The organism is Paenibacillus massiliensis subsp. panacisoli DSM 21345, assembly GCF_000426545.1.
GTDB lineage: Bacteria > Bacillota > Bacilli > Paenibacillales > Paenibacillaceae > Paenibacillus > Paenibacillus panacisoli.
Genome location: NZ_AUFO01000018.1, coordinates 115,344 through 161,988, shown reverse-complemented (window position 1 = coordinate 161,988; position 46,645 = coordinate 115,344). Strand labels below are relative to the sequence as shown.

45 protein-coding genes, 13 tRNA genes and 1 riboswitch (1 of these 59 running past the window's edge) are annotated in these 46,645 nt (G+C 47.9%); of the genes, 42 read left to right on the top strand and 16 right to left on the bottom strand.

Annotation, left to right across the window (positions count from 1 at the left end; translation table 11 throughout):
• The first annotated feature begins 3 nt into the window (after window positions 1-3).
• The 13 genes from K331_RS0115810 to K331_RS0115745 all read left to right on the top strand — a co-directional run bounded on the left by K331_RS0115810 (window position 4) and on the right by K331_RS0115745 (window position 1,413).
• Window positions 4-75: transfer RNA gene (locus tag K331_RS0115810), tRNA-Glu, on the top strand.
• Window positions 76-292: 217 nt separating this feature from the next.
• Window positions 293-368, top strand: a tRNA-Val gene (locus K331_RS0115805).
• An 11-nt stretch (window positions 369-379) separates the two neighbouring features.
• Window positions 380-453: transfer RNA gene (locus K331_RS0115800), tRNA-Met, on the top strand.
• Between the two features lie 31 nt (window positions 454-484).
• Window positions 485-561 (top strand) — tRNA-Asp (locus K331_RS0115795).
• Between the two features lie 57 nt (window positions 562-618).
• Window positions 619-694, top strand: a tRNA-Phe gene (locus tag K331_RS0115790).
• 23 nt (window positions 695-717) lie between these two features.
• Window positions 718-793: transfer RNA gene (locus tag K331_RS0115785), tRNA-Thr, on the top strand.
• A 5-nt stretch (window positions 794-798) separates the two neighbouring features.
• A tRNA-Tyr gene (locus K331_RS0115780) sits at window positions 799-884 on the top strand.
• Between the two features lie 7 nt (window positions 885-891).
• Window positions 892-965 (top strand) — tRNA-Trp (locus tag K331_RS0115775).
• Window positions 966-982: 17 nt separating this feature from the next.
• Window positions 983-1,055 (top strand) — tRNA-His (locus K331_RS0115770).
• A 20-nt stretch (window positions 1,056-1,075) separates the two neighbouring features.
• Window positions 1,076-1,150, top strand: a tRNA-Gln gene (locus tag K331_RS0115760).
• A 6-nt stretch (window positions 1,151-1,156) separates the two neighbouring features.
• Window positions 1,157-1,228: transfer RNA gene (locus K331_RS0115755), tRNA-Gly, on the top strand.
• An 11-nt stretch (window positions 1,229-1,239) separates the two neighbouring features.
• Window positions 1,240-1,313: transfer RNA gene (locus tag K331_RS0115750), tRNA-Cys, on the top strand.
• 21 nt (window positions 1,314-1,334) lie between these two features.
• Window positions 1,335-1,413, top strand: a tRNA-Leu gene (locus K331_RS0115745).
• A gap of 189 nt (window positions 1,414-1,602) precedes the next feature.
• Here the strand turns inward: K331_RS0115745 and K331_RS0115740 are convergent.
• The 6 genes from K331_RS0115740 to K331_RS0115715 all read right to left on the bottom strand — a co-directional run bounded on the left by K331_RS0115740 (window position 1,603) and on the right by K331_RS0115715 (window position 5,905).
• A complete protein-coding gene (locus tag K331_RS0115740; RefSeq protein ID WP_028591040.1) occupies window positions 1,603-2,298 on the bottom strand; it encodes an ABC transporter ATP-binding protein in 696 nt (231 codons plus the stop codon).
• A gap of 41 nt (window positions 2,299-2,339) precedes the next feature.
• The gene (locus tag K331_RS0115735; protein WP_028591039.1) at window positions 2,340-3,089 is read right to left on the bottom strand and encodes an ABC transporter permease; all 750 of its coding nucleotides are present in this window, start codon (window positions 3,087-3,089) and stop codon (window positions 2,340-2,342) included.
• A complete protein-coding gene (locus K331_RS29715; protein WP_226383611.1) occupies window positions 3,064-3,969 on the bottom strand; it encodes an ABC transporter substrate-binding protein in 906 nt (301 codons plus the stop codon). The genes K331_RS0115735 and K331_RS29715 overlap by 26 nt, the downstream gene beginning before the upstream one ends.
• A 464-nt stretch (window positions 3,970-4,433) precedes the next feature.
• The gene (locus tag K331_RS0115725) at window positions 4,434-5,189 is read right to left on the bottom strand and encodes a class I SAM-dependent methyltransferase (RefSeq protein WP_028591037.1); all 756 of its coding nucleotides are present in this window, start codon (window positions 5,187-5,189) and stop codon (window positions 4,434-4,436) included.
• Window positions 5,190-5,201: 12 nt separating this feature from the next.
• Window positions 5,202-5,549, bottom strand: a complete 348-nt coding sequence (locus tag K331_RS0115720; protein WP_028591036.1) for a cupin domain-containing protein — start codon at window positions 5,547-5,549, stop codon at window positions 5,202-5,204.
• A gap of 17 nt (window positions 5,550-5,566) precedes the next feature.
• Entirely contained in the window at window positions 5,567-5,905 is a 339-nt protein-coding gene (locus tag K331_RS0115715) for a cupin domain-containing protein (protein ID WP_036635046.1), read from the bottom strand.
• Window positions 5,906-6,040: 135 nt separating this feature from the next.
• On the opposite strand from K331_RS0115715, the gene K331_RS0115710 reads away from it, so the two are divergent.
• The 8 genes from K331_RS0115710 to K331_RS0115675 all read left to right on the top strand — a co-directional run bounded on the left by K331_RS0115710 (window position 6,041) and on the right by K331_RS0115675 (window position 13,625).
• Window positions 6,041-6,733 (top strand): Crp/Fnr family transcriptional regulator, encoded by a 693-nt coding sequence (locus K331_RS0115710; protein ID WP_028591034.1) that lies wholly within the window; start codon window positions 6,041-6,043, stop codon window positions 6,731-6,733.
• A 78-nt stretch (window positions 6,734-6,811) separates the two neighbouring features.
• The gene (locus K331_RS0115705) at window positions 6,812-7,465 is read left to right on the top strand and encodes a class I SAM-dependent methyltransferase (RefSeq protein ID WP_028591033.1); all 654 of its coding nucleotides are present in this window, start codon (window positions 6,812-6,814) and stop codon (window positions 7,463-7,465) included.
• Between the two features lie 28 nt (window positions 7,466-7,493).
• Complete coding sequence (locus K331_RS0115700; protein ID WP_028591032.1) at window positions 7,494-9,515, top strand: DUF11 domain-containing protein; 2,022 nt, start codon at window positions 7,494-7,496, stop codon at window positions 9,513-9,515.
• Window positions 9,436-9,846 carry a LysE/ArgO family amino acid transporter gene (locus K331_RS29710; protein WP_264177756.1) on the top strand — a complete coding sequence of 137 codons (411 nt, stop codon included), beginning with the start codon at window positions 9,436-9,438 and terminating at the stop codon, window positions 9,844-9,846. The genes K331_RS0115700 and K331_RS29710 overlap by 80 nt, the downstream gene beginning before the upstream one ends.
• Window positions 9,847-10,104: 258 nt before the next feature.
• Window positions 10,105-11,064: a metal ABC transporter solute-binding protein, Zn/Mn family gene (locus K331_RS0115690; RefSeq protein ID WP_028591031.1), complete on the top strand. Its 960-nt coding sequence runs from the start codon at window positions 10,105-10,107 to the stop codon at window positions 11,062-11,064.
• A gap of 1 nt (window position 11,065) precedes the next feature.
• Complete coding sequence (locus K331_RS0115685) at window positions 11,066-11,800, top strand: metal ABC transporter ATP-binding protein (RefSeq protein WP_028591030.1); 735 nt, start codon at window positions 11,066-11,068, stop codon at window positions 11,798-11,800.
• On the top strand, window positions 11,797-12,732 hold the full coding sequence (locus K331_RS0115680) for a metal ABC transporter permease (protein WP_036635043.1): 936 nt from the start codon (window positions 11,797-11,799) through the stop codon (window positions 12,730-12,732). The genes K331_RS0115685 and K331_RS0115680 overlap by 4 nt, the downstream gene beginning before the upstream one ends.
• The gene (locus K331_RS0115675; protein WP_028591028.1) at window positions 12,729-13,625 is read left to right on the top strand and encodes a metal ABC transporter permease; all 897 of its coding nucleotides are present in this window, start codon (window positions 12,729-12,731) and stop codon (window positions 13,623-13,625) included. The genes K331_RS0115680 and K331_RS0115675 overlap by 4 nt, the downstream gene beginning before the upstream one ends.
• A 355-nt stretch (window positions 13,626-13,980) precedes the next feature.
• Here K331_RS0115675 and K331_RS29705 read toward each other — a convergent pair whose 3' ends face one another.
• Window positions 13,981-14,256: a hypothetical protein gene (locus K331_RS29705; protein WP_028591027.1), complete on the bottom strand. Its 276-nt coding sequence runs from the start codon at window positions 14,254-14,256 to the stop codon at window positions 13,981-13,983.
• A gap of 217 nt (window positions 14,257-14,473) precedes the next feature.
• On the opposite strand from K331_RS29705, the gene K331_RS0115665 reads away from it, so the two are divergent.
• Both K331_RS0115665 and K331_RS0115660 read left to right on the top strand, forming a co-directional pair.
• Window positions 14,474-15,934 (top strand): lipase family protein, encoded by a 1,461-nt coding sequence (locus tag K331_RS0115665; protein WP_028591026.1) that lies wholly within the window; start codon window positions 14,474-14,476, stop codon window positions 15,932-15,934.
• 95 nt (window positions 15,935-16,029) lie between these two features.
• The gene (locus K331_RS0115660; protein WP_018885688.1) at window positions 16,030-16,320 is read left to right on the top strand and encodes a hypothetical protein; all 291 of its coding nucleotides are present in this window, start codon (window positions 16,030-16,032) and stop codon (window positions 16,318-16,320) included.
• 206 nt (window positions 16,321-16,526) lie between these two features.
• Here K331_RS0115660 and K331_RS0115655 read toward each other — a convergent pair whose 3' ends face one another.
• Complete coding sequence (locus tag K331_RS0115655) at window positions 16,527-18,287, bottom strand: proline--tRNA ligase (RefSeq protein WP_028591025.1); 1,761 nt, start codon at window positions 18,285-18,287, stop codon at window positions 16,527-16,529.
• Window positions 18,288-18,692: 405 nt separating this feature from the next.
• Here K331_RS0115655 and K331_RS0115650 point away from each other — a divergent pair, with 405 nt between their 5' ends.
• From K331_RS0115650 to K331_RS0115610, 9 genes are all read left to right on the top strand, one after another.
• Window positions 18,693-19,004 carry a LiaF transmembrane domain-containing protein gene (locus K331_RS0115650; RefSeq protein ID WP_025676927.1) on the top strand — a complete coding sequence of 104 codons (312 nt, stop codon included), beginning with the start codon at window positions 18,693-18,695 and terminating at the stop codon, window positions 19,002-19,004.
• A gap of 24 nt (window positions 19,005-19,028) precedes the next feature.
• The gene (locus K331_RS0115645; protein WP_025676926.1) at window positions 19,029-19,700 is read left to right on the top strand and encodes a PspA/IM30 family protein; all 672 of its coding nucleotides are present in this window, start codon (window positions 19,029-19,031) and stop codon (window positions 19,698-19,700) included.
• 7 nt (window positions 19,701-19,707) lie between these two features.
• Window positions 19,708-20,145, top strand: coding sequence for a PspC domain-containing protein (locus tag K331_RS0115640; protein WP_018885684.1), 438 nt, complete (start codon window positions 19,708-19,710; stop codon window positions 20,143-20,145).
• Window positions 20,146-20,147: 2 nt separating this feature from the next.
• Complete coding sequence (locus K331_RS0115635) at window positions 20,148-20,846, top strand: PspA/IM30 family protein (protein ID WP_025676921.1); 699 nt, start codon at window positions 20,148-20,150, stop codon at window positions 20,844-20,846.
• Between the two features lie 148 nt (window positions 20,847-20,994).
• Complete coding sequence (gene liaF / locus K331_RS0115630) at window positions 20,995-21,642, top strand: cell wall-active antibiotics response protein LiaF (RefSeq protein WP_028591024.1); 648 nt, start codon at window positions 20,995-20,997, stop codon at window positions 21,640-21,642.
• A 17-nt stretch (window positions 21,643-21,659) separates the two neighbouring features.
• Window positions 21,660-22,727, top strand: a complete 1,068-nt coding sequence (locus tag K331_RS0115625; RefSeq protein WP_028591023.1) for a sensor histidine kinase — start codon at window positions 21,660-21,662, stop codon at window positions 22,725-22,727.
• Window positions 22,717-23,373: a response regulator gene (locus tag K331_RS0115620; RefSeq protein ID WP_018885680.1), complete on the top strand. Its 657-nt coding sequence runs from the start codon at window positions 22,717-22,719 to the stop codon at window positions 23,371-23,373. Before K331_RS0115625 ends, K331_RS0115620 begins: the two co-directional genes overlap by 11 nt.
• Before the next feature lie 162 nt (window positions 23,374-23,535).
• Window positions 23,536-25,083: a glucose-6-phosphate dehydrogenase gene (gene zwf, locus K331_RS0115615; protein ID WP_028591022.1), complete on the top strand. Its 1,548-nt coding sequence runs from the start codon at window positions 23,536-23,538 to the stop codon at window positions 25,081-25,083.
• 428 nt (window positions 25,084-25,511) lie between these two features.
• Window positions 25,512-27,095 carry a peptide chain release factor 3 gene (locus tag K331_RS0115610; RefSeq protein WP_028591021.1) on the top strand — a complete coding sequence of 528 codons (1,584 nt, stop codon included), beginning with the start codon at window positions 25,512-25,514 and terminating at the stop codon, window positions 27,093-27,095.
• Between the two features lie 187 nt (window positions 27,096-27,282).
• Here K331_RS0115610 and K331_RS0115605 read toward each other — a convergent pair whose 3' ends face one another.
• On the bottom strand, window positions 27,283-27,516 hold the full coding sequence (locus tag K331_RS0115605; RefSeq protein WP_025676912.1) for a small acid-soluble spore protein SspI: 234 nt from the start codon (window positions 27,514-27,516) through the stop codon (window positions 27,283-27,285).
• A 131-nt stretch (window positions 27,517-27,647) separates the two neighbouring features.
• Here K331_RS0115605 and K331_RS0115600 point away from each other — a divergent pair, with 131 nt between their 5' ends.
• Together K331_RS0115600 and K331_RS0115595 are read left to right on the top strand one after the other, a co-directional pair.
• A complete protein-coding gene (locus K331_RS0115600; protein WP_028591020.1) occupies window positions 27,648-28,310 on the top strand; it encodes a potassium channel family protein in 663 nt (220 codons plus the stop codon).
• Window positions 28,311-28,563: 253 nt separating this feature from the next.
• Window positions 28,564-29,352, top strand: coding sequence for a TrmH family RNA methyltransferase (locus K331_RS0115595; RefSeq protein ID WP_028591019.1), 789 nt, complete (start codon window positions 28,564-28,566; stop codon window positions 29,350-29,352).
• Between the two features lie 161 nt (window positions 29,353-29,513).
• Here K331_RS0115595 and K331_RS0115590 read toward each other — a convergent pair whose 3' ends face one another.
• Window positions 29,514-29,933, bottom strand: a complete 420-nt coding sequence (locus K331_RS0115590; RefSeq protein ID WP_028591018.1) for a MarR family winged helix-turn-helix transcriptional regulator — start codon at window positions 29,931-29,933, stop codon at window positions 29,514-29,516.
• A gap of 138 nt (window positions 29,934-30,071) precedes the next feature.
• On the opposite strand from K331_RS0115590, the gene K331_RS0115585 reads away from it, so the two are divergent.
• The 8 genes from K331_RS0115585 to K331_RS0115550 all read left to right on the top strand — a co-directional run bounded on the left by K331_RS0115585 (window position 30,072) and on the right by K331_RS0115550 (window position 41,479).
• A complete protein-coding gene (locus K331_RS0115585) occupies window positions 30,072-30,542 on the top strand; it encodes a DUF2798 domain-containing protein (protein ID WP_028591017.1) in 471 nt (156 codons plus the stop codon).
• 417 nt (window positions 30,543-30,959) lie between these two features.
• Window positions 30,960-32,042: a glycoside hydrolase family 11 protein gene (locus K331_RS0115580; RefSeq protein WP_028591016.1), complete on the top strand. Its 1,083-nt coding sequence runs from the start codon at window positions 30,960-30,962 to the stop codon at window positions 32,040-32,042.
• Window positions 32,043-32,874: 832 nt separating this feature from the next.
• Entirely contained in the window at window positions 32,875-34,074 is a 1,200-nt protein-coding gene (locus K331_RS0115575; protein ID WP_028591015.1) for a saccharopine dehydrogenase family protein, read from the top strand.
• Window position 34,075: 1 nt separating this feature from the next.
• The gene (nspC, locus tag K331_RS0115570; RefSeq protein WP_028591014.1) at window positions 34,076-35,203 is read left to right on the top strand and encodes a carboxynorspermidine decarboxylase; all 1,128 of its coding nucleotides are present in this window, start codon (window positions 34,076-34,078) and stop codon (window positions 35,201-35,203) included.
• 313 nt (window positions 35,204-35,516) lie between these two features.
• The gene (locus K331_RS0115565; protein WP_028591013.1) at window positions 35,517-36,041 is read left to right on the top strand and encodes a DJ-1/PfpI family protein; all 525 of its coding nucleotides are present in this window, start codon (window positions 35,517-35,519) and stop codon (window positions 36,039-36,041) included.
• Between the two features lie 351 nt (window positions 36,042-36,392).
• Window positions 36,393-36,525, top strand: a riboswitch (cyclic di-AMP (ydaO/yuaA leader).
• A 5-nt stretch (window positions 36,526-36,530) separates the two neighbouring features.
• Window positions 36,531-37,001, top strand: a complete 471-nt coding sequence (locus tag K331_RS0115560; RefSeq protein WP_025680226.1) for a C40 family peptidase — start codon at window positions 36,531-36,533, stop codon at window positions 36,999-37,001.
• 461 nt (window positions 37,002-37,462) lie between these two features.
• Complete coding sequence (locus K331_RS31040; RefSeq protein WP_051289859.1) at window positions 37,463-40,303, top strand: S8 family serine peptidase; 2,841 nt, start codon at window positions 37,463-37,465, stop codon at window positions 40,301-40,303.
• 258 nt (window positions 40,304-40,561) lie between these two features.
• Window positions 40,562-41,479, top strand: a complete 918-nt coding sequence (locus K331_RS0115550) for a bifunctional helix-turn-helix transcriptional regulator/GNAT family N-acetyltransferase (protein WP_028591012.1) — start codon at window positions 40,562-40,564, stop codon at window positions 41,477-41,479.
• A 219-nt stretch (window positions 41,480-41,698) separates the two neighbouring features.
• On the opposite strand, the gene mnhG is transcribed toward K331_RS0115550, so the two are convergent.
• The 6 genes in view from mnhG to K331_RS0115520 are tightly spaced (at most 5 nt apart) and all read right to left on the bottom strand, a layout consistent with a single transcriptional unit that may run on beyond the window.
• Window positions 41,699-42,070, bottom strand: coding sequence for a monovalent cation/H(+) antiporter subunit G (gene mnhG / locus K331_RS0115545; RefSeq protein WP_036635035.1), 372 nt, complete (start codon window positions 42,068-42,070; stop codon window positions 41,699-41,701).
• On the bottom strand, window positions 42,054-42,347 hold the full coding sequence (locus K331_RS0115540; protein WP_028591042.1) for a Na(+)/H(+) antiporter subunit F1: 294 nt from the start codon (window positions 42,345-42,347) through the stop codon (window positions 42,054-42,056). Before K331_RS0115540 ends, mnhG begins: the two co-directional genes overlap by 17 nt.
• Window positions 42,344-42,823: a Na+/H+ antiporter subunit E gene (locus K331_RS0115535; RefSeq protein ID WP_028591010.1), complete on the bottom strand. Its 480-nt coding sequence runs from the start codon at window positions 42,821-42,823 to the stop codon at window positions 42,344-42,346. Before K331_RS0115535 ends, K331_RS0115540 begins: the two co-directional genes overlap by 4 nt.
• 5 nt (window positions 42,824-42,828) lie before the next feature.
• Window positions 42,829-44,343 carry a Na+/H+ antiporter subunit D gene (locus K331_RS0115530; protein ID WP_028591009.1) on the bottom strand — a complete coding sequence of 505 codons (1,515 nt, stop codon included), beginning with the start codon at window positions 44,341-44,343 and terminating at the stop codon, window positions 42,829-42,831.
• Window positions 44,340-44,681 (bottom strand): Na(+)/H(+) antiporter subunit C, encoded by a 342-nt coding sequence (locus K331_RS0115525; RefSeq protein ID WP_028591008.1) that lies wholly within the window; start codon window positions 44,679-44,681, stop codon window positions 44,340-44,342. Before K331_RS0115525 ends, K331_RS0115530 begins: the two co-directional genes overlap by 4 nt.
• 2 nt (window positions 44,682-44,683) lie before the next feature.
• Window positions 44,684-46,645 carry the 3' portion of a Na+/H+ antiporter subunit A gene (locus K331_RS0115520; RefSeq protein ID WP_028591007.1) on the bottom strand. The gene runs 906 nt beyond the window's last position, so 1,962 of the gene's 2,868 nt are visible here — the last part of the coding sequence; the start codon falls outside the window, past its right edge; it ends in the stop codon at window positions 44,684-44,686.

Sequence of the window (46,645 nt, the reverse complement as noted above, 5' to 3'; positions counted from 1 at the left end):
CAAGGCCCGTTGGTCAAGGGGTTAAGACACCTCCCTTTCACGGAGGTAACAGGGGTTCGAATCCCCTACGGGTCATAAGGCTATCCCATAGCCGATGAAAGATGAGAACCCCTAATGGTTCGTCGGAGTATAAGCTTCGATAGAAATACATCGCAGTCGACTCACATCGTGAGGCGCATCCCCTTTGGGTCATATCATTAATTTTTTATTTGTTGAGAAAAAATGGACGCAATGTAAAATTAGTTGATAATTGGTATGCAGATGTGTTACTATATATTAGATAATTAACTTTGGAGGCTTAGCTCAGCTGGGAGAGCATCTGCCTTACAAGCAGAGGGTCGGGGGTTCGATCCCCTCAGCCTCCACCATAATTTAATATCGCGGGGTGGAGCAGTTCGGTAGCTCGTCGGGCTCATAACCCGAAGGTCACAGGTTCAAATCCTGTCCCCGCAATTATCTTTCAAGAAATTGAAAGTTGTTTCATGGAACTGTGGTGTAGAGGCCTAACATGCCTGCCTGTCACGCAGGAGATCGCGGGTTCGAATCCCGTCAGTTCCGCCATTATTACAATTGAATAATGTGATTTCTTAATTACATGGCAGATCATTACGTAGGTAAGGCTCGGTAGCTCAGTCGGTAGAGCAGAGGACTGAAAATCCTCGTGTCGGCGGTTCGATTCCGTCCCGAGCCACCATATAACTTGTAATTAAGTATTACGCCGGTGTAGCTCAACTGGTAGAGCAACTGACTTGTAATCAGTAGGTTGGGGGTTCAAGTCCTCTCGCCGGCACCATCCATGGAGGATTAGCGAAGTGGCCAAACGCATCAGACTGTAAATCTGCTCCCTTACGGGTTCGGTGGTTCGAATCCATCATCCTCCACCAGTTTTTTAGGGGCATAGTTTAAAGGTAGAACAGCGGTCTCCAAAACCGTTAGTGTGGGTTCAATTCCTGCTGCCCCTGCCAATCACATTTTAAATATGGCGATCGTGGCGAAGTGGTTAACGCACCGGTTTGTGGATCCGGCACTCGGGGGTTCAATTCCCCTCGATCGCCCTTTTTGTTTTAAAGCTTAATGGGGATTAGCCAAGCGGTAAGGCAACGGACTTTGACTCCGTCATGCATAGGTTCAAATCCTATATCCCCAGCCATTACATGCGGACGTGGCTCAGCGGTAGAGCATCGCCTTGCCAAGGCGAGGGTCGCGGGTTCGATTCCCGTCGTCCGCTTTGTATATTATGGCGCCATAGCCAAGTGGTAAGGCACAGCTCTGCAAAAGCTTTATCCCCAGTTCGAATCTGGGTGGCGCCTCCATAGGCTATTATTTTATACTACGCCGGCGTGGCGGAATGGCAGACGCGCTCGACTCAAAATCGAGTGGGAAACCGTGGAGGTTCGAGTCCTCTCGCCGGTATACTTTAACAGAGAACAGCTCATTAGAAATAATATCTAATGAGCTGTTCTTATTTTGTGTACTTCATTTGATTGGCTGAAGTTTCTTTAGGTCTTTGTCGGAGTTCTGAGCCTCCTGATAGCATGGTTTATGCCATGAAGAATAAAGCAGCGAGCTACTGCTTGCCATTCTTGATATATCAGCAGGCAGTTATACGCCCAGCAAACACTCCAGTATGTCGGCTCGTAGCTGTAGCAGCTCAGGCTCCTTTAGCGAACGGTTTCTTTGAGGTGTGGGGATTGTATAACGATGTGCAATCATCCCCGGATTTTTAGACAGAATAATGATCTCATTCCCTAGCAGCAAGGCCTCATCAATATCATGAGTGACCAGCACAATGGAGCATCGACTGCGCTCCCATAAAGAAATCAATTGTTGTACCAGCTCAAACCGAAGATGATAATCCAAGGAATGAAATGGTTCGTCCATGAGCAGTAAGTTCCCTCCATAGTAGAAAGCGCGAGCAATAGAGCATCGTTGGCGCATCCCACCAGATAGCTGATCAGGGTAGTGGTCATGGTAGTTAGCCAAACCCACCTCATTTAGCAAGGCTTGAATATCCTCCTGCACGGCATCACCTTTGACGAAAGCAATGTTTTCCCTTACGGTGGACCAGGGAAGCAGGCGATCCTCCTGAAAGACATAGGAGATTTTCAGCTCAGCCTGAAGCGTAATTGCACCTGCATCTATGGGCTCTGCCTGAGAGAGAATATTCAGTAATGTTGATTTACCAGCCCCGGAAGGGCCAAGCACACAAATAATCTTTTGCTGCTCAATAGTAAGGTCTATGTTGTCCAGAATGGTCGTACCTTCATAGCGTTTTGTGACTCCGTGTAGCTTGAGCATCCTTTACCGCATCCTTCACCGTATTTATTGAATGGATTGAACTATTGAATGGTTTTGACTCTGCTGCGGAATAGAATAGAAATAAGCCATTTGATGATATTCCAGAGCACAGCCATGAACAAAGCTAGCGCAAGCACCTTCTGTGTATCCAGATTCGTTCTCGCATCAGAGAGTAGTCCTCCGATACCGTTCACCGAGGTTAAGAGCTCAGCCATAACAGCCAATTTCCAGCCGAGGCCAGCAGAAGTAATCATTCCTGATTTGAAGTAGTTGCGCAAGGAAGGCAGAATGATGCTAGATACTACTTTTCGCCGAGGAACATTGAACACTTTGGCCATTCGGATTAACTGGTGATCAATATCTACAAAGCCTTCATATAGATTGGTGAATAACACAGGTGTAGTAGAGAGCACGATTATGAAAATAGAAGGTACGTCCGTAAGACCGAACCAGATAATGGCGATCCCGAGCCAGGCAATGGGAGGCACCGATTGCATAACATCAATGAGTGGCTCCACATAAGGCTTCCAACGGGGCTGTAGGCCAATGATTAGTCCCAGATTACCGCCAATTAGTAGTACACAGACCATACCGATCAGCAGCTTAATCAAGGTACGATAGACAGCATGATAAAAGGTGATATCTCCAAGGTAGGTGATAGCAGCTCGAATAGTATCCAGTGGTCCCGGAAGAATGAAAGGCTCCATCTGAAGGGCAAGCAGCTGCCATAGCAAGAGTAGGAGCAGCAGAGATAGTCCTTTTTTGCTAAGGCTGATAATAGAATGTCTCATCCGGGAGCTTGCCTCCAATGCTATCCTTGCTGTATTCGAACAGCGTCTCGTAGTACTTGGTCAGAACCTCCTTGCTCTCCCAGGCAGGGGCGAACTCCAGTGCCATATGCGGAATCGCCTTCTCTACGACCGCGCTATCCAGCTTGAAATATTTATTAGCAAGCAACGCCGCCTCTCGGGGGTTGTCCAATGTCCATTGCAGCGCCTGCTTATATTCCTCTTGGAAGCGTGCAACGAGCTCTGGATCACTAGCGATTACAGACTGTTTAGTGGCTAGTCCTGCGTTCGGTAAATCGGTAGTGAGTTGCGTGACTTCCTGCCACTCCTTCTTGTAATCCACGATCGAGCGTACCTGGTCATTTTTCATCTGAATTGCCGTAATTTGTGGCTGAATGCTAACGATAGTGGAAGCTTTATCCGATAACAGCAACTGCGCCCCTTCTGCAATCTGACTGTATTGCAGTGTAACGTCTTTCCCTGGAATCAGTCCATTGTGCTTCAAAAAGGTCTGTGTGATGTAATCCACTGGGGAGGATTTCATAGGAACATATAGCACGGTACCCTGAAGGTCCTTCCACTCCTTAACAGAGGGGTCTGTTGTCACCATTCCCATGACTGACCAGGTATTGATATTCATGAGGGACAGGTCCATTCCCTTGTTGTACATAATGACCGCGTTATTGAGCGGCAAGGCTAAGAAGCTGACATTTTTGTCTTTTGCCAATGCGCCCAGAGTGTCCATGCTCTCCCATGTCTTGAATTCAATCTGTACGTTCTCGCCCATAGCATGAGAATCTATCATTCTTAAGATGGGCAATGATGGAGGTGATTGTGGCCCACCTACCGTAAGAGTCGTCGTTTCATCCACAGTTCCATTCATAGTTCCACTTATAGTCGTGCTTGTACTTGTGGATGTATTTGCATTCTCAGCATTAGGAGTAGCAGTAGATGCAGAGGCAGATTCACCAGAGACTAATGTCGTCGATGATATTGAAGTATCGTTATTAGCTGAATTATTTTGATTCGCAGCAGGCTGTGAGCCGCATCCCCCTAATAATATTAATAGAGTGAGCAAGCAGCACATGAATACTATAGGTGTGTATTTAAAATTCATAGCAGAAGTCCTTTCATGGTATATCTTTTTTATTACATATATTTCGTTTTATCTTTTTTTCTATTTATTTTGGTTGTAAATCTTTAGTTACGTTCATTCTTAGCTGTGTAGATTCCCAACTGTGTAAATTCTCACCCGTTTAGATTATCGACATTTTTATTGATAACCATTCTCAGCAAGGGATGAAATAATTACCTACCATGAATACATGATAAGTAATGGGGGAGCAGTTAAGACTTGCGGCTGCATACAGCAATATACTGAAGATCCTTTCCCGACGTATTGAAGAAGGAATACATTTTTTTGAATTGAGTCCGATTTTCTTTTTTTAAGCCATTTTTGAAAATGCGCATGGCACCCCAGAAGCCTTCGTCCCGAATCAGTCCAGGTAGCCTCATAAGCGACATATCACCTGAAGCGTGGGACACCTTGGAGAAGCCGGCTCCATAAAATAACTGTTCCCATCTTGACATGGGTAGCGGCTCAACCTGAACATTTATAGTACCGCGAAGTTCAGTCAGTAGTTCAGTCATGTGTTCCTTGGTAAAGGTAATATCATGCGTAAGCAGAATCCCGCCCGGCTTCAGGACTCTGTAGTATTCAGTGACAGCCTTCTCCTTGGCCGCCTGATTCAGCATCGTCAGCATCGCTTCATTGACAATGACATCGAAGCTTTCATCAGCAAAGGGAAGCTTCATCGCATTAGCCTGCTGTACTTGAATGTAATTCTCCAGACCTGCTTCCTGAATATTGCGCTGGGCCTTCTCTAGCGCCTTGGGGTCCATATCAATGCCTGTAATTCGGCACTGGTAGCGTTGAGCCAACTGAATGGATGTTGTACACATATTGCAGGCTACCTCCAGCACCTGGCTGTCCTTACCCAGCTGTGCTTGCTGAATAAGCCAGTTCGTAGCTACGACTCCACCAGGGCGTAATCTCTTCTTTCCAAGCTTGACGAGAAAGTTATGCCCGACTTCCCTTTTCATGCTCTTCACTCCTTATGAATTAGGTTTGACTACGACCAACAGCATCTGGAAGGCCACCAGTGCATAGAGCGCATGGGGAACATTGGCAGGCATGACAATGCTCTCACCAGCGTTTACAATATATTTGTCCTCTCCGATTGTGATCTCTGTCTGTCCAGACAGTACATGAACCATCGCATCACCTGGGGAAGAGTGTCCACCAATGGAGGCACCCTGATCCAGAGAAAGCAGAGTCATGGCCAGGCTGGGGCGTTGTACCAAAGTGAGACTGGATACCTGCTGCTCCTCTACGGTAATGATGTCCTTCAGATCAATGACTGCCGATACTGGCAGTTTTTTAATGTATTCACCTTGCTTCATGGTGTATCCCTCCTGAGTTATAGGCTAATTTGTAAAAATATACATGACTTGCTGGCCTCGAATTCATGCCATGTATGGGCAGGAACGATGATGGACATCCCTGTCGTGAGGCTACGCGCTTGTCCAGCGACCATCATGGACAGTTCTCCGTCTAACACCTGAATTAATTTATGGAGCGGTGATGTCTCGGCACTAATTGTCTCTTGCTGATCCATGGCATATAGCACCCATTCCTGCTCTGTAGCAGCCCCATCCGGATGGACTGGGAGTGACAGATTCCTGCTGGCAATGCGTCCTGGCTTGATGTCGATGAGATCCTTCAAATAAAACACACTGCTATCGGTAAGCTTGTTCATTCGATCCTCCTGCTGTATTGAATGCTACCCTATATCTGATATAATAAAGAGTGTGATGAGAATTATTCTCATTTGTTTAAGTGTAGCAGAGTAATCCACATAACTCGGTTGCCATGGCAACAGGAGGCTGACAACATGCAAAAATATTTCAATATCATAAGCAGCACGATTTTATTTAAAGGCTTTGCTGATCAAGAGGTTCATCAGGCTCTGAGCTGTCTGGAGGGAAGCATCAGAGACTTCGATAAGAAAGAGGTCATCTTCCGCAAAGAGGATGTACTGGATGCTGTCGGCATCATACTCAATGGTCAGGTGCTCTTATGCAAGGAGAATGTGTCAGGGATGCGTTTTATCTTCTCTGAGCTGGTGGATGGAGATATCGTGGGGGAGACTGCCATGCGTCTAACACGAGAGCACAGTGGCTATGAGGCTATTGCAGGCTCGGAATGCAAGATCCTGTTCATTAAAATGAATAAAATCGTACGTCCCTATGAACAGACTTGCCATCTGCGCGGAAGAATTATTGAGAATTTGCTCACGCTTTTACTGGAGAATAACCGCTTGATCTATCAGAAGCTGGATCTTGTGTCACATAAGTCTCTAAGGGACAGAATTATGCATTATTTAACGCTTGAGGCCAAGAAGAATAATGCCACGAGCTTTACCATACCATTTTCCCGCAGTGATCTTGCCGATTATCTTACAGTAGACCGCAGTGCCTTGTCCCGTGAGCTGCAGCGGATGGCGCAGGAGGGGCTGATTCGCTTTTCCAAAAATCAGTTCGAGCTGTTGGATGCTGAGCATCAGCTGCCAATTAGTGAATTCTAGCTGGGTATACACCGTGCCCACCTTCCACAGGGCTAATATACTAAAGTGTCTAAAGACTGATCGTGGGAGGAAAGCGGTGTGAGAATTGATCTTGGCTGTGGTACGAATAAGCATCCCGGATACTTTGGAATTGATCGGCTGGAGCTTCCGGGGGTGGACTTGGTATGTGATATCAATGAGCCGATTCCATTGCCGGATGATTCGGTGGAATTTGTGATGGCTAGCCGCTCGCTACCCTATGTAGAGGATATCATGCAGGTGCTGGCTGATCTCTACCGGATGTGTATGCATAAGGCTGTGATGTGTATTCTTGCTCCTTATGCCCATCATTATAATCATATTGTTAATCCTCATCTCAAACAAAAATTCGATGAATCCAGCCCCATATACTGGACCCCCCACTTTTATGAGCCTACACTAGGACCACGTTGCCCTAAGCCTACTTCTTATGCAAGGTATGATAATAGCACGGCCCCCGCATTTGATTTTCGCCTATTACGAATGGAGCTACAGTACCAGCCTCCCTTTGTCCCTCCTTTATATGAACTGGAGGAGCTTGAGATGCTTCAGCGCATCCAACCGAATGTAGTGGATGAGATCCTGTATTATGTGGTTGCCGTGAAGCAGCCGGCCTCGGAGCGGGAGTTGGAATGGATGAGCAGGCAGACCTATCCGCTTCCATCTGTGCTTCGTTCCCCGTCACCATTGGGAATTGAAGAATCACTCGGATAATTCTCTATGGATAGACATGGATCGATAAATGCAGCATAGGTATAGGGTTGAGGACCGAGTTCCGCAACAAGGGACAATACATTCGGCTAAAGGGGGGAGAATTATTCCTCTCATCGTTCGAGCTACCTTTAACGCTACAGGTGCCATCAAGTTCACGGGTAACACGTTAGGATTAAGCCGGTCTGATACAACTGGTGTACCAGGAATACAGGACAGCATTGGTGCGTTTACTACGACGAATACAGCCTCCGTCTTCGGCACATATCCAGCAGGCACAACGAGTCTATATACTAGCAACAGCTCATCGGCGCAATTAGTGCTGCCTTCGGGCAATACAGTATTATATGCCGAATTGATCTGGGGAGGCTCGTACATAAATGGAACCGTCAATCTTAGCGCCGCGATCAACAATCCCGTCTCCTTCACGACTCCTGCCGGAACATCCAGCATTACTCCAGACTCAGCTACTGCCAACCAGGTGGATCTGGGAAATGGTGCATTTGCGTTTGTTCGATCGGCAAATGTAACCTCGCTTGTACAGCAGGGGATGAGTGGTGCCTATACGACGAGTGGGGTTGTCGGTACCATTGTCGTGGCCAATGATCCAACAGCCAATCATGCGGGCTGGACACTTGGGGTTATTTATCAGAATCCATCGTTGCCCTTTCGCAACATGTCCATCCGTGCAGGTGCTGTTCTGGTACAGTCTACTTCAGGGCCAGTTAATACAACAATAACAGGCTTTGCTACGCCAGTGACTGGAGCTCTTGGGGGAAGAGCCCTGTTCAGTGCGCAGGAGGGAGATGCGAACCGGACGGGAGATCAGGCTCTGTTCGGCCCCACTTCTTCAACTCTTGCAGCGCTGTCGGGGCCGAACAATTTTGCGAATAACTTCTTTGCTTCACAGATCAACAACGATGCGGGGCAACTAAATACGACAGGCACCTTCGGTACCCGCAATCAGACGAATGGAGCTCCAGGCAGCAACATTTCTGGTGGGCGGCAGGGATGGGACATCACGAACGTGGATGTATCTGCTCGCCTGGTGAACAATCAATCATCTGCTGTACTAAGTCTTACTACGTCCGGGGATGCGTATGTCGTCAACGCCAACGCCATTCAAGTTAACATTAATGCGCCTCAGATCAATGTGACCAAAAGCGCTAACGTATCCGGAGTCGTGAACGGAGACCCGATCACTTACACCGTGACTGTTAGCAATACAGGCACTGCCGGTGCAGCAAGTATCGTGCTGTCTGACGTATTGCCAGCTAGCGCAACCCTAGTACCGGGTAGTGTCACTGTTGGGGGAACGTCCAGACCAACGGCTGATATAACGACTGGTGTATCTCTGGGCTCACTTGGCCTTGCGTCATCCATAACAGTTACATATCGGGCTAATGTAACGTCAATCCCGCAGCCACAGCAGTTGGTTAATGCGGCAAATGCCGCCTTTACGTTCCAGAGCGTAGCCGGAGGGCCCATCATCTCCGGGGTCATTCCATCGAATTCGGTAACCACACCTGTATATGCACCAATACTCAGCATCGCCAAAACGGCAAATGTTGCGAATGCCACGGTTGGGAATACGGTCACCTATAGGATGGAGATTACAAATAGCGGGAATATCGGGGCAGCTACAACGATTAGCGATAACATTCCTGCAGGTAGTACGTTCGTACCGGGTAGTGTCACCATTAATGGTACTCCTGCTGCCGGAGCGAACCCACTGAACGGCTTCTCTGTCGGCACCATCGGTGCTGGTCAGACTACCGTTGTAACCTTTCAGGTCCTGGTCAACTCCTTGCCTTCGCCACCACAGCTAGTGGATCAGGCAGCAGCTGCATATACGTTCCAGCCACCGGATGGCCGTACAGTATCAGGATCTGCCACATCCAATACGTTAACGTTGCCCGTACAGCTTCCGAATCCTGCTGGCTGTCTTGGGCTTATCCGTATTCGTGAATGCGATGGATTGGTTACGTACAGTCCTCATGGTGCTCGGCGTCTTATTCCTGGGATATATGGGCTATGTCATGTGGCGATCTAAGAGCGGGGTGAAGGAGCAGCATATAGTCCCACTGTCGATGAGACAGCAGATAATCTTTACCGTCTCAGTCTCATTATTGAACCCGCATGCGATTCTGGATACAGTAGGTGTCATCGGTACCAGCTCATTACGTTACGATCATACAGAGCTGATCTTGTTCACTAGTGCTTGTATTCTGGTCTCTTGGATCTGGTTCTTCATCCTGGCTATAGCGGGACGCTTATTGAAGCATCTGGATGGGTCAGGCAAGTTATTAGTCTTCATGAACAAAGGCTCGGCAATATTCATCTGGTTGATGGCGTTATGGCTGATGTTGGATATGATTCGCTGAATTTTGAAAATTAGATGAACAAAATCATAATTAGGCTCATACACTGGCTAAAAGCATAGGTATGGGCTTTTTTTCTATCAAAAAGTTGCGTCTGGTAAAAAAAATTAGTCTTAAGAAAGAAAAACGTTGACATTTTGGTTGATAGAAAGTAATTTAAACGTATAAAAGATATTTTCCCTAAGGAAAAATTATTTACAAAAATAGTAATTTATTAAGCTGGCAGCATAAATACTAAGATGAGAGTGGAGGAAGCGAGAGATGAGAATTAACAGATGGAAGAACAAGAGGCGTATGATTACAGGACTTATACTAGCCATGTCATTGGCCATCTCTGCCTGCTCCAGTGGCCAGAGCCAAGATAACGCAGTGGATGGAGACAAGATTCAAGTCGTGACAACCATTGCCCAGATTGCCGAGCCTATGTCCGTCATTGGTGGAGATCGTGTTGTGGTGGATAGTCTCATGGGGCCAGGAGTAGATCCACACTTGTACAATGCTACCCAGGGGGATATAGCCAAGCTGGAGAGCAGTGATATCGTGCTGTACAGTGGACTTCATCTGGAGGCGAATATGGTACGGGTCTTTGAGGAGATCGGCAAGAACAAGCCCGTATTAGCCTTAAGCGATAGCATCCCGGACGATCAGCGTCTGAAGGACGAGACGGGAGCTACAGATCCTCATGTCTGGTTCGATATTGAACTGTGGAAGCAAGCGCTTGAGGCAGGAACGGAGGAGCTCAAGCAATATGCTCCAGAGGACGCGGACTATTTTGAAGCGAACAAGGTTAAGTATTTTGAAGAGCTGGATGCCTTGAAGGCCGAAGCGTCCGAGAAGCTGGGGCAGATTCCTGCTGAGAAGCGTGTGCTGGTAACGGCGCATGACGCTTTTGGTTATTTTGGACGGATGCATGACATGCAGGTTGTTGGCCTACAGGGGTTGAGTACGGAGGCTGAGATCGGCTTATCCGATATTGAGAACACTATTCGAATTCTGATGGAGCATCAGGTTCCGGCTGTTTTTGTAGAGAGTAGCATCAATCCTTCATCGATCAATGCGGTCATTGAAGGGGCTCAGAAGGAAGGTCTTCAGGTGCGTGAAGGTGGGAACCTCTATTCTGATGCGATGGGTGATGCAGGCACGGAGGAAGGCACATACATCGGAATGTACCGTCACAATGTAGATACGATCTATACTGCATTAAGTAAAGGAAGTGAGTAGCATGTCAGTACTACAGGTGGAGAATCTATCCGCAGCCTACCGCAGGAACAAGGTGTTGGACCAAGTTAACTTTCAGGTAGAGCCAGGAACACTGACCAGCATTATCGGTCCCAATGGCGCCGGGAAATCAACACTGCTCAAGGTCATGCTGGAGCTGCATCCCCGCTTGGCCGGTAATGTATCGTATTTTGACGCTTCATATACTAAGTCCAAGGCTCGGATCGGTTATGTGCCGCAGCGGGGTTCGGTGGATTGGGATTTTCCAACCCATGCGCTGGATGTCGTTACGATGGGCCTGTACGGCAAGATCGGCTGGCTGAAGTGGCCTCGGAAATCGCATAAAGAACGAGCTATGACAGCTCTTGAGCAAATGGGAATGGGAGACTATGCCTCCCGTCAGATTAGCCAGCTCTCCGGAGGGCAGCAGCAGCGCGTATTTTTGGCGAGAGCCTTGGTGCAGGATGCTGATCTGTATTTTCTGGATGAACCACTGGCTGGTGTGGATGCCGCGACTGAACGGGCTATTATGGCGACACTGAACATGCTGAAGAGCCAAGGCAAGACGGTGCTGGTCGTCCATCATGATCTGCAGACTGTAGAGGATTACTTCGATCATGTATTGCTGCTGAACCGGACAGTAATCGCTCATGGTCCGACGGAGACCACCTTTACCCAGGAAAATATCTACCAGACCTATGGCGGAGTCATCCGCTGGATGGGAGAGCGATCCGGATGATGCTACAGCTATCTTCTAACGCACAGTGGGTGCTGCTAAGCACATTAATTCTGGGTACTGCGGCGGGTTTGCTCGGATGCTTTGCTTATTGGAAGCGACAAAGCCTTCTGAGTGATACGCTGTCTCATGCAGCTCTGCCAGGAGTGGTCATTGCCTTTGCCCTTGCTGGAACGAAGAACCTGCCCATCATGATGCTGGGAGCGACCATCAGTGCCTTACTCGGAGCGTTGCTGGTGCACTGGATTCGATCGTCCAGCCGTGTCAAAGAGGATGCAGCTATGGGAATTGTGCTATCCGTGTTCTTCGGACTGGGCATCATGCTAATGACGATCGTCAGCCGGACAGCCGGGGCTAGTCAGAGCGGTCTGGATAGCTTCATCTTTGGGCAGGCCGCTGCGATGGTACGCAAGGATGTGCTGATCATGTCAGGACTTGCGATGCTGGTGCTGCTGATCGTATTCATTGGCTTCAAGGAATGGAAGCTGTTCCTGTTCGATCCGGACTTTGCGAAGGGCTTAGGATTGTCCAGCCGCTGGATGAATATTCTGTATGTAGGGGCTATGGTGCTGGTGATTGTCGTTGGCATTCAGGCTGTGGGCGTAATTCTCATGGCTGCACTTCTGATCATTCCTGCGGTGAGCGCTCGGTACTGGACTCAATCCTTCAAATGGATGCTTGCCTTGTCCGCACTATTCGGTGGAGGCTCAGGCATGCTGGGAACCCTGATTAGTACCTTTGGGAATGGATGGCCTACCGGGCCTTTCATCGTCATATCGGCTTCGTGCATTTTCGTGATATCCTTGGCCTTCGGTATTCGTAAAGGATTATTGGTGCTGTGGATACAACAACGTATACAGCAGCGGTTACAGAGCAGGGAATACAGTAGAGTGCAGCACCGCCAGAGCCTCGCAGAGAAGGGGGAATCAAGATGAGCTACGCAGGCTGGATTTTATTAACGTCATCGCTGGTCGGCCTATCCTGTGGAATCATTGGCACCCTCTTGATATTACGGAGAATGGCGATGATGGCGGATGCCATCAGCCATACTGTACTGCTCGGAATTGTGGTCGCCTATATGGTCACACGTGAGCTGAGTGGTGTGCATATGCTCATAGGTGCGGTGATTGCGGGCTTGCTGACATCGGTGTTGGTGCAGTGGTTTCACTCGCGAGGGGTACAGCAGGAGGCATCTATTGGCGTCGTGTTCACAACTCTTTTTGCGATCGGGGTCGTTCTGATTGCCACACAGGTCGGGAATGCCCATTTGGACATCAAGCATGCGCTGATGGGGGAGATCACGTTCATCCCTTGGGAAAAGACAACCGTGCCTTGGTTGGGAGAGATTCCAGAGGCTGTGCTTCTGCTGACTGTTGTGCTGTGTATCGTTGTTGTCGTGATCTTGGCCTTCTATAAGGAATGGAAGATTACTTCGTTCGATCCTGCACTGGCTGCCAGCCTGGGGATTCCTGTCGTGCTGATGCATTATATTTTCATGTCTCTCGTCTCGGTTACGACCGTAGCAGCTTTTGATGCCGTTGGAGCTATTATGGTCGTCGCTATGCTGATTACCCCTGCTGCGTCAGCCTATCTGTGGACCGACCGCTTATCTATTATGTTCGTGTTGAGTGGGACTTTCGGGGTGATCTCAGCTGTACTGGGGTATTATGTGGCAACCTGGCTGGATACGTCGATCTCAGGTTCGATGGCTTTTGCGACTGGAATTGTATTCATGGTTAGTTTCTTGTGCTCACCAACCCATGGTCTACTGTCTAGATTCATTCGTCCTGCTACTTCTACCTCGAAGGAGCAGCATGTCGCTGGTTAAATAGGTTCAGCCTCGTTAATGTGATTCGACATCATGATTCGTTATACTAGTTTCTAAATCATTATTTTTCAAGAAAATAACGAAAGCAGGGATATTGCATCCCTGCTTTTTTGGTCTGACTACTTGAGGTTCAGATAATGTACATTTATGAACACATATTAGTCAATTTGGAATGGTGTCCATGAGAGATTGGAAGGTCAAGTCGGACTATTGTATTCAGTCTTTAGTGGGAGGTTCGTCTTGCTCAGTGAGGCAAACTGAGACCTTTTTCGCATTTTTCATGCGCTTCATACCCTCTTACCTGAAGTTATATTATAATAATTCTACTTCCTAAGACTGGAAATTAAATCAGTGCCTAATTGACAGACGTATCTTCGGGCAGACGGCTGTCTATGAACCATTCCGGTCCAGTCACATTGACAATCTCATGTTGCATGAAGCTGTACGAGATGGTAATGCTCTCTTCCTCGTGGCCCTTGACATATCCATAAAGGAACACTCTTGAGCGATTTGCAGAATCCTCAATCTCGTAACTATTCATTACAAAATCGGCGTCGTAGTGCTGTTTGATATGCTGTACTCCAGCTGCGAGGGCCTGATCTAAGATTTGTTGTTCTTCTTGCTTTGACATGTGGGAACATCCTCCTAACAAGCTTGCCATGATGATAAATGATAGGGTGACCAAAGTAATTCGTTTCAAGTAGATTCTCCTTTGCCAGCATGTTGCGTCCAAGACTTGAAAAGATGAGGCGTGCATAAGGACTATGCAGAATACTACTTTTTTGGAAAGCACCTCTTGTTTGAAACTTTATAATATATTTTCTAAATAGACAAGGCGGGATACATACATGACTTTCATAGATGACAAAACATATTGGACTATAGCAGACAGCACCTATGATCGCTCGCTTGCTCCTGGACAGAAGCTGGAGAATCCGCCGGGCTGGAAAGTAGTGAGGCCAGAAGGGGCATTGCTTCACGATACAGAGGGCTCAGGCTTCGACGCTGAGGTGTTCCATAATGAGGAGACTAATCAGATAATCATCGGCTACCGGGGAACAGAACCAACCGATCGTCCCTTTTATAGCAGGCTTGTGGACTATGAGACTGACCTTAATGATGTGGTATTCGGTCGAGTCAAGAACTTAGAGGGTCTGAATAAGTATGTGGAGGAGAATCCAGAGGAAATCAAAAAACTGCCCCTAACGATGCAAGAGCATATCAGACAATATGACGCTCAGTACGAACATAATAATCAGTTCAAGCAGGCTATGGATCTATACGATGTTGTCCAACAGCAGTATCCAAAGTCTGAAATATCAACGACAGGGCACTCTTTAGGAGGGGCTTTAGCGGAATATGTGGCTGTGCGAAACAGTATTTCCTCTGCGAGCTACAATGCTCCTGGAATTGTTCATTTACTGCCTGAGGATTTGCAGAGGAGGTCGAAGGCCGGAGAATTTAATAAAACCAATGTAGCCTACGTGCATCCAGCGGATGGTATTGGTTCAGGTGTAGGAGATGCTCAGCCACATGTAGGTGCTACCTACTATACCGACTTCACCTTTGAAGAAGCCAACCAGGTAGACCATCCCCTTTTCAAATCGCTCAAGAATCTCACTTTGCGAGATCAGCAAATTGCCAGTCTAATATTGGGGCCAGAGAATGTCCAGAAGATGTTCGATTCTGAGAATCTGCCTAAGGTTCGTCAGGGACCCGTAGAAAAATTCTTTTCTTCCATTATTGGAGAAGATGCGCCCCATAAGATGGACAACTTCACATTTGATCGAGATACAGGCGACATTAGCAACAAGCTGTTCACAATGGATGGGCAGCCTGTGAGTGGTAATCCACGCAGGCAGGCTTATGAGGACAGGATGGCTGCAAGAGCAGTATTCCAGGAGGCCGTAGGGGATCTTCTGGGGCGATATGGGCCACAGGCCGTAGCAGGTGGACAATTGGCAGCGGCAGGCCTGGCTGCGCATCTGCAGGGAACACTGGCAGCTCAAGCAGGAGTGTATTTCATTGGACGAAAAGATGGCGGGACCATTCAACTAACACCGGAGGAGCTGCGACATGCAGCCAAGCAGATGCGGGGAAGCCTGGACGGGTTCGCGAATGACACACAAGCGTCCATCCAGCTATTTCAGGCCCAGATCGGTACAAGCGAGAGTCAGTCTCTGACGCCAATCGCCTATAATGCTACAGCGACACTGCAGCGTATCAATCGTTGGTATCAGGAGTCCATCCTAGAGATTGCAGAGTACATTGATCGTAAGGGTGAGGAGTTTATTGCTATTGACCAGTGAATCTGGCTGTAAGGAAACCATGAGCAGCTTGATGAATTTAACAGCGAGTCTTGGGTGACAAAATGTTGAAGCAGCATGTACAGGGGGCATAAGACATGAGCAGAATATCCGTATCTTTATCCGATCTTAGAAGAGCAGTCCAGCAGTGTGAACAATTAAGGCAGAGATTGCAGCAGCAGGAGCAGCAGATGCGGAGCATCTACACCCGTTTACAGGAATGGAGAGGGGAATCGGCACTTGAGCTGTCCCGTAAAATGGAGGCATTCGTACAGGGAGCATCCGCCCGAATGCAGGAGCTAGAGTCTCATAAGGCAGAGCTTGAGAGCTATATACGCAAGATGGAAGCGGCGGATCGCGAGGAAAGAAGACAGCGTCAGGCGCAATAAGCTATTTTCAGGCATGTCACTTCTAAGAGGCGCGTTGAAGGATTATGAGATGCGGAAATTGGATATAGATGATATAGAAAGCGGCAATCTCCAGAAATGAAGATGAGCCGCTTTCTGCTTGTTGGACCGATTTTTGCACGCAAACCTACTATTTATACAACGAGAATGATATAACAAGCTCCAGTGCCGATTATCATTTTATCTATTTATATCGAAAGAAGCGCTCTGACTGTCGTTTCGATCTCCTTAACCTCGACATGAGCTGCTTCGGCCTGTGTACGTCCTTTAATCTCCACCATGCCTTCTCCTACCCGTTTGCCGACAATGATGCGGACGGGAACCCCGATGAGATCGGCATCTTTAAATTTGACGCCTGGGCGTTCGTCCCTGTCGTCCAATAGAACCTCCAGGCCCTGCTGTTGTAGTTGCTGGTACAATTCAGCGGCTAGCTCCTGCTGTGCATGATCGGCGCTAGAGACAGGGATAATGTGCACCTGAAAAGGAGCGATGCTCACGGGCCAGATGATACCATGCTCATCATGGCTTTGCTCTACTACAGCGGACAAAATTCGTGAGACGCCAATGCCGTAGCATCCCATGATAAATGGTTGTTCTTTCCCTGTTGTATCCAGATAGCGGGCCCCGAGTTGTTCGCTGTATTTGGTTCCTAGCTTGAAGACGTGTCCGATCTCAATTCCTTTATCAAATTCAAGAGCTTCACCGCAATGCGGGCATCGATCTCCTTCGTGCACATTACGCAGATCATGCACGCGATCAAGAGCAAAGTCTCGCCCAGGCACTACATGAACATAGTGATAATCCACGGCATTCGCCCCGGCTATGGCTTGTCTCAACAAGGCAACCTCATGGTCTATAAGCAAGGGGAGATTCAGTCCCACAGGGCCCGCAAATCCGGGGGGTATCCCAGTTGTGGCATTCAGCTGAGTGTGCTCAGCCAGCTCCAGCTCATGGCAATTCAGTACACTTTTCAACTTCAGCTCATTCACTTCATGATCGCCGCGGACCAGCACAGCTATGTATTGCTGGTCAGCTTTGTAAATTAACGTTTTGATGATTAGCTGAGGAGCCACACCTGTGAATGCTGTCAATTCAGCAATCGACTTGATGCCTGGGGTATGCATGCGCGCTATGGCCTCTACCTGATTAGCTGTCGGATTACTTGTAGGCTCGTCCGAAGCAACATGGATTGATTTTCCCGACACTTCCGATATGTTCACTTGTTGGCTGCGTGCAGTAGCCTTCTCCAGATTAGCGGCATAGTCACAGGAGGAGCAGGACACAATCGTATCTTCCCCAATCTTGGCGAGCGCCATGAATTCATGAGTCTCGCCCTCCCCACCAATCGTACCGGCATCCGCTTCGACGGCTCGGAAGTTCAAGCCAAGCCGTTCGAAAATGTGGGTATACGCCTGATACATCCTCCAGTAGGATTCATTAAGACTCTCCCAATCAGCGTCAAAGGAGTAAGCATCCTTCATCATGAACTCGCGGCCCCGCATGAGTCCAAAGCGTGGTCTGCGCTCATCACGGAATTTGGTCTGAATCTGATACAAGATGACAGGTAATTTACGATAGGAGGATATTTCGTCCGCGGCCAGGACGGTCACGACTTCTTCGTGTGTAGGTCCGAGTGCAAATTCACGCTGATGACGATCCTGAAGCCGCATAAGCTCCGGTCCATAATCTCCATATCTACCAGAGCTGTGCCATAGCTCCGCAGGCTGCAGGGCCGGCATTAGAATCTCCTGAGCTCCCGCTGCATCCATTTCCTGTCTGATAATCTGAGCGACCTTATGTAGCACCCTGAGCCCAAGGGGCAGATAGGTGTATATTCCTGCTGCGACTTGTCTGATCAATCCAGCTCGTACAAGGAGCTGATGACTCATAACCTCGGCTTCAGTAGGAGCTTCTCTAAGAGTAGGAATAAGAAGATGCTGCTGGCGCAAAACGGATCACTCCTCGGATAGTTATGTATTCGTTTCGTCAATTGGAATATTCTAGATGAAGAATTACATCTATTAAAGCATATTTCATTCCTGCTTCAAAGGAAGATTCTCGCATCGGCAAGCTATGAGAGCACCGGATGTATTCCATTCTTGGACTTGATGAATCCCCCACTTATGCCAGCTTGAATAGTGGTGTTCTGCACCAGCCAGGCCGTGTACCGTCTGAAGTCCTGCGCGATCCCCGACCTGAGTCTAGGTTCAAAAACCGTCCACGGTCCGTTTTGAAAAATCGAAATTTTCTCTAGAATAAGGACATAAGGTTGAGACATACACAAGCAACCGGAACTGAACCCGTATCGTAAAGATACAATAAGGATGCATATCAAGAAAGGCGGTGATAAAGCAATGAGATGGAATAAAGGAAATAGTCTGGCGATTATACTGATTGTCGTAGGTTCCCTGATGTTGCTGAGCAGCTTCACCCCTGTGTTTGGACATCTGGTAAGAGAACTGATGGGATATCTAATCCCAGTAGCGATGGTTGCACTTGGCTACTACGGCGTGAAGAGAGGCAATACCGTAGCAGGTTGGATAATTCTGATCATCGGTCTGCTGATTCTACTCGGCAAGCTGTCCTGGTTGATCGGGCCGCTGCTCGCAATCGCATTGATCTTCTTTGGAATTAACATGTTGAAGAATCGGCGCAGACATTACTGAGCCCAGTGAAAGGAGCATATGAGAATGAGTGTATTTCGTCGAATGCGGGACATTACGGTAGCTACCTTGAATGAAAATCTGGAGCAGAGCCAAGATCCCGTCCGTATGATCGATCAATTTCTATATAATACTCGCAAGGATATTGAGCAGGCTGAGCGCTTGCATCAGCAATATGCAGGCCATACCCGGCAAATGAAGCAGCAGATGGATCAGGCTGTGACGATGAAGCTCAAGCGAGAGGAGCAAGCCATGCTCGCTATCAAGGCAGAGGAGGAGCATGTAGCTAAGCTGGCCCTGCAGGAGAAGATCCTCTATGAAGAGAAGGCTGAGCAATACAGTGAGCTGTGGGAACAAAGCCGTGAATCACTTCGCGAATTGGAGCTGCAGCTGGAGGAGCTTCGCTCGGAATACCAGGCTGTATACAGCAAGCGCCAATATTATGTAGCACGGATGCAGACATTGAACCTGCAGCGGCAAATGAACGAACGGGCCAGTACATATGGCGGACGCAACGTACCGCGTATGTTCGACCGACTGGCTGACCGAATTGCGGATATGGAAGCTGAGACGTATTCCTTACGAGACCTGAGACGCTCAGACAATGCTTATTCGCAGGATGGACTCCGGCAGCCTTCGGTTCTGGAGCAGGAGCTCGCCCGACTGAAAGATAAACTGGGCAAGCAAGGAAAGGAGTAGAACGGGTATGAGTAAGTTGTACAGATCCACAACGGATCGAATGATTACCGGTATTGCCGGTGGATTGTCTAACGTATTCGGTATTGATTCCACATGGATTCGGATCTTGCTGGTGATCAGCATTTTCCTGACAAGCGGTCTTACGATTCTGATCTACTTGATCGCTGCTATGGTCATTCCCAAGGAGCCCTACGGTCCGTATAACGGACTTGGCGGGATGAACTACCAGCAAGGGCCTAATTATAACCAGGGTGGATATAACGGTGGAGGATACGGACAATCCAATTCTTTTCACAAGCCGCCCCAATCCAACCAGCAGCCTTATTCTCAAGGAGGCAACCCGGATCTGGATTCGATGATGGAGGATATAGAGAAGAAGGCTATGAAGAAGGAAATAGAAGAACTGCGCAAAAAATTATCCAGCTACGAGAAGGGAGAACGTTAATTATGGGAATCTTTAAAAGAATGAAGGATATGACTAGAGCATCTGTGAATGATATTTTGGATAAAGTAGAAGACCCAATTGTGATGTTGAACCAATATCTGCGTGATATGGAATCTGAAATTCATGAGGCAGAGGTCACAGTAGCGAAGCAAATGGCTAGTGAGCGTCGCATGAAGCAGCGTCTGGAGGAAGCGGACAGAATGGCTGCTGAACGTGAGCGCCAGGCTGAAGCAGCACTGCGTAATGGCCAGGAGGATGTTGCCCGCAAGCTGCTTGAGGAGAAGATCTACTTCAACCAAAAGCAGGATGAATTCCGCGAATTGCATCTTCAGGCAGAAGAGCAAGTCAAAGACCTTGTACAGCAACTGCATGATATGAAGGACGAATTCTACAAAATGCGCAACAAGCGCAACGAGCTTGTATCCCGTGCCCAAATGGCTAATGCCAAGAAGCAAATGAACTCCATCAGCAGCGTTCACTCCATTGAGAGCGGAAGTGCTTCGCTCGGATTCCATCGCATGGAAGAGAAAATCATGCAGATGGAGGCGGAAGCAGATGTGATGCGTGCCCCATATCGCTCGAATGGTACGTACACCAACCCTGCTGAAGCAGAGCGCAATTTCAAGGTAGATGAGCAATTGGAGCAGCTGAGAAGCAAGCTGAACAAAACAGAGCAGCCTAAGACTGATTCCAAGGAATAACTATTCAGATCCACGTGCACTATGATATGCTGAAGCGAATGGGCCTAAGGCATTGAATGGAGAGAAGCCATGCGGGGCAGGTCGCCCCGTAATGGCTTTTCTGTCGCAAGAGACCAGGGGATACTACGAGATGAACAGGAGGTGCGGCATGCTTACACGAAATCGAATGATGGTAATTACTGTCCTGGTCATTGGGATTCTACTACTTACAGGTCGTTGGATGGGCTTCTTCACGATTGTCGCACTTTTGCTCATCTTGCTTGGTCTATATAAGCTGCACAAGGGGAAGATCAAGAAGGGCTATACCTTTATGGCTGTCGGCGGCGGTCTGATTGTATTGGATAATCTGCTGCTGGTATTCGGCTTGATTGCTATTTCGTTAGGAGTATACTATTGGCGTAGTCGCAAGCTGCACCCGCAGGGGACAGCACTGTTCAAGCAGAACTTCATGTCCAACTACCGCTGGGATGAGATTCCTTGGACCTTGCAGGATACGAGCGTGTGGCATGTTATTGGTGAAATGAAGGCAGACTTGTCTCTGGCACTGCCAGAGGAGCGGGATACGGTCTTCTTCACGCAGGGAGTGCTGGGAGATGTGGAGTTCAGGATTCCAGAATACTATGGTGTGGAGATTGAAGCCTTCGTCATGTTCGGACAGATTCAGCTTGGAAGAGATCGGGATGCAGGAGCACTCAACCGCGTATCCTGGAGATCCCCAAATTATGATACATGTGAATTCAAAGTCAAGGTCATCGTGTCTTATGTTGTAGGCGATGTCCGCATTCATTTCAAATAATACAGGAGGGGCCTATAATGAACGATCATAAAACATCGAACATGATTACTCGCAGTATGGGCGAAGGCATCCTCCTGTGTGTATTTTTAGGATCAGCCCTGCTATATATGCTGTATACATATGGTTATTTGGATTTATCCACGACTTGGCGGGATCTGCTGAACCTCGCAGCTGCAATGCTTCTGCCCCTGATTGGGATCGGGGCCTGCTATGGCTTCTACCAGAGCTATCGAGTGAAGCGGAAGCTGGAGATGATGCGAGAGACACTGCTCATGTGGGAGAAGGGGAGTCCCTCCCGCGAGCTGCCGGAGCTAGGACGGGATGAGATCGGCAGACTGGGAGAGCAATTAGGGCGGATTGCCCGTAAATGGGAGGAGCAGGTATCCTCGCTGCAGCGTTTATCTACAAATAATGCCCAATTGGCTGAGCAGGCAAGAGTATCAGCTATCGTAGAAGAGAGGCAGCGTCTGGCACGTGAGCTGCATGATGCCGTCTCTCAGCAGCTATTCGCCATATCAATGACGGCTACAGCTGTAGGGCGGACATTAGACAAGGATTTTGACAAGGCCAAGCGTCAGGTCGCGTTGATTGAGGAAATGTCGGCCGTAGCACAGTCTGAAATGCGTGCATTGCTGCTGCATTTGCGACCTGTGTATCTGGAGGGTAAGCATCTGGAGCAAGGACTCAGGGAGCTTGTGAAGGAATTGGAGCTCAAGGTGCCCATGGAGATCGACTTTGAGATGGATAGCAGCATCCGGCTGGTCAAGGGCGTCGAGAATCATCTGTTCCGTATTATACAGGAGGCCATGTCCAACACACTGCGGCATGCCAAGGCTACGCGCATGGAGATACGCATTCAAGAGCGGGATGAGGCTATACGGGTCATGATCCGGGACAATGGTGTCGGGTTCGAGCTGGATGAGCGCAAGCAGGCTTCATATGGATTGTCCACCATGCAGGAACGGATTAGCGAGGTAGGAGGGGCCATCCAATTCGTGACGGCACCTGGCAAAGGAACGCGGATTGAGATGACTGTGCCAGTGATGAATGAAGAGATTAAGGGAGGGAATGAGCATGTCCAATGAAGATGAACATCCGATTCAGGTATTGCTGGTGGATGACCACGAGATGGTCCGGATCGGGCTGGCCGCTGTACTTGGGACTGAGGACGGTATCGAGGTTGTTGGCGAAGCTGGCAGTGGTGAGGAAGGAATCCGTCTGGCGGAGGAGTATAAACCTGACGTCATCCTGATGGATCTGGTTATGGATGGAATGGACGGCATTGAGACGACGCGACGGGTACTCCAGATCCTGCCCCAGTGCAAGGTGATCGTGCTGACGAGCTATCTGGATGATGAGAAAATGTATCCTGTCATTGAAGCTGGTGCCTTCAGCTATCTGCTCAAGACCTCCCGTGCTGGAGAGATCGCTGACGCGATTCGTGCGGCATCCCGTGGACAGTCTGTACTGGAGTCCCAGGTAGCTTCCAAAATGATGGATCGTTTCCGTCAGCCTCAGGAGGCTGCTCCGGCGCATGCTGATCTTACCGAGCGAGAGATGGAAGTGCTACGATTGCTTGCGCAGGGAAAATCCAATCAGGATATTGCGGATGATCTGATCATCGGTGTGAAGACCGTTAAGTTCCACATTACGAATCTGCTGTCCAAATTAGGTGTGGAGGATCGGACACAGGCAGCCATTTATGCATACAAGAATGGTCTGGCGGAATGATAATAAGATGAAGCGAAAAACCGGAGGCATGGTGGTCTGCGGTTTTTTTCATTCCATAAACAATTCTTATAGCTCACAAGATAGCATGAAGAATGTGGAATATGCTACACTGTAGCCAATTACATTTCACAATACTCTAACAAGAAAAGGAAAGAATAAGCCATGGCTGATAACCTAAGAGAAGATACGATGCAAACACCAGGCGCGGTATTTTTTATTTTTGGGGCAACGGGAGATCTGGCTCGTCGCAAATTGTTTCCTGCTATATATAGTCTATACCGGGAGGGCAAGCTGGCAGAGGATTTTGCCGTTGTTGGCGTAGCACGCCGTCCCCGCAGTCCCGAGGAGTTCCGTAATGACCTCTACGAGTCCATTCAGGAGTTCTGCCGCTACAAGGCTAATCATGATGAACAGTGGCAGCAATTCGCCGAGCATTTTGAATATAAGTCGCTGGATATTAACAATGTTGATGGCTTCCGCGAGCTGCGTGAGCAGACGGAACGGCTGGAATCGAAGTTCGGTATTCCCGGCAATCGGCTCTTCTACCTGGCATTGGCCCCAGAACTCTTTGGCAGTGTGTCGAACAGTCTTCAGCAAGGCGGCATGCTAGATGGGAACGGCTGGAATCGTCTGGTTATCGAGAAGCCGTTCGGCTATAACCTCGAATCTGCTCGTAAGCTGAACGAAGAGATCCGCCAGGTATTTGAGGAAGAGGAGATCTATCGAATCGATCATTACCTCGGGAAAGAAATGGTTCAGAACATTGAGGTAATCCGGTTCGGTAACGCATTCTTCGAGCCACTTTGGAATAATAAGCACATCGCTAATATACAGATCACACTAGGGGAGACGGTTGGTGTCGAGGAGCGTGGTGGCTACTACGACCATTCCGGTGCTCTGCGTGATATGGGACAGAACCATATGCTGCAGATGTTGACCATGATTGCTATGGAGCCACCAAGCCGCCTTCTGCCCGAGGATATTCGGGACGAGAAGGTGAAGGTGCTGCGCTCGCTGCGTCCCTTCGAATCGGCGGACGATGTGCGAAGCAACGTCGTGCGCGGGCAATACACGGAGGGGACGCACCGCGGTCAACAACTGAAGGGGTACCGTCAGGAAGATAAAGTCGATCCGGAATCCTCAACCGAGACGTACTTTGCAGCAAAAGTGTTCGTTGATAATTTCCGCTGGGCAGGCGTGCCCTTCTACCTGCGTACAGGCAAGCGTCTACCTGTCAAGACCACGGAGGTTGTCGTTGAGTTCAAGAGCACGCCAAACAAGGTCTATCTGGGTCAAAAATATAATCTGGAGCCCAACCTGCTCGTCATTCGAGTGAATCCGATGGAGGGCATCTACATCAAAATCAATGCCAAGAAGCCAGGCTCGGAATCCGAGATTGAGCCGCTTGCTATGGATTTCTGCCAAAGCTGCATGATCGGTATCAATTCTCCTGAGGCATATGAGCGTCTGCTGCATGATGCGGCTGAAGGAGACTCGACCTACTTTACTCGTTGGGATGAGGTGGCGACAGCCTGGTCCTATGTGGACCGCATAGCACAGGCATGGCAGGAGACACCAGACAGCCTGGAGCATTATCCAGTAGGCTCGTGGGGGCCTGAAGCAGCGGACGAATTGCTCCGCAAGGACGGCTATCACTGGTGGCCTGTGAACGGTCAGGACGAAGACCGGGTCGTATGGCGCATGAGCTAGTCTAAGACAGGCACCATTAGCATCCAAGGTGCATAAGGTATTGCAGGTCTCTCGGGAGCGAGGGTACTTTCCATCATCCTCATACGTTATAAACGTGTGGGGATGATTTGCGTTCGTTAGAGGATGATTTGTGTGGCAAATATGGTATAATAACTAGGATTTGCTTAAGTCCGTTATATAAATGAAATGAAGAAAGTGGATATAGTTCAGTGTGGTAAAAAAGTCTGGATAAAGTGAGGCGTCATCCCTTGTGAGTTGATTTCTACTTTTTTATAAAGTGTATCCATATAGAAATTTTGAGAAATAAAAGCCGGATTAAGTGATAATACACAGCTTCCTTTTTGCCATGTAAAGCTCAGCGCCGAAAGGACACTCGTGCACAAATCAATGAAATGTAATTGTATTCATGTGATGAAGGGAATAGTGAAATGAGTAAAACAAGCGAACAAGTACTGCAACAGGAAGTCGACAAACGACGGACCTTTGCCATTATCTCTCACCCGGATGCGGGGAAGACGACGCTCACGGAGAAGCTTCTCCTGTTCGGCGGCGCGATTCGTGAGGCAGGTTCCGTCAAGGCACGCAAAGCCAGCAAGCATGCAACGAGTGACTGGATGGAGATCGAGAAGCAACGGGGGATCTCTGTAACCTCCTCCGTGATGCAATTCGACTATAATGGTCACCGGATTAACATTTTGGACACGCCGGGTCACCAAGACTTCAGTGAGGACACTTATCGGACACTGACAGCTGCGGATAGCGCAGTCATGTTGATTGACGTTGCAAAGGGTGTAGAGGCCCAGACGATCAAGCTATTCCAGGTATGTGCCAAGCGCGGGATTCCCATTTTCACCTTTATTAACAAGCTAGACCGTGAAGGACGTAGCCCCTTCGATCTGATGGAGGAGCTGGAGCAGGTATTGGGCATTCGCTCGGTACCGATGAACTGGCCAATTGGTATGGGACGTGAGCTATGTGGCGTATATGATCGTACATTAAATCAGGTTGAGCTGTTCCAGGGCGACGATCATTCCAAGATCAAGGTAGAGAAGGTTGATGGCTATAACGATCCTGTGATCCGCGAGATGGCAGGAGAATTCCATCATGACCAGCTTTGCCAGGATCTTGAGCTGCTGGACATCGCAGGCGACCAGTTTGATATGGAGAAGGTACAGCGTGGTGAGCTGACACCGGTCTTTTTTGGCAGTGCCATCAATAATTTCGGCGTACAGACCTTCCTGGAGAACTTCCTGAATCTCGCACCGAAGCCAGAGCCACGTCGCAGTACAGCTGGCTTGATCGAGCCGACGAATGAGAAATTCAGCGGGTATGTCTTCAAAATTCAAGCCAATATGAATCCAGCCCACCGGGATCGTGTAGCGTTCCTGCGGATCGTATCGGGTGTCTTTCAGCGTGGGATGAGCGTGAAGCATGTCCGTGTGGGTAAGGAAATCAAGCTCTCGCAGCCACAGCAATTCCTTGCACAGGACCGTGATATTGTGCAGGAGGCCTATCCTGGAGATATTATCGGCCTCTTCGATCCAGGCATCTTCCGTATCGGCGATTCGCTTAGTCAGGGCAGTGAGGTTGTCTTCGATGAGCTGCCGACGTTCTCGCCAGAGATTTTTGCCAAGGTGACGGTCAAGAACGCACTTAAGCATAAGCAATATCAGAAGGGAATCGATCAACTGACCGAGGAGGGCACCATTCAGGTGTTCAACACGGTAAGCTTCGACGATACCATTCTGGGCGTAGTAGGACAGCTGCAATTTGAGGTGTTCGAATATCGGATGAAGGGCGAGTATGGCGTGGATGTACAGCTACAGCGCATGCCGTTCCAATTTGCTCGCTGGATTGTGGATGATCAGATTGATCCAAGTAAATTCCGTATCAATTCCACACTAGTGAAGGATAAAAAAGGGAACTACGTTGTGCTGTTCGAGAATGAATATGCTATGCGAACTGCAATGGAGAAAAATCCGAATGCGAAGTTCCTGGAGACGGCCCCTTAAGCTATTCGTGAATGTATACGTATTATGAGTGCTCAGTCTACATGAATTCTCGAATGCGATATAATCTGAGTGCAATATGATAACATATATACACTTGAGGCCTGTTCAAAGTCCAAGTAGAACAAGCCGGCTGACTGTCTTATGACAGTGCCGGCTTGTTCGTGTACTGTGAGCCACCAATCAGGAATCAGGATAGCTTGGGAGGCTGAACTCCCTGTAAATGATGATGCAGGATCTGCACCAGCTCCTGGCGCTGAGACGGGTTGATGTCCTTCCAGATCATCTCGAAAACAGCACCGAGGCCGGGCAGGGCAGCCTCCGGACCATCCACCGATCCCTCAATCATCTCGGTCAGGCCTTGTTCTGATTCACCATGCACTTTGTGAACGATAGCTTGTCGCAAATCGAGTGTAATGGGCATTGTGATCCTCCTGATAGGTTAGATTCAAGTACCTTGTCCTAGTGTGGCCTGCCGGAAGGGATGGTATGCAAATAAGGAATCCAGGTATGCTATACTTAGGCATAGTATGAATTCGGGAGGCCAAGCGACAAATGGCAAAAAAACAATATGCTATTATCGGCATGGGGCGATTCGGCTCCAGCGTCGCATACGCGTTAAGCGATATGGGCTACGATGTACTAGCGATCGATGCCAATGAACAGCGAATACAGGAGGTCTCCGAAATGGTGACCCATGCCGTTTCGGCAGATTCAACGGATGAGGAAGCCTTGCGGGCGCTGGGTATTCGTAATTTTGATGTCGTCGTGGTGGCGATTGGTGAGGATATTCAGGCGAGTATTTTGACGACACTGATACTGAAGGATATGGGGGTACCCGTACTCCTGGCCAAAGCGAAGAATGAACTGCATGGCAAGGTGCTGCAAAAAATTGGTGCGGACAAGGTAATCTATCCGGAACGGGACATGGGACTACGGGTAGCTCATCATCTGACCTCGCCGAATATTCTGGACTATATTGAGCTGTCTGAAGACTACAGTATATTTGAGATGCAGGCTCCGCGCTTCATGATTGGCAGGAATCTGAAGGAGCTGGATATCCGGGCCAGATATGGTTGTAATGTACTGGGTATTCGGCGTGAGAAGGAGATGAATATCTCTCCGCATCCGGAGGACCTGATTCAGACAGGAGATGTGCTGATTATTGTCGGGCACAAAAATGATCTTGTCCGACTGGAGCAGGCGTTTCCTGAGTAGACGAACAAGGTACCATTTGAAGATTGGGTATGAAGATACTTTTATGAATGCATTTACATGGGTGAAGGTGCAGAGACATGGTACATAAATATACATGGATATGATTGTATACCTGTATGCTCATGTAACTGCATAAATATACAGTTGGTAAGATACTAGGTGGCAGGGGAGAATCCCCGTTAGTGTCTTATTCGTGTCTTGAGCAAAATATCGAGGGTAGACATTATGAGTGTAAAAGGATTGTGGTCAAGATATGGATATTATTTCGCCAAGCAACTCCCGGGTCAAAGGCTGGGCCCAGTTGCTGGACAAGAAGCATCGCAGCAAGCAAGGCAAGTATCTGATCGAGGGCATACATCTTGTGATGGAAGCCCTGCAGGCAAATGCGGATATTGAATGTGTAGCGTACGATATGGAACGCGGTATCCCAAGGGAATTGTCAGAATTAGGATCATTGCCCGATGCTCCGGAATGGATTGCGGTATCGGCAGCCGTGATTGCCAAATGTACAGAGGCCAAGACACCACAGCCAGTATTTGCAGTTGTTCGCAAAGAGACTACGACTGTGGACAGCTTGTGGGAGAAGCCGAACAGTATCGTCATCGTACTGGATGGGGTGCAGGACCCGGGGAATGTAGGGACGATTATTCGTAGTGCAGATGCAGCAGGTGCGGCAGGGGTTGTCCTGGGGCAAGGCTGTGCTGATCTGTACAATCCCAAGACAATCCGCTCGACGATGGGCTCGATGTTCCATATCCCAGTCGTGGAAGGAGAACTGACGGAGCTGCTGCCAGCAGCCAAACGCCACGGGGCACAGATAATCTCCACAGCACTGGATGCCACACATTCTTGCTACACGTATGACTTTGGCGGCCCGGTCTGGATGCTCATTGGTAGTGAAGGTCAGGGGGTATCTGTGGAGGCTTCGGAACTGGTCGATGAATCGATTCGAATTCCGATGGTTGGTCAGGCCGAATCGCTGAATGCGGCTATGGCAGCAACGATCGTGCTCTTTGAGGCGATGAGACAGAGGAATTTTTAATCAATCAATAGTTTTGTCCTATTGTCAGTTATGACGTAACTCTGGACAAATTATATGATAAATCTGGATAGATTGTGATGTGAAAGTGAACCGGAAAACCCTTGCTATGCAAGGGTTTTTTGCTTTTTGGTAAAAGTGAGACAGCCATAAAACTTGATTGATTAATCCAACCATTCTTCACTTAGAATAGATTTAATAGCTGAAATTTTTGCTTCTCCCAGTCTAAGAACAATCTGTTGTTCAAGTTCCAGTTTAAATGCTAACAACTGATGATTGTAGTCCCTACCTTTTTGTGTAATTGTTACATTTCGATCGCGCTGGTTCGCTTTTGTATCTGTCGTAGCAATCATGTCCTGAGCCAGCAAGCCTTGGATACTCTTATGCGTACCTTGACGAGAAATATGAATGCGCCTACTGATCTCGGAAATTGACATCGGTTCATGCCGTTCGAGAATAGACAAAATGTGGGTCTCAGTCTTGTTTAGGCGATTTCCATCCAGCTCGCCAACAGCCCTTCTCAAGGCTAGATGCTTCTCACTAATGAGATCGATTAGGTTTAAATCTGGATAAATGTTCTCCACTATGCTCCTCCTACACTACTCCTGATAATAATATATAGCTGTTATGGAATATTGTCAACTAGGTTGACAATGAAGGATGCTGGTGATACTGTAAACCACGTAAATCTAAGACAATTTAGAGAGGATAGGTTTCTGGAAATGGGAAGAAATAAGAAGGAGAGCTTTATTTTCACACTGATTATGTGCGTATTGATGGTACTTGGAATGTCTATTTACAATTTGCTGTTGTTGAACGGATTCTCCAATTCTTTTTTCAAAGATTTAGTCATTGGATATGTGCCAGCATTCTTAGTCGCGTTAGTATTAGATGTCTTTGTTGTTGGAAAGCTGGCTAAGAGCGTCGCGCATAAGTTCATCAAACCAGCTGATCCGATGTTCAAACGAGTAATGCTGATTTCATTCTGTATGGTAAGTTCCATGGTTCTTCTGATGTCTTTCTATGGAGCTGTCGTTCATGTGGGCTTTACGGCCGATTTATTTCATGCCTATTTGAAATCCGTTCTGCAAAATTTTATTTGTGCCCTTCCGTTGCAATTTCTTATTGTCGGCCCCTTGACTCGAATTATTTTTATGAGGTTTTACCCACCAGTTGCTGTACCAACAACATAGCTGCATATGCTTTGCAAGCCATGATCACACATCTACAGTTTTCATCTAGCGTGTGCAGGAAGGTCGGATTAGTAAGAGGTGAAATGATCCGACCTTCCACTTAGCTAGCGTTCTTTTTCTTCTTGTGAACAGCACTTACATTGCGGTTTGTTATGTATGGGTTGTTTCGGCATGTGATATGTAGCCCAAAGTTGTGAATTTTTTACAGTAAAATCTAAGTTTTATAAAGTGGCTATAGAGAAGGAATTTGTTACATTATTTATGTAATCGCTTTCATTAGAATTGTGAAGGAGGGATAAGTGTCCAATTAAAAGTTAATAGATAGCGATTATGACATGAGCACGGAACAAACATTACTTGAATGCCACCATCAGGGATAGACAGACAAATTCTCAAATCGAAGAGGAGGGCAATTCAATGAAATCGAAAAAAATGAAGTTATTTGTCACGATGCTGCTCGGTTTTGCGATGATTCTACCCACAGCCAATGTGCAGGCTGCAACGACGATTACGTCCAATGAGATTTCAACCCATGACGGCTATGACTATGAATTTTGGAAGGATAATGGTGGGTCTGGAAGCATGACGCTTAATAGCGGCGGCACCTTTAGTGCGCAGTGGAACAATATCAACAATATTTTGTTCCGTAAAGGCAAGAAATTCGACGAGACCAAGACGCATCAGCAACTTGGCAATATCGCGATTAATTATGGCGCCACCTTTCAGCCGAACGGCAATTCGTATCTTACAGTCTATGGATGGGTGGTAGACCCACTCGTCGAATACTACATTGTTGATAGCTGGGGCACATACCGTCCTACAGGAAGCTATAAAGGGTCTGTCAGTATAGACGGAGGGACCTATGACATCTATGAGACGACGAGGGTTAATCAGCCTTCGATTAAAGGTGTAACAACCTTCAAACAGTATTGGAGTGTCCGAACCTCAAAAAGAACAAGTGGGACGATATCAGTGAGCGAGCATTTCAAAGCGTGGGAAAGCCGCGGCATGCCGATGGGCAAGATGTATGAAGTAGCTTTGACTGTAGAGGGATATCAAAGTAGCGGCTCGGCCAATGTATACAGCAATACACTTACGATTGGAGGCAGCTCTGGTGGCGGTACGACTCCTCCAGTTAGTGCTACGAGAATCGAAGCGGAGAATATGACCAAGAGCGGTCAATATACGGGGAATATCAGCTCTCCATTCAACGGGGTTGCTTTATACGCCAACAATGACTCAGTGAAATTCATCCAGAATTTTGCAAGTGGTACACATAACTTTTCGCTGCGCGGTGCATCAAGTACCTCCAATATGGCCAGAGTGGATCTGAAGATCGGTGGACAGACGAAGGGCACCTTCTACTACGGAGGAAGTAACCCTGCAGTCTACACGTTGAACAACATCAGTCACGGAACGGGCAACCAAGAGATTGAACTAGTGGTCACAGCTGATGATGGCACGTGGGATGCCTTGATTGACTATTTGGACATCCATTAATCGTGGGCATCAAATGATGTTGTAATTCAAAGTAGCAGGCAATGCATTTGTGGATACTAAAATAATGGACTTGATATGTATTAAATCAGATCCCGGTGGGCTTGTTCCACTGGGATTTTGGCATGAATATAGGGAAATACGCATATTTATAGACTTCGCTACTTACCAGGGATGAATGATTTCTGGTCTACACAAAAATTTTACAAAAGAAATTTTAAAATTTGATTGCTTTTTGAGTTTCGTTTTGATAGCATACAGAAGTGTGATTTGGAAAGTTAATATTCAAGGAAGCATGCTTCGCTCATTCGCGATTGTGATTGAATGCTGGTATGCTCAAAATATATCTGGATCTTTCCAAGCAGATAATTGTTTTGACCACTTCTTGAGTACAGGAAGTTAAGGCCATACGGACAGCCGGGTCAAATGCCGATTGGCAACTTTTGGTTGCCTTATTGATTGAGTTAAAAGCTCAAATTTTATAAGTTGGTTACTTTACAACCAGTGCATCTGCACATCAACTTGTGAAACGGTCAATAAGAGTGATAAAGGCGAATTATTTGCTATATAGACTCTGATCCTACTCAAAGATATATTTTGAATATTAAGAAGAGCTTTCTGCCGTAATGTCGAATGACTGTTATGGCTGTGTATGTGCATGACCTCATGTCATGGACATGTTATGCTTCATTAATATTTGTATATATCTTAAGCAAGTGTTGTGCGCGAATGCTGCGTTTTGCACTTGCTTTTTTTGTTGCTTTTTTTGGTGATAATTGTAAATTAGACAACGAATGTATTGGTGAAAAATTACTTGGATTAAGGAGAGATGGACATGGGAAAAGCGCTTATTATCGGATGTGGCGGCGTTGCATCAGTAGCCATTCATAAATGCGTTCAAAACAGTGAGGTATTCGAGGAGATTTGTATCGCAAGTCGGACAAAATCGAAATGCGACGACCTGAAGGCAAAATTGGATGGCGGCAAAACCAAAATTTCGACGGCGCAAGTCGACGCCAACAATGTGGACGAGCTGATTGCTCTGATCGAAGATTTCAAACCGGACGTTGTAATGAACCTGGCTCTGCCATATCAGGATTTGACAATCATGGACGCTTGCCTTGCGACCAAGACGAATTATATGGATACAGCGAACTATGAGCCGGAAGATACGGCAAAATTCGAATACAGCTGGCAGTGGGAATACCGTGAACGCTTCAAGGAAGCTGGCATTACAGCACTGCTGGGTAGCGGATTCGATCCAGGTGTAACCGGCGTCTTCTCCGCGTATGCCCTGAAGCACCATTTTGACGAAATTGAATATATAGATATTCTGGACTGCAATGCAGGGGACCACGGCTATCCGTTCGCTACGAACTTTAACCCTGAGATCAACATTCGTGAAGTATCCGCTAACGGAAGATATTGGGAGAATGGCGAGTGGATTGAAACGGCACCAATGGAGATCAAGCGCGTGTATGACTTCCCAGAAGTTGGGGAGAAGGATATGTACCTGCTGTACCATGAGGAGCTGGAGTCTCTGGCTGCCAACATTCCAGGCTTGAAACGGATTCGCTTCTTCATGACGTTCGGTCAAAGCTACCTGACGCACCTCAAATGTCTGGAGAATGTAGGAATGACCTCCATCGAGCCAATTGAATTCGAAGGCAAGCAAATCATTCCGCTGCAATTCCTGAAGGCAGTACTGCCAGATCCGTCTTCGCTCGGACCTCGTACAAAGGGCAAGACGAATATCGGTTGTATTTTCCGCGGTAAGAAAGACGGCAAAGAAAAGACATATTATGTATACAATGTCTGCGATCATGAAGAATGCTACAAGGAAGTGGGCTCCCAAGCGGTGGCCTACACGACTGGTGTGCCAGCGATGATCGGGGCAATGATGCTGATGACAGGCGAATGGGATGCTAAAGGCGTATACAACATTGAAGAGTTCAATCCAGATCCATTTATGGACGCGCTGAACAAATGGGGACTTCCGTGGAAGGAGAGCTTCGATCCGAAGCTAGTGGACTAATATGAAGTTTGAGGAATTGCCAACACCCTGCTATGTGGTAGACGAGGGACTGTTGGAGAAAAATCTGAAAATTCTACGCGGTGTCATGGAACGTACAGGCTGCAAGATCGTGCTGGCACAAAAAGCCTTCTCCATGACAACGATGTACCCCCTGATTGGTGAGTATCTGAGCGGTACGACAGCAAGCGGCCTGTATGAGGCGCGTCTTGGCTATGAAGAGATGGGGAAAGAGAATCATATCTTCTCCCCGGCGTATCGTGAGGATGAGATTGATGAGATCATCGAGATCTGCGATCACATTATCTTCAACTCCTTCTCCCAATTGGAGCGCTTCAAGGATCGTGCTCTGAAGGGCGGCAGAAGCATCGGACTGCGCATCAATCCGGAATGCTCCACACAAGAGGGGCATGCGATCTATGATCCATGCTCTCCTGGCTCCCGCTTCGGCGTGACGCTGGAGCATTTCCGTCCAGAGCAGCTGGAGGGCGTAGAGGGTCTGCATTTCCATACGCACTGCCAGCAGAACTCGGATGACCTAGAGACAACCCTGAATGCGGTCGAGGAGAAGTTCGGTCCATGGCTTAGTCAAATGAAATGGATCAATTTCGGTGGCGGACATCATATTACCAGAGAGGATTATGATATCGCACGCCTTGAGAAATGCATCAAGCGCATGCAGGAAGTATATGGTCTGGAAGTCTATCTGGAGCCTGGCGAAGCGATTGCTCTGAACGCAGGCTATCTGGTGACTACGGTGCTGGATACACTGCAAAATGGTATTGATATTGCGGTACTGGATACGTCCGCATGCTGTCATATGCCGGATGTTCTGGAAATGCCTTACCGCCCGCCGCTGTTCGGATCTGGCGAGGTCGGTGAGAAGCCGCATTTGTACCGTCTTGGGGGACAGACTTGCTTGACTGGCGATATCATTGGCGACTATTCATTCGATCAACCACTGAAGAGTGGTGACCGTCTGACCTTCGGGGATATGGCGATCTATACGATGGTGAAGAATACGACATTCAACGGAATGGCATTGCCAGCCATTGCTGTGCAGCGCAAGGACGGAGATTGTGAAGTCGTACGCCAATTCGGTTATAATGATTTCAAGATGAGACTGGCTTAATCTGACCAAGTAGCAGACGTTGTATCATCCTGATCATATACCGTTTCATAAGCTAGGGTACTGCAATGCAACCACGCACTAGTAATATAGATTTGAACACGAGAGGGGTGTCCTAACAGGGCGCCCCTTTTCGTCGATTCAACCCCGATATATAGCCGCTGTTCTCGACCACGCCCTCGTATTCTGATGCTGATCATGTGAAAGTGTAATCTCTTGATGCTGCCTCTCATCATGCAAGGCTGGACAAATGTACATTAGATGGCGATACTTGAAATGAGCAGGGATATATACATAGAAGGTGAGTAGATATATCATGTACACACATGTGTTGATTTATGACGGGTATGTAAGCTTTGAAATTATGCTGGCCACCTACTTGATGAAGACCAAAGGAAACATGGTTACGGTCGGTCTAACGAAGGAGCCTGTGAGATCTTATGAGGATTTGGTGGTCATGCCGTCAACTAGCCTGGAAGAGATCAACGCGGCAGAGATTGATCTATTGATCATACCCGGAGGGGACACTAGCGCATTGCTAGAGCATACACGACTGGCAGCGCTTGTTCAGGAGTTGGACAAGCAGGAGAAGTTCATTGCAGCCATCTGTTCGGCTACAGATCTGCTACAGCACTATGGAATACTGGAGGGCAGACATGCTGTAACGAATGCTGCTACCCATATTGAAGATCTGGTCAGGGTGGATCGCAACCTAATTACAGCAAGAGCGAACGGCTATGCGGACTTTGCCATTGAGCTCGGCCGCATGCTGAACATCTACAAGGACGAGGCCGATCTGGAGGAGACCATTCAGTATTTCAAATGTTATCGAAATGGATAGATTACCATGAGGAAAAGGAAAATAGGAATAAGTTAACTCTCTTGCATGTCAGGAGGGTTTTTTTGGCATGTGCATTGCACTATGTTAGCCGTATTAATGTCTTGATTATTACATTTTTGTAATCACAATAAGAATAAATGTAAATTAATAAAATCGGATTATGGAGGAATTTATGAAGGGTGATAAAGTAGGAGAGTAGCTAGAAAGGCTTATTAGGTTTGGCTTTTTCGTTAAATATATACGCAGTGGTTTTGAAAAAGTTGTGCTAATGCGAATAAAAAATAGTAATTTTTATTAAGATTGACAAGCTAATAGTAAATATATTAACATGTACATGGTTACAAAATATTAACTTATTCATTGCCGAATTTCATCATTGAAAACGGGGGAACCAGTGTGGGTGAATTATTCTCGTATACAGGGAATATAGGGAACCTTTAACCGAATCCTTAAGCTAACTCCGTAGGCATCAAAGGAGGAACTACGTTCGTGAAAAAAGTCATCTTGTCCCTGCTCGGAGCGGCTGTTCTTTTTACAGGTACTGCTGCAAGTACATATGCCAGTGAGGCAAAATTGGTTCAGGAGGTCTCCCAAGTAAAGGGGACTCCGTATAAATATGGAGGAACGACCTCCTCCGGGTTCGATTGCTCAGGTTTCGTAAGATACGTATTCAACCAGTTCAATCTGAGCCTCCCGCGCACCTCGGCACTTCAGGCGAAGCAAGGGGAGGTCGTTGCCAAGAGCAATCTGCGTCCAGGAGATCTGGTATTCTTCAACACGAACGGTCGCGGCATTTCGCATGCAGGTATATATGTAGGAAATAATAAGTTTGCACATTCTTCAAGCAGCAAAGGTGTGACCGTCAGTAAGCTGTCCGACTCCTATTACAGCAAGCGCTATGTGACGGCTAGACGTGTAGTTAGCGAGACCAGCTATCAGAAGATGGTAGCTATGAACTAAGGCTTGGAATCATTCGAGACTCACAGCGAAGCCGCTGTGGGTCTTTTTTTGTGCACACCCAACTTGAGTAATTCATATTTTGCTCTAATGCAAAAGGGAATATTTGCCGATAAAGAGTAGAAGTGTTTTTTTATTTTTGTTGTAAGCAGAGCTTAACTGTGAGTAAATGCAGAGCAACAGAATCTATTTCATGACGTATTTATAAAGGGATAAAGCCTCGGTCTGACAGGTATAGATCGCGAACGATCATTTAGGTATGTTGCAACTGAGCAGATGAAATAGATTCGAAAATAAGGATTTTAAAGGGTGGTATGATGAAGAATCAACGATTGAGAAAGATTGCAGCTTCGATGTTATCACTGACTCTACTAGCGGGGGTCACTGAGTTTGCGGTGCTGCCCCCTTCTTCAATTTACGCAGCTACAATTAGTCCAGAAGGCACATCATGGAGTTTTGCGAGAATGAAGCTCACTGAGGCCCATTCGGCAGGTGTGCAGGGCAATGGTGTAAAAATTGCGGTACTCGACTCCGGTTATGAGTCCCACGAAGATGTAGGGACAATCGGAGGAACGACCAATAACAGTGATGACATCTTTGGACGTGGCAATAACGTAATTGGTGTCATAGGTGCTCAAAAAAATAATAAAGGAATACTAGGAGTCGCTCCTGAAGCACAAATGCATGCTTTAAAGGTGACTGATAATTTAGGAGTAATACAACCCAATAGTTTGATTACAGCCATCGAGTGGGCTATTGATAATGATATGGACATTATACAGATCAGTGCTCCAATGGATAGAGACATTCCTGGAGTAGCCAATGCTATTAAAGAAGCGTATGCTAAGGGAATTGTCATTGTAGCGGGAGCCGGAGATGATGGATCTGCTGATGGTCTAGGAGATAATGTTCCTTACCCTGCAAAATACGATGAAGTTATCGCAGTTGCTTCAGTAAATCAATTGGAAGAGCGAGATATCACCTCTGGAACAGGTCCATCTGTAGAGGTATCGGCTCCTGGAGTGGACATTGAGACCATAGACAAGATGAACGCTGGAAGAAGAGATAACTATGTGGTTGTTAGCGGCTCTGCCGTAGCAGCAGCACATGTAACAGGTTTTATGGCACTTCTTAAGCAACTTCATCCAACATACACGCCAAGTGAACTGCGCTCAGAGCTTCAAAAATATACAAGGAGCCTAGGACCTACAAACCAATACGGTGCTGGACTTGTGATATATAAAACGATTCCTAAGGAAGTAACCGGTTTGGAAGCGGTAAGAACTACACAGACTAGTTCAGTGCTGACTTGGAAGAAGCCGACAGATCAGGCTTTCAGTCACGTGAACATCTACAATGGTCTGGGAGTCAATGTACAGCAGGCTGTATATGAAGAAGAATATCCTTTGATGAATCTGGATGAGGATACCGAGTATACCTATGTCGTAAAAACGGTGTACAATTCCGATGGAACTCCAGTCGAATCCAGTGGAGAGTCGGTGACGTTCAGAACGGATAAGACAACAAACCCGACTAACCCAACGAACCCAACGAATCCGACAAATCCAACCGATCCGGTAGATACGACGCCACCAGGCAAAGTGACGAATCTGCGTGTCACCTCCAAAGGTCCGGATTTTCTGGAGATAGCCTATGCTCGGCCAGCGGATTTGGATTTCAAAGAATTTGTGATCTATGTAAATGATCAAGAGTATGGAAGAACCAACTTGAATAACATTAAAATTAACTCTCTTCAATCGAGCACAAGCTACAAAATTGAGGTAAGAGCTGAGGATACGAGTGGAAATGTCTCAGTAGACAACGAAGTTCTTACAGAGACGACATCTGCTACTGTAGATAATACACCTGTAAGTGATGTAACGAATCTGACTGTAACCAGCACTACGACCAATGCTCTGGCCATTAGCTGGACAAAGCCGGCCAATACGAACACGGCTGATATATACCTTAATGGAAACTATGTCCAGGAGGTAAGTGGTGAATCCTTTACTTTCACGGGCCTAAATCCATCAACAACATATACGTTGACCGTACGAGCCAAACGCGGTTCTCAGATTGCATCTGGTGTCAGCGTTCCAGGCACAACGGCAGCAGATACAAGTCCGGTAGCGGATGTAACAAATCTGCGTGTCACTAGCACCGGAACCAATTCCCTAGCGGTCGTCTGGACGAAGCCTGCAAACACGGACGCTGTAGAGGTCTACCTGAACGGAAACTTGATTCAACAGCAGGTCACAGGAGAATCATTCACGTATACAGGCTTGAACCCGTCAACGACATATACACTTATGGTGAGAGCGAAGCGTGGGAATATGGTTGCGCCAGGTGTAAGTGTATCAGGTACAACTTCGGCATCCTCCAGCAATTCGGGGTCAACGAACAATCGCGTAGAGGTCACAAATCTGTCCGTCTCTTACAGAGGAACAACCTCGCTTGAGATTGAGTATAGAATTCCAAGTGCCATTAACAGAGTCAAAATATATGTAGATGACAAGCTGGAGACCAGCACGACCAGATCTAATTATGAGATTAGCGGTCTTCGATCCGATCGGACTTATGATATTCGCGTGGCGACTGTTAATTCAAGTGGAGATGAATCTCCAGGGGTAGAAATCACTGGCCGTACCAGAGCATCTTCAAGCTCCAGTAGCTCCAGCAGTTCTAGCTCCAGAAACAGCCGGGACCTGGAACGAGCGACGAGTCGAGTGGAGCGTGCAGAAAGATCACTGAGTCAGACAGATTGGTACGATGCCAGAGATGCAGCAGAAGATCTGGAAAATGGCTTGAACAAGGATGCTTTGCTCCTGAGACTGGGCCGAATCCGTTATCAGGTATTCCCGTCCGAGGTGGCTCAAGCAAGTAATCCAGTGGTAACATCGTCTACGTCGCCACGGAGAATCACACTAACCATTGGCTCACCACAGGCTTCAATTGATGGCAGATCGGTAACCATTCCACAAAGCCCAATTGTGCGCAATGGGGTAACCCTGGTTCCTCTGCGCTTCATTGGAGAAACAACAGGCTCGATCGTAGATTATAGTGATACGGACAAGAAGATTACTGTGAATCAACTGGAAATGAAGCGTGAGATGACGCTCTGGGTTGGCAATCGACTTATCATGATTAAGGATAATGGTGTAATCAGCAATTACTCCTCGCAGATTCGCGAGGCTCCGATCATTATGAATGGCTATACGCTGGTGCCGCTGCGGGTCATCAACGAGGCTGCGGGCTACACAGTGAACTACGATGCTGCTACAAAGCGTATTACTATCAGTAGATAATAGCGAAGTCACCAAAAAGATGATTACGAGCAGAATATACACTTTTGAACAAGAGGGCGACCCAGATGGGTCGTCTTTTTGTGTACTGATACAACACGGCGATCTGAGTTCTCCTGTAAAGCTAGGTCACAGTAAGATTGCTCTTAATGATTTCATTAGGTGAAACAATTTGACTTTGTCAAATTAATTAGTTGACAAAGTCAAATTATATACTGCAATAAATTAAAATAAATCACTGACTAGAAGGAGAGCACATACATGGTCGAATTGGCGGAACGCGTACATCAAATGCGAAATTTCAATCGCTTCATTACTCGCAAAATCGGCGTATTACAGGAAGGACTGCTGCAAAGCAGCTATTCGCTCACAGAGGTACGTGTAATGTTCGAGCTTGCTCATCGTGAGGAGGTAACGGCATCCGATCTGACCAGGGACCTCGGGCTTGACCCGGGTTATTTGAGCCGGATTCTTACCCGGCTGGATCAACAGGGTTTTCTCCAGAAGATACGCTCTGAGCAGGATGGGCGAAAGTTTTTGCTGAAGCTTACTCAAGAGGGCGAGCAGGCCTATGCCCCGCTTGAACAGCGCTCAAATGAGGAGGTCACAGAGCTGTTGCAGAGCATCCCTGAGGAGGAGCAGTCCAGACTGCTGGAGGCCATGCACACGATTGAAAGCATTCTGACCCCTGACTTCAAACATGTGCTGCGCCAGCCCGTAGCAGGAGATATGGGAATCATTACTCAAAAGCATGCGATTTTGTACAAGCGCGAATATGGATGGAATGAGGGTTTTGAGGCCGCAGTATCACAGATTGCGCTGGATTATCTGAAAAAGCATGATCCTAATCGAGAGCGCTGTTGGGTAGCGGAAATGGCTGGTGAGGTGGTCGGCTCCATCATGGTCGTGCAGGATTCGGAGAAGGTAGCCAGAATACGCCTGCTACTGGTCGATCCCAAAGCGCGTGGACTTGGGCTTGGGACCAGCCTTGTACGAGAAGCCATCGAATTTGCCCGTCAGCAGCAGTACGAGGAGCTGGTGCTATGGACGAATAACGTACTGACGGAAGCAAGACACATCTATAAAAAAATGGGCTTTCAGCTCATTCACGAGGAGCCGCATACCCAATTTGGGCCCGAACTAATCGATGAGACCTGGACATTGCGACTACAGCTGTAATTTAAACCGTGATTCAAGTCAAACCAAGTCCAGCAAAGAACAAGCCAAATACAAAGAAGCAGCGCTGCACGCCCTAATCGTAGTGGGTGCACAGCGCTGTATTTTGAATCCTGATAATACCTATAGTTACTATAAAATCGCGTTTTCCTCTCTCTTACGTCGCATTCTTCCCTAGACTTCCTTAGATCTGTCAAGATCCTTCTTATAGTCGCCCAAGCATTAGTAGGCTTTATCTGCCTGTGTCTGCTCCTTTTTCAAAGCTGGACCCAGATCATCCTGTACGCTGTGCTTCCACATGGTTACTCCGGAGCGATAGGCAGCCCTACCGTTGAGATGCCCGGCTACGGGCCCAGTAATGAAGACGAACACAATACCGAGCAGCAGCTTGATGCTCAGATGATCCATGAACAACAGGAAATACAGAAAGGTCCCCCCAAGAACAAATAGAACACCGAGTGTAGCACTCTTGGTTGCTGCATGAGAACGTAGGTACACGTCAGGCAAACGAATCAGCCCGAAGGCACTGAGCGCGCCAAGCAGCGCTCCGAACAGCACCATACCTCCTACTAGCAGCTCAGCGATGAGTCTCATCGTCTCCATTTTCCAGAACGTACCCCCTTTCTATATATCGCGCGAATGCGGCCGTTCCGATAAAGGTCAGAATTCCAATCAAGAGAATAATATCTAGATAAGCCTCGGTGCGAAGCAGCATACACAGAATGGCAATCATGGACAGAATGCTGATGCCGATCGTATCCAGTGCAGCAATTCGGTCGGCGATTGACGGGCCTCTGAGCAAGCGGAACATACATCCCAATATGGCTAGTGCGATTAAAGACAGTGCCAGTAGCAGCATGATATCCATCATGAGCGAGTCACCTCCATAATGGCTTTTTCGAATGTATCACGAATTTGTACGGTCAGCACATTAACGTCACCGATGTCCATCGCGTGAATGTATAAGATGCTTCCTTCTCGGGACACCTCTAGGGTCAGTGTTCCGGGTGTCAGGCAGATGAGACAGGATAGAAGGGTCACTTCCCAATCCGAGGTCAAGCGGGTTGGATAAGCGAATATGCCTGGACGAATATCCAGCTTGGGCTTCAGCACCTGCCGGATCACGGTGAAGCTGGACAGGAACAGCTCTCTGTTGAAAATGTACAGCAGCTTCGCAATGGACAAGAGCTTTTTACCGTAAAAAGGGTGAGGCAGGAAGCGCTGAAGCAGTCCGATCAGCAGTAGCCCAAGCAGATAACCGATGATGAACTGCATGAATGACCATTCGTTGTTCAGCAGCATCCAGACGAGACCGATGATGATATTTAGTAGAAGTTGATAGGCCATCTCCATTACTCCTTTATTACCGCTTCAATATATAGCGCCGGATGCGTAAGGACTTCGCCAGCTTGAGAGACCCAAGTGTATATTCCTTCGGAGCCAAACCCGACCAAGAGAATAAGAGCCAACAAGCCAACAACCGGAATCATGCTGGAATGTGGCAGCCGGACTTGTGCAGTAGAGCGCTCTTCAGAAGGATCTACGGATAGAGTCGTCTCGCCCCAAAAAGCACGTATGAATACCCGAATGAGGGAATACAGAACGACGAAGCTGGAAGCTACTGCAATGCCAGTAAGGACATAGAACTGAGCGTGGTCAGCCCCGGCCTCTAGACCGCCTCTTACGATTAATACCTTCCCTACAAAGCCGCTCAACGGCGGAATACCTACCAGGGCCAAGGCGGTCGTCAAGTAGATCCAGCCTATAATAGGCCATTTATGAATCAATCCACCCATAGCTTGCAGGCGCTCTGAGCCAGCAGTCGAGATCATTAGGCCACCGAGCAGGAACAGCAGCGTCTTGGCTAGCATGTCATGAATCAGGTAGAATACGGTCCCATTCAGTGCATCAGGGCTGGAGATAGCGATGCCAGCTGCAATGAATCCGACACTGATGATGATATTGTAATTAAAAATTCGATGAATATCGGTGTAGGCGACAGCACCAATAGCCCCCAGAATCATGGTCAGCGCGGCCATCCAGCCTATCCATCCCTGCGCGATGAACGCATCATGGTAGAAGATCAGTGTGAACGTGCGAATAATGGCATACAAGCCTACCTTCGTCAGCAGTGCACCGAACAGCGCCCTTACGACTGCAGGTGGCGCACTATAGGAACCAGGCAGCCAGAAGAACAGGAACAGTCCTGCCTTCAATGCGAAGACGATCAACAGCAGCATGGCGACCACCGAGAGCATCCCACCCTGGTTCACCTCAGCTACTCGCTGGGACAAATGCGCCATGTTCAAGGTTCCTGTAATCCCGTACAGATAGGCTACTGCAGCAACGAATAGCGTCGAGGACAGAATATTAATAAGAATGTACTTCAGCCCTTCCCGCAGCTGCCGTTTGCTGCCTCCCAGCCCCAGTAGAGCGTAGGATGAGATGAGCATCACCTCGAAGCATACGAACAGATTGAACAGGTCTCCGGTCAGGAAGGAGCCGCTGACGCCTGCAATCAGGAATTGAAAGAATGGGTAAAAGTAGTGTTTCTCTTTGTTCTCTCCAATAGTACCAAAAGCAAATATCAGACAGGCAATGCTGACAATGGCGGTCGTAAGCACAAGCAACGCAGCCAGCATATCCGCAACGAAGATGATGCCATAGGGAGGCTTCCAGCCGCCCATGAATAGCGTCTGAATACCTGCTGTTCGTACCTGGTAGACGAGGATTATTGCACCTGCCAGATTCACCAGTGCTCCGACCAGGCTGACCATTCGCTGCAGGCGAATCCGCTTGTGTATGAACAACAGCGCAATCGCTGTGCATAAGGGAACAAGCAAAGGAAGAATAACGAGATTATTCATGCTTCCTCACCCTCCTCCCTCAGTTGCTCCATATCGTCCGTGCCCAGCCGCTGATAAGCCTTATAGGCCAGGACGAGGAAGAATGAGGTGACACCGAAGCTGATGACGATGGAGGTCAGGATCAGCGCCTGTGGCAACGGGTCCACATAAGCACGGGTACCGTCTGCCAGCAGAGGCGGTGCACCATTTTTGAGCCGAGCCATCGTAAGAAGCAGGAGATGTACACCATGAGTCAGCAGGGAGGTGCCCAGGATGATACGCAGCAGGCTTTTGGACAGGACCAGATACACGCCAGCCGCAAACAGGATTCCAATAGTTAGTGACATATATAGCTCCATAGTTACTCATCTCTCCCGATCGAGAAGATTATCGTCATGGTGACGCCAATGACGGTCAGATAGACACCCAGATCAAATAATACGGCAGTAGCTAGCTCCGTCTTACCAAGCAGTGGAAGCTCGAAATAGCCGAAGGCATGGCTAAGGAATGCTGCTCCGAACCCGAAGGAACCTATACCCGTCAGCAGGGCTACTAACAGACCAAGGCCAATCAAGCTGCGAAAATCAAACGGAAGGATGTGTTGCATCGTCCTCATCCCGAAGCCCATCGTGAGCAGGATTAGCGCGGCTGCAGACATCAGTGCTCCGATGAATCCTCCACCAGGCGCGTTGTGGCCCGCAAAGAACAGATATAGCGAGAAGGTCAAGATAATGAAAATGACGACCTTGGAGACCGTTCTAAGAATGACATCATTACTTTTAGCAAAAGACAGGCTTGTGGAAGCCTCTCTCTCTGGTCGTGTCACGGAGCTGAGTCCTTCCGATGGCTCTAATCGGACCAAGGCGTAGATAGCCAATGAGGCAATGCCCAGCACTGTAATCTCCAGCAGCGTATCGAAGCCACGGAAGTCGACGAGGATGACATTGACTACATTTTTGCCTCCGGCGAGATTGTAGCTTTCTTTCAAATAATAATCGGCGATGCTATCGAATAGTGGACTGCCACTGACACCCAGTGCGATGATCGTCATGATCGCACCGACCCCGAGCGAGATGACCAGGTTGGTCAGCTTGAAGGGGATTCGTAGCTTCTCCCGACGCAGCTTGGGCAAGTGATAGAAGCATAACAGGAACAGTGTCACCGATACCGTCTCAATAATCATTTGGGTCAAGGCTAGGTCAGGCGCACGGAATAGGACAAAGAATAAGGTCACAATGTATCCAGCTGCTCCTGTCAAAATGATCGCCATGAGGCGTGTAGGAGCAAAAATCGTCATCACGGCTGCCAGTACAAGCACGATCATCACAATGGCCTCATAGAACGAGATGGGTGCATAGCCAGACAAATCGAAGGTTAGATCTGGCGTCCGTAGTAGCATGGTGCCTAGTGCCGTGATCAGGAACACAAAAATGTACATAACATAGTGGCGGATAGACCCTGTCATATACCCCTTCGTGAAACGATTGGAGAAGTGCTCCATGTGCGTCAGTCCGCGATCGTATACATGGTTAATAGTCCATGCACTGAATATAGGTTGATGTAATGGAGCCCATCGCCGTTGAAGACGGAAGATCATAATTCCTGCAATTACTACACCTATAGTCATGAACAGCTCTGGGGTCCAGCCATGCCAGAATGAGATTTGGATTGCAAATCTTCCTCCTTCGGATAATATCGCAGGGTGGACCGCAGCCATGACGGGCTCCAGGATGGCGTAAGAGACCACGTTCGGAAACAGTCCGATAATGATAGCCAGAGAACCAAGAATTACCGGAGAAATCAGCAAGCCGACAGGAGCCTCATGGGGACTCTTGGGGAGCTGCTGGGTGTGTCCCTGTCCGGTGAACGTGCGGAATACAAGAATCATACTGTACACGAACGTAAAGATGCTGGCGACCCAGGCGAAGATGGGTACGAGTATGCCCCACGTATGCAGGCTCCACAGCTTCATATCCAAAATCTGCAGCACACCCGTAAAGAACATTTCCTTGCTCAGGAATCCACCAAAGGGAGGCAGTCCTGCCATGGAGAAGGCTCCTACCACGGCAACTGTAAAGGTAACTGGCATCAGGGCCATGAGTCCGCCCAGTCTGCGAATATCCCGAGTCCCGGTCTCATGGTCCACATTGCCCACCACCATGAACAAGGCTCCCTTGAAGACGGCATGATTGATCAAGTGGAAAAAAGCAGCTGCTGTAGCCTTGGTGAAGAAAATGGCTTCCTCACCCGTGTAAAATGCTGCTGCTGAGCCGAGTCCCAGTAGACTCATGATCAGTCCAAGCTGACTGATGGTCGAGAAAGC

Bases quoted from the DNA above. Each gene is read 5' to 3' on its own strand.
- K331_RS0115580 (WP_028591016.1), top strand. From the start codon at position 30,960: ATGAAATCGAAAAAAATGAAGTTATTTGTCACGATGCTGCTCGGTTTT.
- liaF (WP_028591024.1), top strand. From the start codon at position 20,995: ATGCTTACACGAAATCGAATGATGGTAATTACTGTCCTGGTCATTGGG.
- K331_RS0115660 (WP_018885688.1), top strand. From the start codon at position 16,030: ATGAGCAGAATATCCGTATCTTTATCCGATCTTAGAAGAGCAGTCCAG.
- K331_RS0115675 (WP_028591028.1), top strand. From the start codon at position 12,729: ATGAGCTACGCAGGCTGGATTTTATTAACGTCATCGCTGGTCGGCCTA.
- K331_RS0115700 (WP_028591032.1), top strand. From the start codon at position 7,494: ATGCAGCATAGGTATAGGGTTGAGGACCGAGTTCCGCAACAAGGGACA.
- K331_RS0115600 (WP_028591020.1), top strand. From the start codon at position 27,648: ATGGCAAAAAAACAATATGCTATTATCGGCATGGGGCGATTCGGCTCC.
- K331_RS0115575 (WP_028591015.1), top strand. From the start codon at position 32,875: ATGGGAAAAGCGCTTATTATCGGATGTGGCGGCGTTGCATCAGTAGCC.
- K331_RS0115625 (WP_028591023.1), top strand. From the start codon at position 21,660: ATGAACGATCATAAAACATCGAACATGATTACTCGCAGTATGGGCGAA.
- K331_RS0115635 (WP_025676921.1), top strand. From the start codon at position 20,148: ATGGGAATCTTTAAAAGAATGAAGGATATGACTAGAGCATCTGTGAAT.
- K331_RS0115680 (WP_036635043.1), top strand. From the start codon at position 11,797: ATGATGCTACAGCTATCTTCTAACGCACAGTGGGTGCTGCTAAGCACA.
- K331_RS0115650 (WP_025676927.1), top strand. From the start codon at position 18,693: ATGAGATGGAATAAAGGAAATAGTCTGGCGATTATACTGATTGTCGTA.
- K331_RS29710 (WP_264177756.1), top strand. From the start codon at position 9,436: ATGGATTGGTTACGTACAGTCCTCATGGTGCTCGGCGTCTTATTCCTG.
- K331_RS0115620 (WP_018885680.1), top strand. From the start codon at position 22,717: ATGTCCAATGAAGATGAACATCCGATTCAGGTATTGCTGGTGGATGAC.
- K331_RS0115715 (WP_036635046.1), bottom strand. From the start codon at position 5,905: ATGAACAAGCTTACCGATAGCAGTGTGTTTTATTTGAAGGATCTCATC.
- K331_RS0115685 (WP_028591030.1), top strand. From the start codon at position 11,066: ATGTCAGTACTACAGGTGGAGAATCTATCCGCAGCCTACCGCAGGAAC.
- K331_RS0115565 (WP_028591013.1), top strand. From the start codon at position 35,517: ATGTACACACATGTGTTGATTTATGACGGGTATGTAAGCTTTGAAATT.
- K331_RS0115535 (WP_028591010.1), bottom strand. From the start codon at position 42,823: ATGGCCTATCAACTTCTACTAAATATCATCATCGGTCTCGTCTGGATG.
- K331_RS29705 (WP_028591027.1), bottom strand. From the start codon at position 14,256: ATGTCAAAGCAAGAAGAACAACAAATCTTAGATCAGGCCCTCGCAGCT.
- nspC (WP_028591014.1), top strand. From the start codon at position 34,076: ATGAAGTTTGAGGAATTGCCAACACCCTGCTATGTGGTAGACGAGGGA.
- K331_RS0115525 (WP_028591008.1), bottom strand. From the start codon at position 44,681: ATGGAGCTATATATGTCACTAACTATTGGAATCCTGTTTGCGGCTGGC.
- K331_RS0115585 (WP_028591017.1), top strand. From the start codon at position 30,072: ATGGGAAGAAATAAGAAGGAGAGCTTTATTTTCACACTGATTATGTGC.
- K331_RS0115605 (WP_025676912.1), bottom strand. From the start codon at position 27,516: ATGCCCATTACACTCGATTTGCGACAAGCTATCGTTCACAAAGTGCAT.
- K331_RS0115720 (WP_028591036.1), bottom strand. From the start codon at position 5,549: ATGAAGCAAGGTGAATACATTAAAAAACTGCCAGTATCGGCAGTCATT.
- K331_RS0115710 (WP_028591034.1), top strand. From the start codon at position 6,041: ATGCAAAAATATTTCAATATCATAAGCAGCACGATTTTATTTAAAGGC.
- K331_RS29715 (WP_226383611.1), bottom strand. From the start codon at position 3,969: ATGAATGGAACTGTGGATGAAACGACGACTCTTACGGTAGGTGGGCCA.
- K331_RS0115595 (WP_028591019.1), top strand. From the start codon at position 28,564: ATGGATATTATTTCGCCAAGCAACTCCCGGGTCAAAGGCTGGGCCCAG.
- K331_RS0115740 (WP_028591040.1), bottom strand. From the start codon at position 2,298: ATGCTCAAGCTACACGGAGTCACAAAACGCTATGAAGGTACGACCATT.
- K331_RS0115640 (WP_018885684.1), top strand. From the start codon at position 19,708: ATGAGTAAGTTGTACAGATCCACAACGGATCGAATGATTACCGGTATT.
- K331_RS0115540 (WP_028591042.1), bottom strand. From the start codon at position 42,347: ATGATGGATATCATGCTGCTACTGGCACTGTCTTTAATCGCACTAGCC.
- K331_RS0115690 (WP_028591031.1), top strand. From the start codon at position 10,105: ATGAGAATTAACAGATGGAAGAACAAGAGGCGTATGATTACAGGACTT.
- K331_RS0115530 (WP_028591009.1), bottom strand. From the start codon at position 44,343: ATGAATAATCTCGTTATTCTTCCTTTGCTTGTTCCCTTATGCACAGCG.
- K331_RS0115645 (WP_025676926.1), top strand. From the start codon at position 19,029: ATGAGTGTATTTCGTCGAATGCGGGACATTACGGTAGCTACCTTGAAT.
- mnhG (WP_036635035.1), bottom strand. From the start codon at position 42,070: ATGAGACTCATCGCTGAGCTGCTAGTAGGAGGTATGGTGCTGTTCGGA.
- zwf (WP_028591022.1), top strand. From the start codon at position 23,536: ATGGCTGATAACCTAAGAGAAGATACGATGCAAACACCAGGCGCGGTA.
- K331_RS0115610 (WP_028591021.1), top strand. From the start codon at position 25,512: ATGAGTAAAACAAGCGAACAAGTACTGCAACAGGAAGTCGACAAACGA.
- K331_RS31040 (WP_051289859.1), top strand. From the start codon at position 37,463: ATGAAGCTCACTGAGGCCCATTCGGCAGGTGTGCAGGGCAATGGTGTA.
- K331_RS0115550 (WP_028591012.1), top strand. From the start codon at position 40,562: ATGGTCGAATTGGCGGAACGCGTACATCAAATGCGAAATTTCAATCGC.
- K331_RS0115725 (WP_028591037.1), bottom strand. From the start codon at position 5,189: ATGAAAAGGGAAGTCGGGCATAACTTTCTCGTCAAGCTTGGAAAGAAG.
- K331_RS0115735 (WP_028591039.1), bottom strand. From the start codon at position 3,089: ATGAGACATTCTATTATCAGCCTTAGCAAAAAAGGACTATCTCTGCTG.
- K331_RS0115665 (WP_028591026.1), top strand. From the start codon at position 14,474: ATGACTTTCATAGATGACAAAACATATTGGACTATAGCAGACAGCACC.